At 53.5% G+C, this 55414-nt stretch carries 63 protein-coding genes (2 of these 63 running past the window's edge); 19 read left to right on the top strand and 44 right to left on the bottom strand.

All coding sequences use genetic code 11. From position 1 onward, the window contains the following. Together ppk1 and ppx are read left to right on the top strand one after the other, a co-directional pair. A protein-coding gene (ppk1, locus tag AB1287_RS10100) for a polyphosphate kinase 1 (RefSeq protein ID WP_312625050.1) crosses the window boundary here: on the top strand, positions 1-1779 show its 3' portion. The gene continues 282 nt to the left of window position 1, outside the view; the window shows 1779 of its 2061 coding nt (coding positions 283-2061); the start codon falls outside the window, past its left edge; the stop codon is at positions 1777-1779. Between the two features lie 3 nt (positions 1780-1782). Continuing rightward, positions 1783-3324, top strand: a complete 1542-nt coding sequence (gene ppx / locus AB1287_RS10105) for an exopolyphosphatase (protein ID WP_312625049.1) — start codon at positions 1783-1785, stop codon at positions 3322-3324. Between the two features lie 10 nt (positions 3325-3334). Here the strand turns inward: ppx and AB1287_RS10110 are convergent, their stop codons facing one another. After that, the gene (locus AB1287_RS10110) at positions 3335-5560 is read right to left on the bottom strand and encodes an EAL domain-containing protein (RefSeq protein ID WP_435617678.1); all 2226 of its coding nucleotides are present in this window, start codon (positions 5558-5560) and stop codon (positions 3335-3337) included. A 331-nt stretch (positions 5561-5891) separates the two neighbouring features. Here AB1287_RS10110 and AB1287_RS10115 point away from each other — a divergent pair, with 331 nt between their 5' ends. Both AB1287_RS10115 and AB1287_RS10120 read left to right on the top strand, forming a co-directional pair. Beyond that, positions 5892-6074, top strand: a complete 183-nt coding sequence (locus AB1287_RS10115; protein WP_409438217.1) for a YfgG family protein — start codon at positions 5892-5894, stop codon at positions 6072-6074. 103 nt (positions 6075-6177) lie between these two features. Next, positions 6178-7488, top strand: a complete 1311-nt coding sequence (locus AB1287_RS10120) for an MFS transporter (RefSeq protein WP_312625046.1) — start codon at positions 6178-6180, stop codon at positions 7486-7488. Between the two features lie 130 nt (positions 7489-7618). Here AB1287_RS10120 and AB1287_RS10125 read toward each other — a convergent pair whose 3' ends face one another. Beyond that, the gene (locus tag AB1287_RS10125) at positions 7619-8371 is read right to left on the bottom strand and encodes an SDR family oxidoreductase (protein WP_435617679.1); all 753 of its coding nucleotides are present in this window, start codon (positions 8369-8371) and stop codon (positions 7619-7621) included. A 95-nt stretch (positions 8372-8466) separates the two neighbouring features. Here AB1287_RS10125 and AB1287_RS10130 point away from each other — a divergent pair, with 95 nt between their 5' ends. Further along, complete coding sequence (locus AB1287_RS10130; protein ID WP_435617680.1) at positions 8467-9387, top strand: AraC family transcriptional regulator; 921 nt, start codon at positions 8467-8469, stop codon at positions 9385-9387. A 224-nt stretch (positions 9388-9611) separates the two neighbouring features. Here AB1287_RS10130 and AB1287_RS10135 read toward each other — a convergent pair whose 3' ends face one another. From AB1287_RS10135 to AB1287_RS10150, 4 genes are read right to left on the bottom strand one after another with little or no spacing between them, the layout of a single operon-like run. Further along, a complete protein-coding gene (locus AB1287_RS10135) occupies positions 9612-10112 on the bottom strand; it encodes a DUF2514 domain-containing protein (protein ID WP_435617681.1) in 501 nt (166 codons plus the stop codon). Further along, positions 10109-10588, bottom strand: a complete 480-nt coding sequence (locus AB1287_RS10140) for a lysozyme (RefSeq protein WP_435617763.1) — start codon at positions 10586-10588, stop codon at positions 10109-10111. Before AB1287_RS10140 ends, AB1287_RS10135 begins: the two co-directional genes overlap by 4 nt. Continuing rightward, entirely contained in the window at positions 10588-10881 is a 294-nt protein-coding gene (locus AB1287_RS10145; protein ID WP_435617682.1) for a phage holin family protein, read from the bottom strand. The genes AB1287_RS10140 and AB1287_RS10145 overlap by 1 nt, the downstream gene beginning before the upstream one ends. After that, entirely contained in the window at positions 10868-11272 is a 405-nt protein-coding gene (locus tag AB1287_RS10150) for a putative holin (RefSeq protein ID WP_435617683.1), read from the bottom strand. Before AB1287_RS10150 ends, AB1287_RS10145 begins: the two co-directional genes overlap by 14 nt. Positions 11273-11435: 163 nt before the next feature. Between AB1287_RS10150 and AB1287_RS10155 the strand changes: the two genes are divergently transcribed. Next, positions 11436-12473 (top strand): acyltransferase family protein, encoded by a 1038-nt coding sequence (locus AB1287_RS10155; RefSeq protein WP_435617684.1) that lies wholly within the window; start codon positions 11436-11438, stop codon positions 12471-12473. A gap of 33 nt (positions 12474-12506) precedes the next feature. Here AB1287_RS10155 and AB1287_RS10160 read toward each other — a convergent pair whose 3' ends face one another. Beyond that, positions 12507-14858: a hypothetical protein gene (locus AB1287_RS10160; protein ID WP_435617685.1), complete on the bottom strand. Its 2352-nt coding sequence runs from the start codon at positions 14856-14858 to the stop codon at positions 12507-12509. Positions 14859-15053: 195 nt separating this feature from the next. On the opposite strand from AB1287_RS10160, the gene AB1287_RS10165 reads away from it, so the two are divergent. Both AB1287_RS10165 and AB1287_RS10170 read left to right on the top strand, forming a co-directional pair. Then, positions 15054-15314, top strand: a complete 261-nt coding sequence (locus AB1287_RS10165; RefSeq protein ID WP_435617686.1) for a hypothetical protein — start codon at positions 15054-15056, stop codon at positions 15312-15314. A gap of 317 nt (positions 15315-15631) precedes the next feature. Beyond that, positions 15632-16333: a Bro-N domain-containing protein gene (locus AB1287_RS10170; RefSeq protein WP_435617687.1), complete on the top strand. Its 702-nt coding sequence runs from the start codon at positions 15632-15634 to the stop codon at positions 16331-16333. Positions 16334-16373: 40 nt separating this feature from the next. Here the strand turns inward: AB1287_RS10170 and AB1287_RS10175 are convergent, their stop codons facing one another. From AB1287_RS10175 to AB1287_RS10340, 33 genes are all read right to left on the bottom strand, one after another. Beyond that, positions 16374-16682, bottom strand: a complete 309-nt coding sequence (locus AB1287_RS10175; RefSeq protein WP_435617688.1) for a hypothetical protein — start codon at positions 16680-16682, stop codon at positions 16374-16376. 1 nt (position 16683) lies between these two features. Further along, positions 16684-19449: a hypothetical protein gene (locus AB1287_RS10180; protein ID WP_435617689.1), complete on the bottom strand. Its 2766-nt coding sequence runs from the start codon at positions 19447-19449 to the stop codon at positions 16684-16686. Further along, a complete protein-coding gene (locus AB1287_RS10185; RefSeq protein ID WP_435617690.1) occupies positions 19449-21038 on the bottom strand; it encodes a hypothetical protein in 1590 nt (529 codons plus the stop codon). Before AB1287_RS10185 ends, AB1287_RS10180 begins: the two co-directional genes overlap by 1 nt. Continuing rightward, positions 21038-23575, bottom strand: a complete 2538-nt coding sequence (locus tag AB1287_RS10190) for a hypothetical protein (RefSeq protein ID WP_435617691.1) — start codon at positions 23573-23575, stop codon at positions 21038-21040. Before AB1287_RS10190 ends, AB1287_RS10185 begins: the two co-directional genes overlap by 1 nt. 10 nt (positions 23576-23585) lie before the next feature. Beyond that, entirely contained in the window at positions 23586-24125 is a 540-nt protein-coding gene (locus AB1287_RS10195) for a virion core protein, T7 gp14 family (RefSeq protein ID WP_435617692.1), read from the bottom strand. Then, positions 24125-24589, bottom strand: a complete 465-nt coding sequence (locus AB1287_RS10200; protein WP_435617693.1) for a hypothetical protein — start codon at positions 24587-24589, stop codon at positions 24125-24127. The genes AB1287_RS10195 and AB1287_RS10200 overlap by 1 nt, the downstream gene beginning before the upstream one ends. After that, on the bottom strand, positions 24589-27066 hold the full coding sequence (locus AB1287_RS10205; protein WP_435617694.1) for a hypothetical protein: 2478 nt from the start codon (positions 27064-27066) through the stop codon (positions 24589-24591). The genes AB1287_RS10200 and AB1287_RS10205 overlap by 1 nt, the downstream gene beginning before the upstream one ends. After that, a complete protein-coding gene (locus AB1287_RS10210; protein ID WP_435617695.1) occupies positions 27066-27671 on the bottom strand; it encodes a hypothetical protein in 606 nt (201 codons plus the stop codon). The genes AB1287_RS10205 and AB1287_RS10210 overlap by 1 nt, the downstream gene beginning before the upstream one ends. Positions 27672-27674: 3 nt before the next feature. After that, positions 27675-27995 carry a capsid staple protein gene (gene gp10 / locus AB1287_RS10215; RefSeq protein WP_435617696.1) on the bottom strand — a complete coding sequence of 107 codons (321 nt, stop codon included), beginning with the start codon at positions 27993-27995 and terminating at the stop codon, positions 27675-27677. Positions 27996-28043: 48 nt separating this feature from the next. Beyond that, positions 28044-28403 carry a hypothetical protein gene (locus AB1287_RS10220; RefSeq protein WP_435617697.1) on the bottom strand — a complete coding sequence of 120 codons (360 nt, stop codon included), beginning with the start codon at positions 28401-28403 and terminating at the stop codon, positions 28044-28046. A 10-nt stretch (positions 28404-28413) separates the two neighbouring features. Next, positions 28414-28851 carry a Bbp16 family capsid cement protein gene (locus AB1287_RS10225; protein WP_435617698.1) on the bottom strand — a complete coding sequence of 146 codons (438 nt, stop codon included), beginning with the start codon at positions 28849-28851 and terminating at the stop codon, positions 28414-28416. Between the two features lie 52 nt (positions 28852-28903). After that, on the bottom strand, positions 28904-29890 hold the full coding sequence (locus AB1287_RS10230; RefSeq protein ID WP_435617699.1) for a major capsid protein: 987 nt from the start codon (positions 29888-29890) through the stop codon (positions 28904-28906). A 14-nt stretch (positions 29891-29904) separates the two neighbouring features. After that, positions 29905-30615, bottom strand: a complete 711-nt coding sequence (locus tag AB1287_RS10235; protein ID WP_435617700.1) for a peptidase — start codon at positions 30613-30615, stop codon at positions 29905-29907. An 11-nt stretch (positions 30616-30626) separates the two neighbouring features. Next, a complete protein-coding gene (locus tag AB1287_RS10240) occupies positions 30627-30950 on the bottom strand; it encodes a phenylalanyl-tRNA synthetase subunit beta (protein WP_435617701.1) in 324 nt (107 codons plus the stop codon). After that, a complete protein-coding gene (locus AB1287_RS10245; RefSeq protein WP_435617702.1) occupies positions 30947-31246 on the bottom strand; it encodes a hypothetical protein in 300 nt (99 codons plus the stop codon). Before AB1287_RS10245 ends, AB1287_RS10240 begins: the two co-directional genes overlap by 4 nt. Continuing rightward, positions 31243-32913 (bottom strand): portal protein, encoded by a 1671-nt coding sequence (locus AB1287_RS10250; protein WP_435617703.1) that lies wholly within the window; start codon positions 32911-32913, stop codon positions 31243-31245. The genes AB1287_RS10245 and AB1287_RS10250 overlap by 4 nt, the downstream gene beginning before the upstream one ends. A gap of 14 nt (positions 32914-32927) precedes the next feature. Continuing rightward, positions 32928-33134, bottom strand: coding sequence for a hypothetical protein (locus tag AB1287_RS10255; RefSeq protein ID WP_435617704.1), 207 nt, complete (start codon positions 33132-33134; stop codon positions 32928-32930). A 259-nt stretch (positions 33135-33393) separates the two neighbouring features. Then, complete coding sequence (locus AB1287_RS10260; RefSeq protein WP_435617705.1) at positions 33394-33600, bottom strand: hypothetical protein; 207 nt, start codon at positions 33598-33600, stop codon at positions 33394-33396. A gap of 420 nt (positions 33601-34020) precedes the next feature. Then, entirely contained in the window at positions 34021-35490 is a 1470-nt protein-coding gene (locus AB1287_RS10265) for a terminase (protein ID WP_435617706.1), read from the bottom strand. After that, on the bottom strand, positions 35487-36116 hold the full coding sequence (locus AB1287_RS10270) for a terminase small subunit (RefSeq protein WP_436799830.1): 630 nt from the start codon (positions 36114-36116) through the stop codon (positions 35487-35489). Before AB1287_RS10270 ends, AB1287_RS10265 begins: the two co-directional genes overlap by 4 nt. Before the next feature lie 122 nt (positions 36117-36238). Further along, positions 36239-36577, bottom strand: coding sequence for a hypothetical protein (locus tag AB1287_RS10275; RefSeq protein ID WP_435617707.1), 339 nt, complete (start codon positions 36575-36577; stop codon positions 36239-36241). Further along, positions 36570-36875, bottom strand: a complete 306-nt coding sequence (locus AB1287_RS10280; RefSeq protein ID WP_435617708.1) for a hypothetical protein — start codon at positions 36873-36875, stop codon at positions 36570-36572. Before AB1287_RS10280 ends, AB1287_RS10275 begins: the two co-directional genes overlap by 8 nt. After that, positions 36875-37288, bottom strand: coding sequence for a DUF551 domain-containing protein (locus AB1287_RS10285; protein ID WP_435617709.1), 414 nt, complete (start codon positions 37286-37288; stop codon positions 36875-36877). Before AB1287_RS10285 ends, AB1287_RS10280 begins: the two co-directional genes overlap by 1 nt. Beyond that, on the bottom strand, positions 37285-37899 hold the full coding sequence (locus tag AB1287_RS22470; protein WP_436799831.1) for a hypothetical protein: 615 nt from the start codon (positions 37897-37899) through the stop codon (positions 37285-37287). The genes AB1287_RS10285 and AB1287_RS22470 overlap by 4 nt, the downstream gene beginning before the upstream one ends. Beyond that, positions 37896-38138 (bottom strand): hypothetical protein, encoded by a 243-nt coding sequence (locus AB1287_RS10295; protein WP_435617710.1) that lies wholly within the window; start codon positions 38136-38138, stop codon positions 37896-37898. Before AB1287_RS10295 ends, AB1287_RS22470 begins: the two co-directional genes overlap by 4 nt. Position 38139: 1 nt before the next feature. Then, positions 38140-38793, bottom strand: coding sequence for a hypothetical protein (locus AB1287_RS10300; RefSeq protein ID WP_435617711.1), 654 nt, complete (start codon positions 38791-38793; stop codon positions 38140-38142). After that, positions 38790-39485 carry a hypothetical protein gene (locus AB1287_RS10305; RefSeq protein WP_435617712.1) on the bottom strand — a complete coding sequence of 232 codons (696 nt, stop codon included), beginning with the start codon at positions 39483-39485 and terminating at the stop codon, positions 38790-38792. The genes AB1287_RS10300 and AB1287_RS10305 overlap by 4 nt, the downstream gene beginning before the upstream one ends. Next, positions 39482-40129 carry a hypothetical protein gene (locus AB1287_RS10310; protein ID WP_435617713.1) on the bottom strand — a complete coding sequence of 216 codons (648 nt, stop codon included), beginning with the start codon at positions 40127-40129 and terminating at the stop codon, positions 39482-39484. Before AB1287_RS10310 ends, AB1287_RS10305 begins: the two co-directional genes overlap by 4 nt. 61 nt (positions 40130-40190) lie before the next feature. After that, complete coding sequence (locus tag AB1287_RS10315) at positions 40191-40535, bottom strand: DUF1064 domain-containing protein (RefSeq protein WP_435617714.1); 345 nt, start codon at positions 40533-40535, stop codon at positions 40191-40193. A gap of 119 nt (positions 40536-40654) precedes the next feature. Further along, positions 40655-41443 (bottom strand): replication protein P, encoded by a 789-nt coding sequence (locus tag AB1287_RS10320; protein WP_435617715.1) that lies wholly within the window; start codon positions 41441-41443, stop codon positions 40655-40657. After that, positions 41440-42207, bottom strand: coding sequence for a DnaT-like ssDNA-binding domain-containing protein (locus AB1287_RS10325; protein WP_435617764.1), 768 nt, complete (start codon positions 42205-42207; stop codon positions 41440-41442). Before AB1287_RS10325 ends, AB1287_RS10320 begins: the two co-directional genes overlap by 4 nt. Beyond that, positions 42194-43240, bottom strand: a complete 1047-nt coding sequence (locus tag AB1287_RS10330) for a DNA cytosine methyltransferase (RefSeq protein ID WP_435617716.1) — start codon at positions 43238-43240, stop codon at positions 42194-42196. Before AB1287_RS10330 ends, AB1287_RS10325 begins: the two co-directional genes overlap by 14 nt. A 350-nt stretch (positions 43241-43590) precedes the next feature. Continuing rightward, the gene (locus AB1287_RS10340) at positions 43591-43824 is read right to left on the bottom strand and encodes a hypothetical protein (protein WP_435617718.1); all 234 of its coding nucleotides are present in this window, start codon (positions 43822-43824) and stop codon (positions 43591-43593) included. Positions 43825-43980: 156 nt separating this feature from the next. Here AB1287_RS10340 and AB1287_RS10345 point away from each other — a divergent pair, with 156 nt between their 5' ends. The 10 genes from AB1287_RS10345 to AB1287_RS10390 all read left to right on the top strand — a co-directional run bounded on the left by AB1287_RS10345 (position 43981) and on the right by AB1287_RS10390 (position 49055). After that, positions 43981-44568, top strand: a complete 588-nt coding sequence (locus tag AB1287_RS10345; protein WP_435617719.1) for a helix-turn-helix transcriptional regulator — start codon at positions 43981-43983, stop codon at positions 44566-44568. A 219-nt stretch (positions 44569-44787) separates the two neighbouring features. Continuing rightward, the gene (locus tag AB1287_RS10350) at positions 44788-44937 is read left to right on the top strand and encodes a hypothetical protein (RefSeq protein ID WP_435617720.1); all 150 of its coding nucleotides are present in this window, start codon (positions 44788-44790) and stop codon (positions 44935-44937) included. Beyond that, positions 44906-45211, top strand: a complete 306-nt coding sequence (locus AB1287_RS10355) for a hypothetical protein (protein WP_435617721.1) — start codon at positions 44906-44908, stop codon at positions 45209-45211. The genes AB1287_RS10350 and AB1287_RS10355 overlap by 32 nt, the downstream gene beginning before the upstream one ends. Next, positions 45208-45507, top strand: coding sequence for a hypothetical protein (locus tag AB1287_RS10360; RefSeq protein ID WP_435617722.1), 300 nt, complete (start codon positions 45208-45210; stop codon positions 45505-45507). Before AB1287_RS10355 ends, AB1287_RS10360 begins: the two co-directional genes overlap by 4 nt. Next, the gene (locus tag AB1287_RS10365; protein WP_435617723.1) at positions 45504-46325 is read left to right on the top strand and encodes a PD-(D/E)XK nuclease-like domain-containing protein; all 822 of its coding nucleotides are present in this window, start codon (positions 45504-45506) and stop codon (positions 46323-46325) included. The genes AB1287_RS10360 and AB1287_RS10365 overlap by 4 nt, the downstream gene beginning before the upstream one ends. After that, positions 46322-47221: a RecT family recombinase gene (locus tag AB1287_RS10370; RefSeq protein ID WP_435617724.1), complete on the top strand. Its 900-nt coding sequence runs from the start codon at positions 46322-46324 to the stop codon at positions 47219-47221. The genes AB1287_RS10365 and AB1287_RS10370 overlap by 4 nt, the downstream gene beginning before the upstream one ends. Before the next feature lie 48 nt (positions 47222-47269). Next, the gene (locus tag AB1287_RS10375) at positions 47270-47518 is read left to right on the top strand and encodes a helix-turn-helix transcriptional regulator (RefSeq protein WP_435617725.1); all 249 of its coding nucleotides are present in this window, start codon (positions 47270-47272) and stop codon (positions 47516-47518) included. A 109-nt stretch (positions 47519-47627) separates the two neighbouring features. After that, on the top strand, positions 47628-47927 hold the full coding sequence (locus AB1287_RS10380) for a PerC family transcriptional regulator (RefSeq protein ID WP_435617726.1): 300 nt from the start codon (positions 47628-47630) through the stop codon (positions 47925-47927). Continuing rightward, the gene (locus tag AB1287_RS10385; protein WP_435617727.1) at positions 47920-48459 is read left to right on the top strand and encodes a hypothetical protein; all 540 of its coding nucleotides are present in this window, start codon (positions 47920-47922) and stop codon (positions 48457-48459) included. The genes AB1287_RS10380 and AB1287_RS10385 overlap by 8 nt, the downstream gene beginning before the upstream one ends. Further along, positions 48459-49055: an MT-A70 family methyltransferase gene (locus AB1287_RS10390; RefSeq protein WP_435617728.1), complete on the top strand. Its 597-nt coding sequence runs from the start codon at positions 48459-48461 to the stop codon at positions 49053-49055. The genes AB1287_RS10385 and AB1287_RS10390 overlap by 1 nt, the downstream gene beginning before the upstream one ends. Here the strand turns inward: AB1287_RS10390 and AB1287_RS10395 are convergent. The 3 genes from AB1287_RS10395 to guaB all read right to left on the bottom strand — a co-directional run bounded on the left by AB1287_RS10395 (position 49052) and on the right by guaB (position 53608). After that, positions 49052-50305: a tyrosine-type recombinase/integrase gene (locus AB1287_RS10395; RefSeq protein ID WP_435617729.1), complete on the bottom strand. Its 1254-nt coding sequence runs from the start codon at positions 50303-50305 to the stop codon at positions 49052-49054. The genes AB1287_RS10390 and AB1287_RS10395 overlap by 4 nt on opposite strands. A gap of 192 nt (positions 50306-50497) precedes the next feature. Next, positions 50498-52075 (bottom strand): glutamine-hydrolyzing GMP synthase, encoded by a 1578-nt coding sequence (gene guaA, locus AB1287_RS10400; protein WP_435617730.1) that lies wholly within the window; start codon positions 52073-52075, stop codon positions 50498-50500. 66 nt (positions 52076-52141) lie between these two features. After that, positions 52142-53608, bottom strand: coding sequence for an IMP dehydrogenase (gene guaB / locus AB1287_RS10405; protein WP_312625042.1), 1467 nt, complete (start codon positions 53606-53608; stop codon positions 52142-52144). 160 nt (positions 53609-53768) lie between these two features. Here guaB and xseA point away from each other — a divergent pair, with 160 nt between their 5' ends. Further along, positions 53769-55142 carry an exodeoxyribonuclease VII large subunit gene (xseA, locus tag AB1287_RS10410; RefSeq protein WP_435617731.1) on the top strand — a complete coding sequence of 458 codons (1374 nt, stop codon included), beginning with the start codon at positions 53769-53771 and terminating at the stop codon, positions 55140-55142. 126 nt (positions 55143-55268) lie between these two features. Here the strand turns inward: xseA and AB1287_RS10415 are convergent, their stop codons facing one another. Further along, positions 55269-55414, bottom strand: partial view of a zinc ribbon domain-containing protein gene (locus tag AB1287_RS10415; RefSeq protein ID WP_435617732.1) — the 3' portion only. It continues 70 nt past the right edge of the window; 146 of the gene's 216 nt are visible here — the last part of the coding sequence; the start codon falls outside the window, past its right edge — the gene reads right to left on this strand; it ends in the stop codon at positions 55269-55271.

Raw genomic sequence — 55414 nt, forward strand, 5'->3', positions numbered from 1 at the left:
TATAACGAGCTGCTGCTGGAAATGGCACGCAACCAGATATTCCTGATCAACGAACGTCAGCTGTCGGTCAATCAGCAAGGCTGGCTGCGCCACTACTTTAAACACTATCTGCGCCAGCACATCACGCCAATCCTGATTAACCGCGAAACCGATCTGGTGTCGTTCCTGAAGGACGATTACACCTATCTGGCGGTGGAGATTATTCGCGGCGACGAAATCAGCTACGCGCTGCTGGAAATTCCGTCTGATAAAGTACCGCGCTTTGTTAACCTGCCACCGGAAACGCCGCGCCGTCGTAAGCCGATGATCCTGCTGGATAACATTCTTCGCTACTGTCTCGACGACATCTTTAAGGGCTTCTTTGATTACGACGCCCTGAACGCCTACTCGATGAAAATGACCCGCGACGCCGAGTACGACCTGGTGCACGAGATGGAATCGAGCCTGATGGAGCTGATGTCTTCCAGCCTTAAGCAGCGCCTGACCGCAGAGCCGGTGCGCTTTGTTTATCAGCGCGACATGCCGGATGCGATGGTCGAAATGCTGCGCAATAAGTTCGCCATCACCCGCTATGACTCCATCGTCCCCGGCGGACGCTACCACAACTTTAAGGACTTTATCGGCTTCCCGAACGTTGGCAAAGCCAACCTGGTGAACAAGCCGCTGCCGCGCCTGCGACACGTCTGGTTTGATAAATTCCGTAACGGGTTTGATGCGATCCGCGAGCGCGACGTGCTGCTCTACTATCCGTATCACACCTTCGAGCACGTTCTGGAACTGCTGCGTCAGGCATCGTTTGACCCAAGCGTACTGGCGATCAAAATCAATATCTACCGCGTGGCGAAAGACTCCCGCATCATTGATTCGATGATTCACGCCGCCCACAACGGCAAAAAAGTTACCGTAGTGGTCGAGCTTCAGGCGCGCTTTGATGAAGAGGCCAACATTCACTGGGCGAAGCGCCTCACCGAAGCGGGCGTGCACGTTATCTTCTCCGCGCCGGGCCTGAAAATTCACGCCAAGCTGTTCCTTATCTCACGTAAGGAGGGCGATGAAGTGGTGCGCTACGCGCATATCGGCACCGGGAACTTCAACGAAAAAACCGCCCGTATTTACACCGACTATTCGCTGCTGACCGCCGATGCGCGCATCACTAACGAAGTGCGTCGGGTGTTTAACTTCATTGAGAACCCTTACCGTCCGGTGAATTTCGATTACCTGATGGTGTCGCCGCAAAACTCGCGCCGCCTGCTGTACGAGATGATCGACAAAGAGATCGCCAATGCCCAGAATGGCTTGCCTTCTGGCATAACGCTGAAGCTGAACAATCTGGTCGACAAAGGCCTGGTTGACAGACTCTATGCGGCGTCCGGCTCCGGCGTACCGGTGAATCTGCTGATCCGCGGCATGTGTTCGCTGATCCCCCAGCTGGAAGGCATCAGCGAAAATATTAACGTCATCAGCATCGTTGACCGCTACCTTGAGCACGATCGGATCTATATTTTTGAAGACGGCGGCAGCAAAAAGGTGTGGCTCTCGTCGGCAGACTGGATGACGCGAAATATCGACTACCGCATTGAAGTCGCCACGCCGCTGCTTGACCCGCGCCTGAAGCAGCAGGTGCTGGATATCATCGATCTGCTGTTCAGCGACACCGTAAAAGCCCGTTTTATCGACAAAGAGCTGAGTAATCGCTATGTGCCTCGCGGCAATCGCCGCAAAGTCCGGGCCCAGCTGGCGATTTACGACTACATCAAAACCCTTGAGCAAGCCGACTAATCTATGCCCATTAAAACCAAAACGTCACGACCGCAGGAGATTGCTGCGGTCGACCTGGGATCGAACAGTTTTCATATGGTGATTGCGCGCGTCGTCGACGGTGCACTGCAAATTATTGGCCGCCTGAAGCAGCGCGTTCATCTGGCCGACGGCCTGGGTGAAAATAACATGCTCAGCGAAGAAGCAATAGAGCGTGGCATGAGCTGCCTCTCTCTGTTTGCTGAGCGTCTGCAAGGGTTTTCCCCGGCAAACGTGGTCATCGTCGGCACCCACACGCTTCGCCAGGCGCTGAACGCGCCAGAGTTTCTCAAGCGTGCAGAAAAGGTTATCCCCTACCCGATTGAAATCATTTCGGGTAATGAAGAAGCCCGCCTGATTTTTATGGGCGTGGAGCACACGCAGCCGGAAAAAGGCCGCAAGCTGGTGATCGACATCGGCGGCGGTTCAACGGAGCTTGTGATCGGCGAAGACTTCACCCCGCAGCTGGTGGAAAGCCGCCGTATGGGCTGCGTCAGCTTCGCCCAGACGTTCTTCCCCGGCGGCGCCATCAGCAAAGAGAACTTCCAGCGCGCTCGCCTCGCGGCGGTGCAGAAGCTTGAAACGCTCTCCTGGCAGTATCGTATTCAGGGCTGGAACGTGGCGATGGGCGCATCGGGCACCATTAAAGCGGTGCACGAAGTGCTGGTCGAAATGGGCGAGAAGGACGGCATCATCACCCCTGAACGCCTGGATATGTTGGTTGCAGAGGTACTGAAGTTCAAAAGCTTCAGCGCACTGAGCCTGCCGGGCCTGTCCGAAGACCGCCAGGCGGTCTTTATGCCTGGCCTCGCCATTCTTTGCGGCGTGTTTGATTCGCTGGCAATTAAAGAGCTGCGCCTGTCTGACGGCGCGCTGCGCGAGGGCGTGCTGTACGAAATGGAAGGTCGCTTCCGCCACGATGATATTCGTATCCGCACCGCCGAAAGTCTGGCGAGCCAGTACAACGTGGACCGCGAACAGGCGCGCCGCGTGCTGGAAACCACCAACCGCATGTACGAGCAGTGGGTTGAGCAAAACGGCAAGCAGGCGCACCCGCAGCTGGCAGCGCTGCTGAAGTGGTCCGCGATGCTGCACGAGGTTGGGCTGAATATCAATCACAGCGGAATGCACCGCCATTCGGCATACATTCTGCAAAACAGCGATTTGCCGGGCTTTAATCAGGAACAGCAGATGCTTATCGCCACGCTGGTTCGCTATCATCGCAAGGCGGTAAAACTCGACGATCTGCCGCGCTTTACACTGTTTAAGAAAAAGCAGTTCTTGCCGATGATCCAGCTGCTGCGCCTCGGCGTGCTGCTGAATAACCAGCGTCAGGCGACAACCACTCCGCCGACGCTGAAGCTCACCACCGAAGCGAATCACTGGACGCTGTGCTTCCCGCACGACTGGTTTAGCCAGAACGCACTGGTGCTGCTCGATCTGGAAAAAGAGCAGCAGTACTGGCAGGCGGTAACCGGCTGGGCGCTGAAAATTACCGAAGAAGCGTCACCCGATATCGCGGCCTGACGGGCACGGTTCACTCATCTGCGGCAGCCAGGCCTTCCAAAGGCTCTGGCTTGCCGATATAAAAGCCCTGTAGATAATCAATCCCCAGCTCCAGTGCAGCTTGCTGAATCTCTTCCGTTTCAACGAACTCCGCCACGACATGCATGTTTTTCATCCGCGCAAGGTGGCAGATAGACGACACAATCTGGTAGTCCAGACTGCTGGAAAGCAGGTTCTGAATAAAGCTGCCATCGATCTTCAGGATATCGGCATTGATCTTTTTCAACCGCGAATAGCTGGCGTAACCGGTACCAAAATCATCGATAGCAATCCGGCAGCCAAGCGCCTGGAGCTGCTCAATATTTTGCATCGCCTGTTCAGGGTGGCTCAGCGATTGCGTTTCGGTTATCTCGAACACCAGCTGCCAGCCCTGAATGTTATAGCGCGTCAACAGGCTTGCTACCGTTTTTGGAAACTGCGAGCCGCAGGCCGATGACGGTGAAATATTGATCGACAGGCGCAGGCCAGGCAGCACTTTACGACGGGTATCCATGAAGATCAGAGCGTGTTCTATCACCCAAAGATCGATGCGCGATGACAGACCGAACTCATGCGCAACCGGTAAAAAATCCTCCGGCGCGATCAGCCGATCGTTTTCACCCTGCAAACGAAGAAGCACCTCGTGGTAATTGTCGCCGCGGATCCCGACGATCGGCTGAACCATCAGGCTGAAGCCGTCATGTTCCAGCGCCAGCTGGAGGCGATTCATCACCGTAACCTTTTCTTTCAGCCGCTGCTGTAAATACACGGTATTACGGTGCTGCAAATTCTCGGGAGAGCCCGTAATCAGCGACACATTCGCAATGGAGCTCAGCTCCCCCAGCAGCATCGACAGTTGCAGCACCGGAGAACGAACGTGGCAATAGCTGACGCCCACATTAGGCTGCAGCGGCATACCGTCCCAGACAAAGCGGAATGTCTTGATAAGCGCATCGAGAGAAGCAATGCGCAGATCGTGCGAATCCGTGTTGAGGCGGATCACCAGATCGTGACCGGAGAGCTGATAAATGCTCTCACCATCCTGCAGAGCGGACTCCAGCCATTTGCCGAGGTTTTGCTTGTACTGAATCCTTACCATCATGCCGTAGTGGCGCCCGAGCACTTCCAGCTCCGGTATACGCAGGAAGCAAAGCACGGACCACGGCGTGGAAGATAGCTTACGGCTTAGCGCCCACAGATTTGGCATCTGAACTACGGGGTCAATATACGCCATCCGCTTCACCCGGGCATGGATAATGCGCTGTTCTGTCGCAAGCATCGCCATGTACATCACGATAAATGAGAACACCAGGTAGCTCGACGACGTGATCGCCAGCTGTGTGCTGTAGCTCGAATAAACCGGAATGTAGCGGTAATAGAAGTGAATACTGACGATAAGCACCAGCGTCCATATAATGGACATCAGACGATAGCCAAAGCGCATTGCCCCCCACAGCATCACGGGCAGCAGCAGAGAGAGCGTGTAATTGGTGGTAAAAATAGAGGCAGCATTCGGCTCAGGAATAAAAAGTAATCCAATAATCATCAATAAAATCAGCGACCAGAGTGCGATCTCCATCGTTGAAACTTTATAGTCAATCTGCAGACGAAGCTGAGAATAAAACGAGCGCAGGTACAAAGGATTGCGGATAGCCCTGATTACCAGGTAGCAGAGCGGTACCCCCGTTAAGCATCCCACCAGCATGGATTGATAGTTAATCAGGCTGTGCAGCGTCAGCGGACCAGCACCTGCCAGCGAAATACTGGCAGGAAGAATGTCAAAAAAGACGCAGGCCAACAGCAGTAATTGAAACACCGTGGCGGGGAAAAAGACCTGCCAAAAGAGGCGCTGCGGCATCAGCCGCGTACTGCCGTAGGTGATGGAATGTCGGTGCGGGACAAACACCCTATAGCCGCCCCAGCTCAGGATCACCGGAATTAAAAAATGGAAGACGATGACGACACGTTCAGGCACCGACATGCCCTGAGCGATGATAAACCAGATACCCAGCACAATGCCGGGCAGCGCGTCCCAGCCAAAGAAAAGCATCAGCGTCAGAAGCAACGCCAGCGGCAAATAGTAAAGCGAAACAATCCCGCCATCGATCCGGGTGAAGGTGTTCGCACTTCGGGCGACTGGTAGCAGGATAAGAGGCAGAATAAGTGGGAGTCCCCACCATTTATCACGAGTTTTTTTGTAGAGTTCAGTAAGGTGCATAGATGCTCAAGGGCAGTTCCCATTCCCGATGGGGCAGAGTCAGACAGGCATCCAACCTGATGGGCGATCCCGACAAATCCACAGTACGGATCGAGGCAAGAGATTATAGTTAGCGGCAGCGCAAGCGATTTGACTTAAATCAACAAAAGGAGCCAGCCGGAAAAATCCTACTTCAGGCGATATTCTCACGCCCCAGTTGTGCTACCCGGCACCGGATTTGCACAATTTTTACCCAATTGTTAATTGACCCTGCTGCCCCGCTGTGCCTTAATAGGCCCATCGCCCGAATCGGGCATTTTTAAAGGACCCTTCAGTGAGCCAGGCAACTCCTATGCGCAAACGACACCAGTTCAACAGCCGCATGACCCGGATCATTATTCTTATCAGCTTCCTCTTTTTCGTTGGCCGCTTCATCTATTCTTCTGTGGGCGCCTGGTATCACCACCAGGATAAAAAAGCCGCGCAGCAGTCAAGCCAGGTCACTGAGCCTCAGGTGCGTACCGGGCAAAACTAACCCTGCCAAACGCCTCTCATTGTCCGTTCCTGAATTTGCATCCTGCGGAAAAACCAAGCACGATGGTTTGAACCCGTAATGACATGCCAATACAGGGATCCGTATGAAGAACGTGCTCAACGCTTTTCTGCCGCTGTACACCACCACGCTACTGATGCTGCTCGGCTCCGGCCTGCTGACGACTTACATCTCGCTACGCCTCGCCCATGACGAGGTGAACGGGACGATCATCGGGGCGATCACCGCCGCAAACTATCTGGGGCTGGTGATTGGCGGCAAGGTCGGACACAACCTCATTGCCCGCGTCGGACATATTCGCGCTTACGTCTCCTGCGCAGGGATCATCACCGCCTCGGTCGTGGGCCACGGGCTCAGCGACTTTATTCCCTTATGGATTTTCCTGCGCCTGGTAATTGGCCTTTGCATGATGTGCCAGTACATGGTGCTGGAAAGCTGGCTCAACGATCGCGCGGAGCCGTCTCAGCGCGGCACCATTTTCGGCCTGTATATGGTGGCGACCTACCTTGGCCTGTGCGGCGGGCAGATTATCCTGATGGCGGCCGCCGGAACCAGCCCTTCGATGCTGCTGATCGTGGCACTTTGCTTCGCTCTTTGTCTGGTGCCAATTGCGCTTACCACCCGCACCACCGCCCAGCCAATGTCGCCAGCCCCGATGGAGCTGGGCTATTTCTTTAAAGCTATACCGAAGCTGCTGGCTGCAACGCTGGTAATGGGCATGGCCGCGGGCGCGTTTTATGGCCTCGCGCCGGTGTTTGCCATTTCAAAAGGGCTGACTACCCAACAGACAGGGCTCTTTATGGGCGTAACTATTTTCGCAGGGATGGTTTCACAATTCCCTTTGAGCTGGCTGTCTGACCGCTATGACCGTCAGCGCCTGCTGTTTTACACGGCAGTGCTTTTCGCGCTGGCGTCTTTGCCGCTCTCCGTCCTGCCGCATTTAAGCTTCTGGTGGCTACTGGGAATAGCCTTTGTCTCAAGCATGGCGATGTTTTCGCTTTATCCACTCGGCGTGGCCATTGCTAACGACTACGTTGATCCGCAGCGGCGCGTCTCGCTCACCGCCTGTCTGTTAATGGCATTCGGCATAGGTGCCTGCGTAGGTCCACTCGTCACCGGTGCGGTGATGCAGCCTTTCGGCGGAAACGTGCTCTATTTCTGCTTCACGCTTTGCGGGGTAACTATTGGGGCGATCAGCTGGATCAGAAAGCGTCAGCCCGAAATTATCGTCGATGCTCCCCTGCCTCACGTGGTCATGCCCGACAGCCTGACCTCCTCACCGCTGGCCGCTGTACTCAACCCGACGCTGGATGAAGAGGTCATTCAGGAAGTGATGGTGGATACCCCAAATGAAGCGCAGGAAGAGGAAGGCGAGAGCGCAGACAGGGTAGCCTGAACTTAGCCGTCAGGCGCAAAGGCGGCATTATTTAAAACTCCCCGACGACAATCCGGGGAGTGTTTCTATACAGGTTCAGGCTCATTCAGGCATAACCAACGAACTCTTAACCCCGGCGTAATCCGCCAGGCTAACGCCCGGCTTCGGCCATCCACTGCTCTGCATCCGCGCCTGCGGGAATACGTAACGGAGCAGAAGGATCGGTTGCCGCACGCCATACCGCTTCGGCAACGTCCACAGCGTGGGTCACAGGGCCACTCTCATCCTGCACGCTGGCGATAAACTGCTGGAACAGAGGCTCATAGTCCGGATTGTCTGTGCCATGCAGGTGCGAACGAGCGTTCGCGCTAAAGTTTGTTTCCGGCGAGCGACCGGGCAAAACGATATGTGCTCGCATGCCAAAGGGCGCTATTTCAACCGCCAGCGATTCAGTCATGGCGTTTACGGCCGCCTTGCTGGCCCTGTAGACACCAACAATCGGCATCGTTTTGAGCGTGACCGTAGACGTCACGTTAATAATAACGCCGGCCCGGCGCTGCCGCATCTGAGGCACGACGGCCTGGATCATCGCCAGCGTCCCCACCGTATTGGTCTGAAACAGGGTCTGTACTGTCTCGGGGGCCGTAAGCTCAATTGGCGACGCCGCACCAAGCCCGGCGTTATTGACCAGAACATCTACGGGACCGGCGGCATTCACGGCCTGCGCAATGCTGGCAGGATCGGTAACGTCGAGTCTGAGCAGACTCAGCCGATCCGAAACCGGAAGCATGCTCGCATCAGGCGTCCGCATCGTTGCAACCACCTGCCAGCCTTTTCTCAGAAAAAGGCGGGCGGTTTCCAGACCAAAGCCGGTTGAACAGCCGGTAATCATTACTGTAGGCATAATCGTCTCCACTAAAAATGAACGATTCCATAGTAGCGACGGCAATATGGACTGACTATAATCCATAGTCCCTTTACTTTAGCCAAAGTCCTGAAATGATCACCACCGATCCGCTGGCGCAAATCGTCACTCTGCTGCAACCTGCCGCTCGTTTTTCAAAGCTGGTGGAGTGTGGCGGCACGTGGCGAACTCACCGGGAAGCCACCGGAGAACCCTTCTATTGCGCAATCCTTGAGGGAAGCTGCCGCATAAACTTCGGCGGAGTGCAGCAATTCGATCTCCACGCGGGTGATTTTGTACTTGCACCGGCAATGCGGGAGCTGATTAGTAGCAGCCCTGACGCTCCTGCGGAGATACCCTCAACGCTGCCCGTACGGATCAGCGAAGGACACTTTCGCGTCGGATGCCAGCACGACCCGGTCGATGCGCGCATGGTCATCGGCCACTGCAGCTTCGCTGCGCCGGATGCCGCCCTGCTCGTTTCTCTTCTGCCGGAAGCGCTACTTGTACGTGACAGCCCCCGGCTTGCCACCCTGATACAGCTCATCGGTGAGGAGTCGCGCCAGCAACGGTCGGCAAAAGAGCTGGTACTGGAGCGACTGCTGGAAGTGCTGCTGATTGAAGCTCTCCGCTGCGGAACGGACACTGCAGCCGCGCCGGGTCTGATCCGGGGCCTGAGCGATATTCGACTTGCGGCCGCGCTTCGCGCGCTTCATGAGCGTCCTGAACACCCGTGGACCGTTGCCGAACTGGCTTCGGCCGCTTCGCTGTCACGTTCGGCCTTTTTTGAGCGCTTCAGTCGTATTGTTGGACAGAGGCCAATGGAATATCTGCTGGCATGGCGCATGGCGCTGGCAAAACAGCTGCTGCGCACGCAGGAACCTGCCATTGAGCAGATTGCCGCCCAGGTGGGCTACGGCTCGGGAAGTAGCTTTAGCGTAGCGTTCACGCGATACGCGGGCTTGTCCCCTCGCCAGTATATGCGCAAGACAGCAGCCAACACGCCGGAGCCATAGCCCGGTGAGCCTTAACGCTAAAAAACAACGCTGTTGATAGCCATGTCCGCAAGGCATATTTTCAGCAGGCAATAAAAAAGCCCGCCGTCAGGCGGGCTTCAGGGTCTTAACGCAACACCCTGGCGATGGGCTTATTCCCACTCAATTATTTACGAAGAGCATAACTAATTGAGTAAAAACAATTTTAATGAAACCACTGAATAACCGTACCGTTTTATATACCGTCACCGGGAAACTGTGCCCTGCTTCATCAGTGAATCATATTGCCTTTCGCAGACTCTACCGGCTTCGGCTGCCCGGTCAGCGTAGTCTGCCAGTTTTCGGTTTCTTTCGAGAGATTGGCTGAGCACGTCGGCAAGCAAAACTCCGGTGTCTGCGGCTGACGACCCAGCGCCGACAGAGTCGTTATACTGCCTGAGCTGCTCGCGGATGGCAACGAGCTGCTGCTGCAACCTGCCAGCGCGAGCGGCAGCGTCAGCAGCGTCAGAGCGCGCCTTGTCAATCCTCTGCTGTGCTTCACGTTCATCGGTAGCCTTCTCCTGTTCGTTGTGTTGTTTAGCCCTGGCGTCTGCATTCTTCTGATCTGCCTGCGCCTGCGCATACCCGGCGTTATATCGGTCAGTGCCGTGGTTTATCCAGACCGCACGGAACCCAGCCACCAGCGAGGCGGCGACCGCAAGAGCCAACAAGGGCTTCCAGTACGCCTTCAGGATAGCGGCGATCATGCTGCGGCCACTCCCTTTTTAATGGCTTCGGCACCGGTGGCATCACGCCACAGCCACGACTCAGCTGCGCGTCGACGGATCAGCCCCTTCATCACCCGGCCGCCTGCTTTGTTCCAGCGAGCGAACTGCGCCAGCGCCAGATCAAAACGTTTGTTGTTCACCATCTCCAGCAACGTGGAGTTTTTCAGCGCCGTCAGGCCAACATTAAACGCAAAGCACACCAGCGCATCGAACTGGCCCTGCTTAAGTTCAACACTCACCAGAGAAGACACGCCTTCTTCAAAACGTTTGAGGTCTGCCAACAGAGCGTCATCTGCCTGCTTTTGCGTCCATACCAGACCCGGCTTAACCTCCCGTCCGGTATGGCCCCAGCCTATTGTCCACGGCGCGCCACCGGTGCCTGGATCCGGATACGCCTGAAGTTTGCATGACTCAAAGTTTTTAACCACGGCCAGGCCGTTTGCGGAAATCTTCATCATGACCTCGATATTTTGAAAATCTGCACGACATTCCCGCGCGTCTTCAGCACTGCGGCCAGCAGCACGCCGTAGATAACGACTTCAGGAATTTCTGCGGATATGTGGCGGTGAGTAAAAATTGAATAGGCTGTCTGGATGGTGATGGTGGCCGAGGCGACGATCAGGATATACGCCAACAATCCTCCCCACCAGCGGTGACGGGAACCGTTTCTTTGAAACGACATAACGCGGATGGCGATGCCCAGGCAAATTAGCGCCTTGGCGATAAGCAGCAGATCATGACTTGTCATCGTCTTTTCTCCCCGGAATAAACTCGCGTGGATTGTCGGAACGGTGATAAAGCCAGATGCCAATGCGGACAGCTACAATAGCCGACACAAATGCCCCGGCAGACCAGACAATCCCTTTCTCGAATGAGTCCTGGGTTATTGTCGGGATCATGCTAGCGACGCCGATCAGGATTGAGGCAGTGGGCTTATAGAAAAGTAAGCCGCAGAGGAAGCTGAGCAGTGAAAGCAGAAGGCGCCGACGGATAGGATACTCAGTTGCAGAGGTAACAAATATTACCGCGCCCATCAGCGAACCGATAGCCACTTCCGGAGGAACCCCAGCAACAACCGCCGCCAGCGCACCATAGCTAAGCCCCTGATTAATTGAGCCAACTGTTAGTGATGCCGACATAATAACCACCGTATACAGAGCATAATGAACCCCCTTAAGTTGTGAGTTCATGATACATCATAATCCATATATGGATAGATATGTCTTGATTTTTTGACATTGATTACACTTCACGTATCAAACATAATCTAATGTAACTCTCGGTAGCCTAGCTGATGAAACAATGCCAATTAAAGAGATGCATTTAATGGAAAATAGAAACAATTCATTTGACATAATCAGACTCATAGCAGCTTTTATGGTTCTTTATTCCCATCAGTTCTCTTTATCTGGGCTTCAGGAACCTATTTTCTTAAAGTGGAATAGCCTTGGATACATTGCAGTTGCTATCTTTTTCAGTATTTCTGGTTATTTTATGCCGAAAAGCTTCGGAAGGTCTGATAACTTCATTAGGTTCATAATTAAAAGATGCAAAAGAATATTTCCTGGATTATTTGCATGCTCTATTTTCATGTACTGTTTCATAGGAGTAATCTTTAACACAAATTCAATATCGGAGTATCTGTTATCTGGAGATGCTCTGACCAAAGTGATTCGTAACTCAGTTTTTATACAGGAGCAAGTACCAGGTGTTTTTTCAAACTTTAAATATAAAGAAATAATTAATGGTAGTTTATGGACGCTACCTATCGAATTTACCTGTTACATCTTGATAGGTTTTTTTCTTTCTATTTCAAATTCATGGAAATCCCCCGCAATACTATTATTAACATCAGTGATCGCCACCATTGCATTGAACTATCAAACTGATCTATACGCTTATTATTCAGTTCCGTTTAAGTTCCTGGCTTTATTTATGATACCATTTTCATTGGGCTCCCTGCTTTCTTTCACCGAGTCGTCATGGTGGAGGTATAGATTTAAAATTATAGCAGTGTCATTTTTAATGCTTTTAGCTACAAATGCGAAACCTGAAATTCAAATAATCGGCCTCTTATGCGTTACAACTATAACCATTATTTCTGGATTATCAATTAAAGACACTGTTATCAATGGAAGGTTTGATATTTCTTATGGTGTTTATATTTATGCATTCCCTGTCCAGCAGATCATGATTAATTTAGTAACTCACGATTTTTATTTAAGCCTTCTGATTTCATCTGTATGCACAATCATACTTTCATCTATATCATATAGATACGTTGAACGCCCATTCTTAACGAGAAAAATGAAAAGCGATATAAAACTGGAATTCAACTAATCCATATAATGGAGGGTACGCCCTCCATTATATTCATGGAACTATATATGTATAATCATCTTTCTCTCTTAAGGTCTCTGCATAAGACTTACCATTAGACTTGTAGCAAAGACCAAATTGCCCTCTATTCATCCTGAATGCAGTAACATACGTTGTCATAGCTGCTGTTGCGGCATTGCCAATCTCGACTGCAATAAATGACTGGGAGCTATTTGCAATTTGGCTTGATACTGTAATTGTTACTTCCTGCCAAGAAGGTCCGGAATCAATAGTTCTAAGATCTAGCTGAATGCGGGTGCTATCGGGATTGTAGATACTTGTTTTAACAGTATTAGTGACAGCCGTCGATGTATTTATTAAAAACTGTATAGTCACATATTCATAGTTGACCAAATCAGCCCTTGGGAATTCGAAGTATACAGTGCTTTGGGTGTTAGCAGCAGAAGCCAAAGAACCAACATATCTTGCATTTCGCAAGTCTGCTCGTGGAGAGCCGGACCCAGTTCTATTGAACACGGCAGCGGCTGTCGATTTTGCATACCATCCTGGTGCAACAGCCGTTGAAGAGTTAGCAGGTACGTTAACAGTGCTATTATCCATGTATACCAAGTCAGAATTCAACGCTGGAATATCCTGACCGTACATGTCAGTAACATTGACATAATTTGACGTAAGAGGAAGCAATGCTGCATTAGGGGCGATTATTCGACCAACGATTACTTTCTGGAATGCCAAATCATTAACGGCAATTAAAGGTTGGATAAAACCGGTTGTTGGAATATTGGAAATAAATAACTCATCAACTCTCACTTCGTTAAGCAAAACCTGAGAGTTACCCACGGTAATGAATTTATTAGTGTTGCGGCCATGGAAGTTGCTGTAAACATTCTGAATGACTATGCCGTTGAAAACGTTTGACCCTACCCTAGCAACATCATCACCGATTTGTATAACGACCTGCCCACCTTGGGTAAGTTCATTATATAGAGTATGTATGTTGGCATAAGATGATGGCCATCCGAACTTGACTGCAATCAGTCCATTCTCACTTGCATTATCATGAATAGCTGCATGAACGCCAGAGGTGTAAAGCATAATTCCACCCTGTCCTGCTCCAAGCCATTTGCAGCGATTCTGGGTAAAGACTAAGCGACTATTCCCAGTATAACGATCTGCTTCCACCCCGCCATCATCAACACATTTACAGAAATTACCACCCATATCTAGGTAATCGGCAAAGGTGTTACCTCTGACAATAGGCCACCAGTTTTGTGCTTTAAAATTAATTGCATACTTTGTTGGCGAGCCATTGTTTATGATTCTGTTATTTTCAATGGTTGCAGTATGTGATGTCCATGGTTCGAACGCAACGATCTCTGGAGTGCCACCGATGACTGTTAGGTTTCTCAGCTCATAACTATCTTGGGACCAGAATGGGGAGCTTCCAGATTGATCATCTCTTCCGAAAGTAAATAGTACTCCATTCTCAACATTTTGTGGGTCGCTACTAAATCTGAAATCAACATGCACTGGGGTCTTAAAGGTGTAGTTTTCTAACTGCTGGCCATCTTCAAAAATTGGAACCCAGTGCTTGTTCCCAGAATAGCTAAAAGGTGGAATTTCTAAACGTTCATCAAGGCTGATTATGCGACTGAAATCCACGTCATGTCTTTCAAGCGCACTATCTACAGTTTCAGACCCATAGCCAATTAGCTCTGCACCGGTTGGCTTTGCCAGCTCTATCAGTACGTCAGACGCAGAACCAGATTCAGGAATAACCATAATAGGGTTGCCTGAATTGTCCATAGCTACAATTTTGTTTTTACGTTGCTCGATGCCCGGTAGTTCAGGGATCAGTTCAGGGGTTCTAAGCGTGTGCCCGAGATTTGTATTAGCTAGGCTATCGACATAATTTTTGGTTGCTGCATCTTGTGGTCGTGACGGGTCACGTAAATTTCGAATGTAATTGCCCAGAGCATCGTAATAATTTGCGATGAATGACGGTTTGCGCAATGCCAGACTGAACCAGCTACGAACCTGCTGGATCAGCATTGTCAGCTTATCAAATGCGTCCTCGTGCACCTCAGCAAAAAACTTGCCCTGGTTGCGGAGATCTGTTTCCTGCGTCACCGGTAAGTCGCGAGAAATTGAGATCTGCCATCCGCTTGCAAGCGCCGATGCCAGAGTGACAGACCCGCCAGAATAGCCACCAGCGCCGGTTACTGTGTAATCCGTATCCAGCACCAGTACAGTTATGTTTTCATCCAGATCCACAACCTGAACGACCAGATCGCTTTTGGTGAATATTCGGAAGGTGTATGGGAAAGAGGTTGTAACTCCATTCCCAACGTAATCGTTGTGGTCGACTTCGGTAGAAACCGTCATGTCATATCTCCAGAGGTGGCAGCGCCCACCGCGTCTGCACATCACTCCATTCTATTACCCAAAAATCCATATATGAATTGATTGCAGAGTAATCAGGTGATTTATTACCTTTCAGGTAATTCGCATTGCGTGCTGGATAGTGTTTCGAACTTTTGCTACTGTACATAAATACAGTTGTCGCATGGAGAAAACGAAATGCAGCGCCAGTATCACCACCCTCTGGAAGATGGATATGAAGAAAGAATACACACGCCGGGAGGCGTCAGATCCCTTATTGAAGAATCTCAGCTCATGGAGTTGCTGCGAGAACTACAGAAAGACGGGCATGATGTTAGCGGAGCGGCGGCAGAACTAGCTGCCCTGGTGAACTACGTCACCAGCTCTCAGATGTCGCTGCGTGATGTTCAGATGCACCTGGATTACTGCGTGGAGCAGGTTCGACGGCAAACCACATAGGCTTTATTTTGGTAACAAACACTGATATTATTACCAAATAGGTAATTTTACTTCACCTTTTTCTTGTGCCATAGTGATCAGGCGCTGGCAAAATCCAGTGCCGGGATTGGTCTCCCGGATTAACTAAGTGGCGCATACCACGCCAGTCGTGGTTTTTTTATGCGCGTTGCACAGCTACAACCAGATATGGTGGGCTGGGCAGGGGTCCGAAAGGACGCCGGTACCACTTAGGCCGGTAAGACCAACTCTGTTCAGTTCACCACCAGCAAGATTGGTCTCTTCGGTGGTGATAAATTTCACTAAGTGGAGATTTCCTCATGGCAAATTCTCAAGCAGCAGTATTCAAATTCGAGTCAAATGATGCAATCCGTTCCGTGTTGATAGACGGTTCACCTTGGTTTGTCGCCCAGGATGTTTGCACCGCCCTTCGCATTCAGAACGTAACCCAAGCACTAGATAAACTTGATGATGATGAAAGGTCTATGCTCAATATAGGGCATGAGCACCGTTCAATTTTTGACAAGCGCGTTAAGGAAATTAACATCATCTCAGAGTCTGGCCTCTACACTCTGATCCTGCGCTGCCGCGATGCCGTAACGCCGGGCACCATTCCTTACCGTTTCCGCAAATGGATAACCGGTGAAGTGCTTCCGCAGATCCGCCGGACCGGTAGTTACGTTCGCGAAGAGCTGTCACCGGCGGATAAAGCACAGAAGGTAGTCGCCAGCTTTATGCCGGCCATTCTGGAAGCGATGAAGGAAGGCGATAAACAGACTTACAACTACCCACTCAAGCCAAATTACCATGAGCATATCTATTCTCCAGAAGGCGTTTTAGGACTGACAGAACGCTCTCTGATGATGAGCATGCTGAACCAGATGCAGAAAGATGGGTACGACGTTTCCGGCGCGGCCGCTGAGTTCACTACAATGCTGAGCTACATCGTCGGCGTCAGCAAATGCCTGAGCGACATTCGCACGCACGCGCAGTACATCACCAAAAACATAGCTGGGTTCTGATATGAAAAAGGCCGCTTCGGCGGCCTTGTGACATGTCACGCTAACTTTTGCTTAGCTTTTCATCCATCGCGTACTTTATTCCAGCCTCTTTACCTTGAGCTTTCATATCAGCAATAAATTTAGATTTTGCTTCAGCACTCGCGCTCATGAATGGGGCGCTACTTTTTAGCACTTCTCCCAATACACTACCGCAGGAAGTAACAGCAGCAGAAGCAATGGATTCAGCGGATTCGTTGGTCTTACTGTATTTGATCACATTGTCTTTAATGCATTTGTAATACGTACTTGCAGGAAGATCCGCCTGTGCCAAAAAAGGAAGTGCAATTAAAAACAAAAACATTTTCTTCATATTAATTCCCTACCGCTTTCCCTAAATCCGGCGCGCGTCGCGGCGCAGTATCTCCAGGCTCCCACCAGCTGGTAGTGTTGAACTCACGCTGAGCCCGGTCCCTTACCCTGTCGTTGTAGCCAGGGTTCGCCATCTCCTGAAGCTGTTGCAGGATCAGGTGATTGGTCACCGCCTTAGCATACCAGAGGTTGGCAAACGGGGTTATCATGCGCGCCGTCTTCAGCGCGTCGGCGCCGAAAGACGTTTCCTCACCCTGCAATGCTTTTTGGGGATTGGTCACCAGTAACTTTGTCAGTTGCTCAGCAAAGCTTAGCACCGGGCCGCCCAGCGTGGCCGCAATGCTGGAGCCATACTGCGTGTGGTCCTGGAAAAGGAAATCACCGTATATGCCGAATGATCCCCCTTTCAGCAGCGCCTGTATCCATGTTGTAGGCTTCGTCATATCGAGCGGGTCATTGCCGGTTAGCAACGAGTTCATCTGGTTAGCAAACATGCCTGCCAGTGTCGTTCCCGCGATATAGGATGCAAGAAACTTAATTCCCGGCACACGATCAAGATCACGGGTGCGGTTAACAAGTTGGCGGAACCCGGCAAATGGGGTGGTTTTGAACAGCATGAAGCTTTTAACCAGCTGCCCGGCATCGTCGCGGGCATAAGTGTCCAGCCCGGTTGCCGTAGTAATGGCACTAGTCATCTCACCATGGGTTACACCCAGCAATTTTTGCGCGGCTTCCGCCCGGGCGTTACGCACCATGCGCGCCACGGTCTGCTCAGCCTCTGCGTCGAATGCTTCTTTCAGTCTGGTGCGGCGCTCCTGTGGTATGTCGCCCAGCGCCGCCAGCGCGGTTTCGCTCCCGGCGCGCACCTGCGCTATACGGTCAGCAAGGATGGAGTGGATCGCTTCATCCGGAACGGCGTAGATAGCATCAGGTGTCATCCCCATGTGTCCGGCGGTCGTCATTGGTCGCAGGTCGGCGGCGGCCATGATGGCCCAGTCCTCGTTGCTCCAGCCTTTACTGGCAAGTATGGTCTTGTCGGATCCTTTGACTTCATCCAGGGTCTTGTATTTGCGACTGAGCTCGCCAATGTTTTTATACATCAGCAGGCCGAAGGAAGCTTTATTGGCCCGGTCCATGGCAATCAGTCCAGACCATTTCAGTGTTTTCTCGGCGAACCAGCCAGTAATTCCCCGTGACAGGTCAAAACCGCCCATCTTCGATACGACCGCAGCGTGTGAGTCCACCAGAAGGCCAAGCTCTGCATTCGCTCGCCGGGCGTCGCCGCTGAACAGGTTGCGGATGGTGTTGGCAGATAGCCGCATGCCGCCGCGGGAGAACCCAAGCGCCTGAGCGTTGGCGCGCATAATCGCCTGATCGCTGGCGGCGGTAAGGACGCTGGTGCCGAGCATGGCGCTGGTCATCAGATTACGCAGGCCTCCTACCGCCGAAGTGAAGACACTTGATTCCTGCGTGCCGTTTAATCCGGCCATCGAGTTGAACATGCGATCGACCATGGTTCGCTCGCTGTTCATCTTGCCGACATCCTTGCCGCTGGTGACCGCACGCTGATAAATGCGATCGCTGATGAGCCTGAAATTATTGGCCGCGTCCGGGCCGAACGCCTTCACCACTCCAAGGTCGCGGGATGATGACTGCAGGTGCGACATCATCACTCCGACAACTGGTTGCTCGGTATAGCGGTCCATGTACGCAAAATGCGATTGTGCATCTTTAAACGCCATGACCCTACTCTGTGAACCGCGATTTTTAATGCCACCAGTACCCATGAATGCGCCAGGATCAATTTTATTTGCCCCGTCGGTGGCCTTTGTTTCGTAGATGGCCTCCAGCGCCTGACGGTATTCAATATCGTTCATTGGCGAACCGTCAAGGTTCACATACTGCGATCGGTCCTGCGTGTTGTAGACGTCATCTACCCATGCCTGTTTGGCAAATTCTATCGGCGGCTGGCCGCCTGATAACCGCGCCTTTGCCTGCTCGGCGGCAGGAAGACTCGCCAGCCACTCATCGCGCCCGGCGTTGCGGATCAGATCGGCATCGTCCACATACGGCAAATTCCAGTTATCACGCAGGCCAATATCAAAACCGGCATCATTCATCTCCTGCCGGGCCCGGCTGGTGACATCGCTCCAGACTTTGGCGATATTTTTCGCCTGCGGGTTGCCGGTGTCTTCCCCGTAAATCTCCTTCAGGATCTGCAACTGGCCGGATTTCGCCACGCGCTGATCGAACAGGCTACGGAACCTCTGCTCTCCCAATGCTTTGCTCTGCTCGAAAAACTTCTGCACCTCCGGACCGGCCTTCAGCAGCTCGGCGCTGAGCTGACGTGACCAGTCCTGATAAGCGCCTGTTGCCAGCTCTTCAGCTGAAGTGACGGGAACATCTGTATCCTCGGTGAATAATTTTGTTTTGCGCCCGGCAAAGATAAACTGGCTAAGGTTCTCCGGAGTCTGCTTATCGGCCGGGATCGCCGCATCAAGCGTGTCGGTGACTTTTGCCATGGCGATCGCATTCTGAGCCAGCCGCTGACGCTTTTTGTAGACGTCATGCACAACGCGCTGGCGCACCAGTTCGGCGGCATCCATGTAGGTTTGAGCATCCGGGATCCCTGTTTTGCCATCACGGGCATTATTGCGGCTGACCTGGCGCACGGCATCCTTGAGGCGGTCCTCGATATTCTTCAGTTCGTCAGCTTTTGGCTGGCGGCCCAGTGTCTGGGCGATGGCTTCAACACATGCCTGTTTCATTATGGATTCCTCAGGAAGCACGCCGCCGCAACGGAGTAAACTTTCGACTCGCTTTTGGCGGTCTGGATCTGTTCGTCAAAGTCTGCCAGCACATCAGACAGCTTCATCTGTTGCCCCGTGTCAGGGTGCGTAACGGTCAGGTCAGGATTGGCTGTCGCCATATCGCGCGCAACCATAAGGTCATAGCTGTTTGACGATATGGCCTGACCGGAGTCAGGATCAATGCTCACCTGCCCGGCATCTTCATCAACTCGAGAGAATGCGCTTTCGCTGCGTGGTGCCTGCGACTCTCTGATAACTTCGCGCGGCGATTCGTAGTGCACGCCATTTTCATGGAAAACTTGCTCCATTGCATGGTACTGCTCGTTCGCCGACTCCAGCATGCCTGGTCTGGCAGGACCATCCAGCCCGCGCGCCTGCATGGCAATGTTAACAGGCTGTCCGTCAGACAACTGGCGGGCGGCCTCATCCATAGCAGCCACATGGCTGTTAATGCTCTCATTTGTGCCGTGCAGCACCGGGGCCGACTCAATGTCGTAGTACAGGCCTTCATTAAGCGTATGAGCTGCATCGATGTCGCTTGGTTTAATGGCAGGAATGTCCGGCGGTGCGGCAAGTTCTGGCACAGGTGCCTGAGCATCAGGTCGCAACGGTGTACCGGGCTCATCAGTTACTGGCACAGCTTCAGTCGTAGGAGATGTCTCCATGGTGGTATCTGGAGAACTCTGCACCTCTGGCGCAGGGATCGGTGACTCAGCATCAATCGGGTTAACGGCATCAGGTGCCTGAAGCTCTCCAGCAGCATCACCACGTGCTGACAGGTGATGAGCCACACCGAACGCCCCGCCCAGCACCGCATCAATCATGATTGCCTGACCATCCCATACACGGTACTGCTTAGCCATATCGGAATAGCCTTTCGCTTCCAGCGTTTCACCAACGGAGAAGCGATTTAAGCCACCAAACGCGGTATTGATGCCAACTCCGGAAGCTATGCGGGTCAGCAGCGTTTCACCGAGCGCAGCTGGTAATGCCATCCCGGCGGCGTTAAACGAGCTTTGCTGGGCTGCCAGGTTTCGCGCTGTGGCCTCATCGACCCCCTTAGCCCTGAAGTCCTGGTATGACTGTTCGTAGGTTGAACCGAATGCCGTCGACGCGCCCAGCACCGGGCCGCCGGCGATGGTTGCCCCAATGGCTGGCACAAACTGACCAAGACCATTCAGCACTTCAGCGGCTGTTCCCTGGCTCGCCGGGTCAGGCTTCACATAAGCGCGGGCATCCTTAAGCGTGCTGCTCAGGTCGTCGTAGGTTTCATTCAGCTGCTTATCGGCATCCGGGAACATCACTCTGAAAATGTTCACCGTCGGCGCAACAGCATCCGCCAGCGCCGGGTCGCTGATCAGCCTTTTGCTGAACCCTACCGCCGACTGCGCCAGACCTGTAGCGCCCTCAGCAACACCGCGCGGGAATGCAGAAACCGAACCCTGATACCAGGCGGGATCATAGTCTTCAGGCTTCGCGGGATTTGCCGCCGTCTTGTCGTCAGTCCATGCCTGTCCTTCCGGAGCCAGCGTAAACACATCCGCCATTATTCAACCCTCACAACGATAGCCTGTCCTGTTTTCGGGTCTGTCGCCCAGCGCCCGCTTCCGCTGACCATTCTGTAATAATTATTCCCGATATTCACGGGAGTAAAGTTTGATGCGGCGTTAACATTCAACCCGGCATTTTTCAGCGCCTGCTGTGCAGAAACGGTGTAGCGATCTTTGAAAGTGCTTTTGTCCATGCCGAAAGGCATCACCACGTCACCGCCGTTAAAGTCCTTATACACGCCACCAGTCGCCATCTGAGCCGCCTTCTCCACTACGTCAGAATTGGCCGCATCCGTGCGCGACAGGCTGCTATCGCCTGACTGATAGGCAATGCCAGCGTACGCCGCCTTAAACAGGCTGTAGCTCATCTGGCGAGCCTGGGCGTTGTAGGAAAACGAATTGCCAACCGCATCATCAAATGCCCGTTTCAACTTATCGTCGCTCGGCAGTTGCACAGGCTGAATGCCTGAGTCCTTCATTGCCTTCGTCGGGTTGAGAAGTTGATCGCCGGCAAGGATGGTTTTTGACACGTCATATTTGTTCATGGTCGGCTTATAGCCGATGAATTGATCGTACGAAATGGTGGGGTTGCGGTTGTCGTACTGATTATCAGGCGTGCCCAGCAGCAGAGCAGAATAGGCAGTCGCCGCATTGTTTGGCGCAATCGCGCTGGCCACCTGCCGCATAGCCGCCGGTGGCAATGTCTGGCCCATGCTCTGAAGAAGGCCGATTGTCTGATCCACGCTCTGCGTGCCGCGCACCTGCTGCGCCAGTGTCGCCGCCTCTTCACTGGAAAGAATAGGAGCATTGATTCCGATATTCTTCAGTCCTTCCTGCGCCGAAAAACGATTGGAGACTTCCTTTGTGATGTCCTGCGGGTTGTTCGATGTCAGCGGTTTATAGGCACCAAGATCCACAGCTGCATTAAACGGGTTGTTCGTGCGCTCGGTGATCACCTTTGTGGCCGCCGCCGTTACCTGGTCAAACAACTGAGCGCGCGACGCATACCCTTCTCCGGTTTCGCCAGCGTCCGGACGCAGCTGATTAACGTAAGCGGTAATGCTGCTGGTCGGCATAGTGCGGAACGAGCCGATATACTGCCCGGCAATCTGCGTGTTTTTAAACTCGGTGTAGCGGGCGTTGCCCTCCCGCATACCGTAGGCAGCCATAAATTCAGCCTGGTCTGGCGGATTCGGGAATTCGACGCCACGCATGTAAGCGGCTGATGCATCACGCACTCGGTCATCAATGCCTGATTTAAACTGCGCCTGCTGCTGCTTGCGCATCTGGTCTGCCTGTCGCAGGAACGTCGCCTGAGCTTCTGGCGATGCTGCGTCGAAAGCTGCATTTCCGGTATAGCGCTTTCCGGCAGTTGGTAGCTGTGACAACCCCAGCGCCGCACTTACACCGCTGGAGATCTGATCTTTACTGTAGGGCTGGCTGCCGTTCTCGTGTTTGATGATGGCGGCACAGAGAGCATTCAGCGTGTCAGGGTTTGAAGCATCTATCTGCTGGTCAGGCTGCACGCCGAGCTGCGCGCACACGGCGCTGATATAGGATGCAGTGTCGTTGTTGTCCTGCGGCGGTGCCCAGCGGTTGATGATGTCGTTTACCGTGTCTATGCCCTGGCGCTGGTAGGACAGCAGGTTGCGGCCCAGGGCGCGAATGCCATGCTCCGGCGTTTCGAATTTAGCAAACCGCCCATCACTGCCAGACTGTCCTACCCATGGGTTAGAGGCGCTGGCCTCCAGATTGCCTGGGTTGTTGTTACGGATCCCTCGCGCCCCTGCTCCACCAGCAGTATCAGGAGTGTCGGCAACAGCCCGGCGGGAACCGGCAATCGTATCGCTTAGCTCACCATTGCTTTCGATGAATGCCGATGAGTTATTGGCTGCCCACTGCGAAAGGGCGCTGTCGGCAACCTTCTCTTTAAACTCTACCTTCTTCGCGGCAACCTGCTCAGGGCTCCAGCCATGCGCTGCGCCGTAGTCGTCGATCTGCTGGAACGTCTGCTGATTGGCTGCGACGTAAGATGCATTGTCACCATACATCGCTGCGGCATTTTTCCCGCTATTTAGCAGCGTGGCCTGGAACTGTCCTTCCTCGTACGCATTAAGTTGCCCTACTTCGTGCCGCCCGGCCTGTGCGGTGAACTGAATGCGTTGCTGCTGCGCCTGCTGCATAAAACCGGCACGGGCAGACTCCGGCAGATTCATCGCCAGTTCCTGAGCCTTCATATCGAATTGCTGGGTGTACTCCTGGCCTTTGCCAAGCGCATTTTTCCCCTGGAGAGTCAGCAGCCCGGCATCGGGATTCGTCATCAGGTCGCTGGCGGTCTGGCTGAGCTGCAACGATGCATCCTGCGACATGGCAACATCGGCACGCTGCTTGGCCTGAGCCAGAACTCCAACATATTGCTCACCGACGTTTGCCAGCGCATCGCCCATATTCGGCGTATCGAACGCCTGGAAGCCCTGAGTTGAAACGCCACGGCTCTGCACCTGCCGCCCGGTTGTGGTTGGTACTACTGGCATGAGCTTCTCCTTATCGACCGGTTGGGGTTCCGACTGCTGCGCTGATTGGCGCTGCACTGCCCTGCGTGAATGGGCTCCACGTTCCACCGAATGATTGATACGCACCGTATGCTTTCAACGGGGCGGAAAGTAGGGTCTGCGTTACTGCAGCATTCGCTGCATTTTTTGCTGCTCTACCCTGCGCCACGGAATTCATTTCCTGAACCTGATACCCGTACGCCTCGCGCTGGGCGTTATTGACCGTGGTCAGCGCATCCAGCGTTCCGAACTGCGCAGTATCGCCGAACATGTCCAGCGCTGAACCGGATGAAAGGTCTGCACCGGTGGCACCCAGAGTTGCCGCCTGAGTGCCCTGCCGCTGACGCATTTCCCGTCGGCGCTGTTCCGCCTCCGCATTACCGCGGTTAATTGAATCTTGCGCCTGGGCTTCTGCAATATCGGCATTCTGGTCCGCAACGGCCTGCTGATATTTACCCTGCTGGTGCTGGCTATAAGCCTGCATTGCTGACATCGCCACCATGGCGACGCCGACGGCTACCGGTCCGCACATTATTTTTTCTCCATGTAAAAGTGGTGGAAGTTCAGGCCGAGCGCGCCATAAGGTGCAGGGTCTTCAAGTCTGAAACCCAGCCAATGGAGCCAGGCCTTTGCCACGTGGTTGCGCTCGTCGACATAATTTTCAAGGCGAGGATAAACATTGAGCATGGCCTGCAGTGCATGGCGGCTGCCGCGCAGGAACGTCTTCTGATATTTCTCGACAAGATGAGTGCTTACCAGCCATGGAACGCCATTACCGCCGATCATCGATGCAGGAGAAACGCCGAACATGGTCACGAGCTCACCATTGGCAAATCCGGACCAGGCTATTGTTGAAGTGCGCAACCCGACGCGGATCGCTTCTTCGGTGGTCATCAGCGAGACAGCGTACAACTCGTCAACGTCGGCCTGTCGGACATTTGGCAGGATGAGCTGCATGTGATCTTCAGTCGCTGGGATCAGCTGAACGTCAATCATCAGAAGTCTCCCACAGTAATACGCGGTAGCACCGCCAGAACAGAAAGAGGCAACGGGTCGGTCTGTCGAACTTTCACGCGCCCGACCTTATCCCAATTACTGTCCAGTTTGATTTCTACCTTCCCGGTTGCGTCATCAACCGGATCGTCATAAAACTCAAATTCACGCTGCGGATACTCGTACCACTGACCGCCAGGCGTAGAAGCGAAGATGCCGCGACTGGCGTTTACAATGAGCGTCACCGTCGGGATGATCTGCTTTTTATCCAGCAGCGTTTCCTGACCGTTAATATTGATGTCCAGCGTTTCAAACTGGGCGTTGATTGGCAGGCCGATATGCACCACACCGCCTGGAGACTCGAGGGTAACCTTACCGCCGGTCACCACCTTTTGCGGCTCAACGCTGGCATCAGAGAGAATATTAACTGTCTGGCCTTCAAGGTGATTGAGGCCTGCAAAGGTCATGCGGGCCATGCGCCAGTTAGTCGTTGCTGTATTGCGAAGCACAGGAGGAATATTTCGATTGGCGCGCACGGTGACCACATTGCCGCTGATATAGCCCACGATGTCGCAACGCAGCTCCATCGCCACATCCGCACCGGTATCTGGATCCGTTCCGGTGTACGGCATCTGGATCTGCGCACCAACGTCACCTGAGGTGAAGTAACTGCTTCCGCTCATCGTCAGCGTGTAATCAACCTGGTAGCTCCAGTCACCGCTGCCGCCGGTGATTGCCGCCGTTCTGGTGTCCGTGTTACGCCCGTCGTAGCTAAGGCCGCAGTCGACAAAGAAGGCGTCGAGATCGTCGGTAAATTGACGGCTGGAGAGGCGCTCGATATAACGCACAGTCTGCCCGTTGATAACCCGGCGCACGCTGAAGTACACGGCATCCTCGCTGCCTTCGCTGATGCAGCATGTGCTTTCATAAAAACCAGCGCTGGACTGAGGAGCCCAGGCGAAGACCTGCTGATCACGCAGGTAAGTCAGAACCAGGAGTTTGCCGTCGTCGCGCACGCAGAACGCGCTGGAGTAAGGCACGATACAGAATGACCAGTCTACAAGGCTGCGCTTCTGGAAAAGATGGTTCGCCAGGATTGTCAGATCTGAACCCTGAAAGCCGTCAACGTCAAAGGAATAGGCCAGGTCACGAACAACACTGCCCTTCTGCTGAATGAAAAGTGCGATGTTTGCCACGGAAATTGGCGGCACATCACTACAACCATTCGAACCCTGGGAATTGAAAGAGAACGCGCTGGGCGTCAGCACCTTATTCTGGTCTCCGGACACCACATATTCTCCGCCAGAGGTCAGCACCACCAGCGAACCTACGTCGATCAGGTGACGAATCTCGTTTACCTGCCGCCCGGCGTAGGTGTAAATGATCCGGTCGTCATCCTGTATAGGGTTATTTTTTCCATAATCCTTGTAGTCACCGGTGCGGCTGGCCCAGATAGTCTGAGGGAACGCTGTAGAAGCAGCGAAGTAAAGGCGCTGCTGGTAATAGACAACCGTACCAGGATAGCCTTTGACGCTGTTCCACGCATACGGCGCCCATTTGTAACTGGCTTTAGTGCTGCCTACGACGTTCTCAGGGATACGGGAAACCACCGACGCGGTAGCGCTTTTATGATCGCCAGCTACTGCGGTGATGCGGACAATGCCAAAGCCACTGTGCAGGTATTCCCACTGGATACCCGTATCATCATCTCCGGTGCCGCCCCATCCATCCCACGCCATCCCATCAGTATGTGACGGGCGCAACGTGCCAGTCTTCCCGGCGGTATTGGCTCGGTAATAGTTACTGTCAGCGCGGCGGACATCGTTAATGGCCGTGGTTTTGCTGGTCTCCCAGACGGGTACTGAATCAACTGCAGGCTGTTCAAGATAGAAAAGTTTTCCTACCTGCTCGCTACCGAAAATTGCAGAGTTTGACGTCAGCGTAACCGTACCGGTGGTTGCACTGGAGTAAACTGTTATCGACTCGTCAACATTGATGTCTTCGAACGGGCCATTTTTTGTGGTGACATCAACTATTTCCCAGTTGTCATGCGCATATCTGCGCAGCTCTTTGGGCGGGTAAGACGGATGTACCAGCGTCAACACGTCGGCGCTTTGAGTGAATTTGATGCTGAACAGATCCGCTTCGGTGTACGGCATCGCCAGCTCATAAATCACGTTGCTGTCATTCAGCACATAAGCACCGTCTTTAATGACGCGCATGTAGTTGTGACCGAATTCCAGCGCATAGGTCTGGATGGTCGAAAACTGGAATGGGATAAGGCGGCATTTTCTGGTTGGGTATTTTGCAGCGCCAATGAATTGCGTTCCAGGGCGGTTTTCAACCCCGCCGTACTGACGGACGATGAAGTTGTCACACTTGCGCAGCGCTACCTGGTATTTAGCCATGTCAATGCGGCCATACAATGACGGACCAATCTCGCCGCCAGCGAAACTCGGTTGGATCCAGCTGACAGCCATTATGACAACCTCGCCGCGGTGAACTCGTCAACAGGCATCTGCGGCTCTTGCGATTCGTTCATGCTGTGCGATCCTGCACTCAGGATGAACATCTGATACATTCTCAACGCGTTATTACCGAGATCAGCTCTGCCGGTCACCACCATATTGATCGCCGCCGCAAGACGCCAGGCCAGGGCCTCCTGAAAAACTGCGTCAAACATGTTCACGTCAGTGATGCGAGAAACATATTTAAGCCATGCCTCAGGCTGATCGGTATAAATCAGCTTGCCTGTTCCGTCGCTGTTCGCCCCGGTCGTGTACTGGATACGCATCGCCGATGTAGGGTTGCGAATACCTGGCACCGGGATTTCAATGATCCGCATGCAATCTGTTGGGTACTGATATGCATACGCCCAGTCAGACGGCGGTTTGTTGGTATCAGCCAGCGCCACGCGCTTGGTGGCGAAGTTCCATTCAGCGTCAGACAGAACAGCATCACGGCAAGCCTCGTAATGCAGGGAGCACTGCCCGGCCTCTTTGCTGGCTTCAGTCAGGCTGTTGATGCTGCGGTTGTTGCCGATGTTGCTTAGCGCGCGGTTGCAGATTTCAATAACGGATGCCATGGCTTACCCCTCAGAACCGTACAGGGTGTCAGCTGCTGATTTCGGTGCTTCACCAGATACGGGCGCGATTGCCATATCAGTGATCTGCAGGTCGGCGCTGCGGTTAAGTCCATCGTCAGTCTCGCGAGCTGATACGCCACGAATAACCGCTTTGGCAGTAATCATCACCTCGGTTCCTACGCCCTGCGGCTGCGCCTTGAGTTTATTCAGTGTGTCGTTATTCAGGGTGATGCACAGGCCCCACGGATAATCATCGCGAGTTTGCGTTTCGCCCCTCTCATCCTGATAGCTGTCAGTGCCGGTTTTAAGGTTTACCAGATCCATGATGGACTCCTGCAAAAAAGGGGCCGAAGCCCCTGTTGTTACCGAGGCTTAAACGCCAAGTTCTTTACGCTTTTCAGCGATTTTCTCGCGGATAGTTTTGGCGCTGGTGTTGAAGTGCGGCTTCTCTTCGAAGAGCACTTCATACTCTTCCCTGAGCTTGTCGAGATCATCATCTGCATCGCTGCCCGGCTCACCTTCATCGTCGGATTTCTTATCCGATTCAGGAGCGGAGTATTTCTTGCCACGCTTTTCCATCGACAACTTCTTGGCCTTAACTGCTGCCTCGTTAAGCGGCTCAAGCGCGCTGCCCGGCTCACCTTCATATTCAACTTCTGATCCCTCAGGCCAGAGGTTGTTGTGAATATGGGATAAGCGCAGGACGCGATATTTTGCTTTTTCACCTGACATCGTTATCCCCTTATCCGGTTATTTTGGAGCGGGTTGGATACGCAAAGTTTGCGTCAACATCCAGGTTAATACCGGCGGTGAATGCGCCTGCGGTCAGCGGGCCAGTGCCAACCGAATAATTCACACGCAGGTAACGCTGAACACCAGCAGGAACCTTCGCAGAAAACAGGCGCTTGCCCGCAGTTAATGCGGCCAGTGCCAGCGCACCGCTGTCATAGATAGTTGTCCAGGTGGAATTATCCGTACTGGTCTGCAGCTGCACGTTCAGGGTTGCCGCGCCCGCTGCCGTAGCAGTGGTGTCAACAGTTGCCCAGAACTCAAGCGGGTAACCTACGCCAATATCACGGCGGGTGCCGTCAATCGGGCCAAGGTCAATAACATCCGTAGAAGCTGCGGAAGCTGTAACCGCCTGCTTCTCGGAGAACATCAACAGTTTGTCGAGGATCATTTTCTTTCTCCACTTAGCAGCCCGTTACCGGGCCGCTGGTTTTAGTCAGGGGTTAAACCACGCGTGCTTCGGTTTCCACCAGCGCATCAGTTTCGCGGATTGGAACGCCACGGAGAGCAGTCCACCACTCTCCTTCAGTTTCTTTCACACTGATGGCAAGGGAGGATTTCTCCAGTGATTGCAGATCAAGCGCTTCGTTAATGGAGCGGTTCATATAGAACACAGGGCGCCCCATCCCACGATTTGGGATGCGATGAAGTGCGCGGATCATTAGTTTTGCGATATTGGCAGCGGTGGACGGATCGGATAGATCGCTGATGTCGATATTCGCGATGCGCACGACATAGCGCCAATCACGGAGAGTAAGACCATTATCCCACTTGTAGTGGGTACGATAGCCCTGGTATTTGCCGCCATCAGCATCAAACAACGTCTGCTCACCCAAATCTTTGTGCTGCAAACCAGCTTTCTGGCCTTTAGGGAAGGTGCCATGGACGGTATTTTCGCCCCATACAACCAGCCAGATTGATGTGTTGTCAGTGCCGGTACCGCCAGCATCGATAATATTCTGCTTATTACCAGCAGAGAGATCAGAGTAACGAGATGACAGCCCCATAAACTGCTGGGGGTTAACACTGGAATCACCGTAGAAAAGCGTCTGAGCCATTTGCTGATTCATCGCTTCAATAAAAGCACGGTCTTCCGACAAGCGGAATTCAGCAGTATTACCGTTCAGATCGGCCAGAGACTTATCAACCTCTGAGTACGTTTCCAGCATGCCACACGAGTCAGTAACCTGAACCGTCGTTGATTTTCCCTGCTTCACGCCATAGTTAAGCAGACGCCATGTCGCTGTTGGAAGACCAGTACGGACAGTGGTCCGGTGGCCGGTTGGCAGATTGCCTTCAACAAAAGGCATGTCCTGCAAAATAGGGTTGGTTTGGGAAAGCAATTCGATAATTTTATCGACCTTCCCGTTTGGGTCGATGCGCTTACCCCAGTCAGCCAGCGTCAGCGCAGTTAAGCCTTTAACAGCCATGGTTATGTCCTCTCTTAGTTGCCATAAAGCACTTCGGCCGCACTACGCTGGCCTGCATTGTTACCGGTGACCATGCCGTCTTCAGACATAGCCGACCCGATTTTTACGAACATCTTCACAAGCCCAGGGTGGTTACCCAGGCCTGTAGTGTTCAGATACTCTTTCAGCTCAGGCGTACTGAAACTGTCGAACGCGCGCTGAGCTTTACTCAGGCTCCCCGTGAGTTTGTCTCCGCCGATCTCTTTGTCAGCCTTGACCTCTGCTGCCCAGTCTTCTGTTTGCTTTTGCCAGGCTTCAGCCTGACGCTGCTGAACACCGGCAAGAATTTTTGGATATGCGTCCACCAGCTTCTGCGCCTGCTCGTTGCTCAGATTCAGCTCGCGTGCTACCGGCTCGAAGTCCTTCAGCGCTTCGGTGTCCAGCTCTACGCCTTCGGCTGTCTGAAACTCGTACTTCTCCGGAGCGCCTTCGGGCTTATCGTCTTCTTTCTTTTCAGCCGGTTTATCGCCGTCCGGTTTTTTTTCATCGGCAGGCTTTTCTCCTGCTGGCTTATCGCCTTCAGTGCCTGGTTGTGGCGTGTCACCTTCTTTCGCCGCTGGAGCGCCAGCAGGAGTCGGATTATCACCAGCAGTGGGGGCAGGTTCTGACGCTGCGGGCGCCGCGCCACCATCAACTGGCTGCTCATTGCAAAGACGGCGATGCAGCAAACGTTCAAATAAATTCATATTTCCTCTCCTTAAACCGGGATCGTTTTGGCTTTCAGTTGCGCCAGAACAGCCGCCAGTGTTGTGCGCAGCGCAGTAGTGTCATTCAGCAGTGCGTTGTATTTGGAAACCAGGTCGTTGTGGTCAGTAACAAGACCAGCAACGTCAGATGCTGAATAGTTGGTGTCTGCGGTAGCCGACATTGCAGCTGGCGCCGCAATAGTTGCCCCCAGCTTCACGCCGCCGTAGTCAGTTGAGGTTGGTGCGCCAATTACTGCTGGTGCGGGATCTGGAACCTCGACAATCTGGTTAGGACCATCAAGGCGAATGACGCGCTGCTTTTGTTTCTGTGTCATGATTTTCCCTCACTGGCCTCGGCGGCCATCTTCAGATACTGATCAGGGCAGTGCTCCATTACGCGCTTGAATAGCATCAGCGCCAGATTGCGCTGCCCTTCGTTGAATGCTGTGATGTGCGGCTCTACGTTGAAGCAGGTACCGAACACCTGACCTTTCTCCAGCAGAGACCAGACGATCCGTCGGCCCTGTTCGCTGCCCATAACGAACTGGATATCGTCGATATCGCGCTGGGCCAGAAGATGCTGTTTGGCCTCCAATTCTGCTTTGCGGCCTTCGTCGTCATTGTCCGTCATTGCTGCGGCGATCCTGCTGCATTGGTGATTGCTGTCAGCGCACTTGGATCAGATGTTTGTGTCTCGCTAAGCGTTTTGGCTCCCTGTGCGGCAGCCATACCCATTTGAACGTTCTGCTGCATTTGCGCCTGTTCGGCACGCTGCTTGCGTAACTGCTCGACCTGCTCCTGCGGAGTGATTACGCTCGGCGATACGCCAGACATTTCTGAGAACGCATCGATCGCTTCGTCGGCGTTGAGTTTGTCGAGAGCTTCCGGCTTGAATTGCGCCAACTGGCAGATAAACGAAACGGTCTGAGCAAGGCTGGAAATGCCGATGGATTTCTGCGCCTGCGCCATTACGGAGATGTACTCAACTTTCAGAGGCATGCCCTGCATTACTTCAGGCGGCTGTGGCAGCATGTTCTTGCGCGCCATTATGGAAAAAGCGCGGTCGATTAGCGGGTTAAGACACTCGTCGTTCAGACGCTCGAGCACCGGGCCAAGCATCAGGAGCTTCTCTTCTTTCATCTCGATCACCGCTTCGACTGGCATTGAGCGGGTATTGATGCTCTGCAACATCATGAAGAGATCGACGAAATAGGCGTTATTGATGACCTGCCGTGTATCCTGAATGTCAGCCAGCAGATCGGATGTATTTGGATTGACGAGATAGGCTGGCTTGAAACCATCCTGACTGCCCATCTGGTCGATGTAGGTAATGTCGCCAGGCAACAGTGAAACGCGCTGATTCTTCAGTGAGGACGGCCCCACCATCGGCGGGTTAGTTGCCTTGTCGATAAGTTGGCTCTTACGTTTCTGTTCGAGTTGAAGCGCTTTAACCTGGCCCAGTGCAATCATGCCTGGGCATGAAGAGCCATAGACGTCCTCGCCGTTAACTTCCCAGCGCGGCGCCATGATCGGGAACTCGTCAAACCCGGACTCGCGTAGCAGCGAGTCGTTATCGCCACCACATTCAAAGTAAACGGATTTATACGGCTTGTTCTTGTTGTCCAGCTTGCCAGTATCCCGGTTCATGTTTGGGTAGACGGCATGGATCACATCAACCCATTTTTCATAAGTGCCGCTTTCCCACATGCTCTTGACTGACGTGCTGACGTTGTTGATGCCGAACTCCATCACCATCTGGCGGACGGTCATGGAGAACTTGCGATAACATGTGTCAACGCTGCCGCGTGCGGAGTTGGACAAGTAGTAGCTGCCGATCGGGAACATCTGCGTACGGATAATATCGGTGTCGTCTTCAAGAACCGCCATTGCACCGGTGCTGTATGTGCCCAGAGATGCATACAGCAGCGGCAATGACTGATACAGGTTAGAGCGGTTGAACATTTCGTTCATGTAGCGCTGAACCGTCTCGCACCACTGCTTAACCGGGCCGAAATCCATCATGTCAGGGTCTGGCGTTGCCAGCTTGAACCACGGGCGAGCAGGGCTGGTGATGCCTGACATCATGCCGCTGGACAGTACGCGGCTTGCCAGCGTTCCGGTAGGATCGATGATTTTAGTATTGCGACGGTCATCGCGGTTTACGTCAGTGGTCAGAAAGCGGGAGCCGCGCGGGTTGATGAAATCACTCAGGTCGCGCCAGTGTGGCTCGAACGAAGTGCGTTCATTTTCCAGTTGAGCAAACTGCTTTTGCAGTTGTTCTTTAACGGTTTCCGCCATTCTGATGCTCTCCCTTACTGGCCGAGCAGCGTTTTACCGCTGGTGTTGGCAGTGGAAGTATCGCCCTGCGCGCCGGTAAGCATCGTTGACTTCTGCCCGGCAGCAGCACGGCGGCGGCGCTGTTCTTCGTCGCGAGAATCGATAACCGCCTGATCCTGCTCTTGAGGTGCAGCCTGAACTTCTGGCGCGGCTGGCACTGAAGGTGATCCACCCATACACATAAAATTGACTCCACACGCGATTAAATTATTACCAATTTAACCATATACGGATTATTTTACGTAGTGCATTGACGTTTTATAGTGAAAGTATTACCTTTTAGGTAATCAAACACACAACATGAAGGTGCACTCCTGACTTTCCTCATACGGTCAGACGTTAAATTCAAATGGTGGAGTGCACATCCAGTTGTGATGAGCAACCGCTGTATGGCACATGCAGCGTCAGCGGTCTGGCGGGTTCCTTGTAGGGTTCCATTTCCTAGCCAGGTTGCCGGAATGTGCAAGCCAGCCATGCTACTGGCGTTTGGCGATTCACCATCGCGGCGGCACGGTGTGACACCTCGGAAGAGACGAGGATGCCGGAGTAGCGCAGCAGCATATTGGCATTAAAAGTAAAGGCGCCGGATAAGTTGGGCATCATCCCAACACACAACGATGAGAGTTCTTCAGACACCATCTTTTGCATTCCACCTGAATGAGTGCAACTGGCAGGAGAGCTCTCTTCGTTGTGGTGAGTGGTTCTGTATGAGGGTTCGATTCCCCTTGGAGAAATCCAGCTCAAGGTGAGCATAGTCTTAGCGATGTCGGTTCGACTCCGGCCACCACAACCAAATCACGTTAGGGCCGTGATGCTAAAAGCTGTAGCCAGTACCACCCAGCCAAGGAAGGCACCCTCATTGCTTCCAGTTCGCCCGGTTCGTCCGGGCATTTTTTTAAGGTGAAAAATATGAGTGATTTACGCGCAGCCGGATATATCATGCTGACCTATTTCATCACATGGGTTATTGGGCTAGCTTGCATTTACTGGTGGTAGGAATGAGAGACGAATTCGACGGCTTTTAATCCCGTGACATGTCACAATCAGCTCGCCGATGTGCGGGCTTTTTCATGCATACGGATCGTAGTCTGTGATTGCCTTGCCCTGCTGCTGGCCAGGAAAGTTCAAACGCTTCATCACCGGGAAGGCAAAGGTAAGCAGTAGCGCATCACCCTTACCAGGCGAGCGCCCAAGCCGCTCTTTGATGTCTTCTTTAGGCTCCATCACAATCTTGCCGTCTACCCTGACTTTGTATTCCGCAGCGGACAGATCGTCTGCTGTCTCCTGGTCATCCAGCATGCCGCCCAGGGCGAGCCACTTCTTGCAACTGTTGAACATCTCCCCGCGTTTATTCAGCATCTGCGGGTCAGCGCTGGCGCCGCCGAACGGCACAAGCGTCCACGCCCGGCCCCATCCGTCGCCGATGGACTTCAGGCCGGTGCCATAACCGAAGTCGATGAACACCGCGTCGGCCTTGTACTCATCCTCGAAATCGGCAACACGTTTTGCCATGATCAGATCGTCTGTGGTTTTGGCCCCGGTCCACAGAACTTTGGTATGCAACCCCTGGCGCAGGTAAATCACCGCGTCATCCACGCCGGAGTAGGCCGGATCAACACCGATGATTACCGGTGCATGCGCCACCTGCGCGCCGGTAACAATACGCTTCATCGCCGCATCAGTGAGCCCGGTAGGGATAAACTGCAACTCTGACGCATCCGGGAAGATCCCGCGCACACGCACCTTCACGAAGTCGCTATCCTCTCCGTAGTCATCCACCCATTTTTGCAGCTGCTGTTTGTTTGTGCCTTCGACGGTTCGGCTGTCTATCTGTGCGCACTTCCAGCGGTGCCGGTATTTGCGGAAGCATTCGCGGAAACGTCCGGTATTACGTGTTGGGTTCCCGAATGCCACCCAGATAATCTCGGTGTCTTCATCCGTCAGCGCGCCCTCTGCTACCTCCCAGACCAGATCGGCAATATTGGACGCTTCGTCGAATACCACGATGATGCGCTTGCGCTCGTTGTGCAGGCCAGCGAACGCTTCGGTGTTGTGCTCAGACCACGGTATAGCGTCAGCGCGCCAGCGTTTATCATGGCCCGGATCGTTGCTGTACATCGCCGTGGCGGTGCAGGTGAACCACTCTTTCGTGATAGCCAGATTCGACCACTTTATGATTTCCGGCCAGGTCTTGGTGCGTAGCTGGTTGTCGGTGTTGGCGGTCACCACCACCTTGCAGTCCTCGCAGGTCGACATACCCCAGTTGATGAGCATCGAGATGAAAGCAGATTTGCCGATACCGTGGCCGGATGCGCGGGCCAGCATCAGCGGCTGGTGACGCGTCGCGGGGTTCTGGAGGTGATCGCGTATTTCGCGGAATGCGTCAGCCTGCCAATTTCTTGGCCCGGTGGCGTGTGCTAGTTCTGTTCCTTCCTCGCCCCACGGAAACGCATACAGCGCATAACCCAGCGGGTCATACGTGAACGAGGCGATATCCTCGACGAGCTGCTCTTCTGGCGACATGGCTGCGGCTGTCATTCTTCACCACCAGCCTGTTTCTTAACGCGGTCACGGGCCCTCGCCATGCGATCGGCAATGGTGACAGTGCCGGAAACTTCCAGGCGCTCTTTGAACGCGTTGACGTCGACGTGCTTACCAATCAGCTCGAGGTTCTTCACCTTGTCCGGCCACTTCACCTTCTTCAGGATATGCTCGACATCCTCAACAGAGAGATCCGCCTCTCCATTCTCTTTTTGCAGAGAGGCCTGTGTCGTCTTGATGGTAGCAATATCCATGGCACTGAGAGAGGTTCGCCACACCTTCGGCCATTCAGCAATCGGCTTCATGCCACCGTCATCGTTCAGGATATCCAGCACATCCATCTGGTCGATCTCCACCAGGCGCATGAGGACGTAGTCAGCGCTGACGCGGTTTCGCTTGTTGCGATCCTCCATCAGCTCAGCAATCCGTTTCTGGATTCTCTCATCGCGCATCATGACACTGGCTTTAACAGCTGCCGTATTAGGCGAAAATCCTGCGTCAATCGCTGCCTGAGTCTGGTTCTCTGGTGTCTTAATGTACGACTGGCAGTAAGCCTCCTGCATCGCTGTAAGAGGCTTAAATTGCGTTGATTTGCGTTTGTGGGTTTTTGGTTCTGCTGGCATTGTTACCACCGGAGTAAATAATTACCGTTATGGTAATAGTATCACGCAAAACAAAGCCGCCATAGTCGGCGGCCGTATTCAGAACCCATCAAATTCATCGCGCATAATATCCACGTGACATGTCACACTGATAATTTTGTCTCATGCCAGCCACGCGTTACCCAGCATTGCGAATCACCGTCACACGGGCACGACTCAACAGGCAACGCATCGCCACATTTCCCGCAACGGTTCGCGCTGATTGACTTGATACGACCACGAGCGCGCGCATCGTCCTGCCGGATAAGCAACGCGATGTATTCGGCCATTTCGTACGGCGCACGACCTGGGCGCCGGGCGGCACAGTTCCGCGCCAGCATCTCCATTTCTTGCTCGTCCAGCACAAGTTCAAATTTGCGATCGCCGGCGGCGGCCTGTCGGGCGCGCTGCGCCGCTTTGCGTTCAGCTGCGGATTTAGGCATATTCCCGACCCTTCTGGTGCTCGCCTTCATTGCTGAAGTCGTCGCCGTCGATGGGCATTAACCAATGCGGGAAGCAGAGAGAGTAGTCATTGATAACTGAGCCATCGTTCATCGTCACATAAATCCTTTCATTGTGTATCAGCCATCGCGGCGAACCGACGTTTCTGAAACGTCGCCCGCTGGGCAAAATAACCATCTCGCCTGATGAAACAAAGCGCTCTGTGATAACTACCAATCCGATAATTTCGGATGGGCCTGCAACGAATATTGCCAGCCCACCTTCACGAAGTTTCGCCATCACTTCACCTCCTGCGGTGCTGCTGGCAGTGGCATCCAGTGAGTAATATTGAGGCCAGCGCTATCGAATTTCTTATGCGCAGCCAAGTATTCAAAACAAAAGTGGCTGATGTCGAATTCGTGCTCATCTTGTACGTAGCACAAATAAAGCCCTCCATGCTCCGGCATCCGCTCACTGCAAGCCACCCAACCATCCGGAATCACCGGAGAGTTGCTGCAGCGCGAATCATCGTTTTTTGGCAAAGAATCTAGAACTGGCGCGGTCTGGATGCCGCAGCGCGACTCATCGTTTTCGGCACCCTGAAGCATGCGCCGTAAAGCAGCAAACTCTTCTTTGTCCATGCTTAGGCTGCCATCATCATAATCAGTGCAGCGCGCAAACAATTCTTCAATAGTCCAATTTTCAAAGCTCATGATTTACCTCCCCTGAGCATGGCGGCGCGGCAGGCGTTCCAACCGTGGTCGAATTCTGAGGATGTTGTGCCGTCGTCGTCGCACTTTTCATCCGGCACTACCGGCGCTGGACGTGCCGGAGCAAGTGCCTGACAAGTCCAGCCTGACCACAGCGCTCCTTCTGCGCGCTCATCATCTTCAGGGCGAGTGAGCGTCACTTCGCTTTTGTGTTTCCTGTGTGACCAGAGGAAGGCCACTGCTTCACTTGCAGCTTTGCGGTATTGCTGAAGCTCGTTGCGTTCGGCGTCGGTGAGCGGCTGCGGGGCGGCGTATAGCGGAGTTTCAACTTTGCAGCAAATTGCAAAAATCTTGTCGTCACAACATTCCTCACGCGTCACGACCTGCCCGCTTCGATGCATGTACGCCACCGGCTCCTGCGCGTCCAGCAGCATGCGGGCCATCTCCTTGACAACCTCTGGCGGTGCGTAACGGTCATTAAGGTCATCCCACAGCTCGCACATTTTCTTGCTGTCGTCCGGGTGAACATCATCGTTAGTGCCTGCCAGCGCAGAAAGAACTTCATCGGCGGCTTCGATGATTTTGGTCAGGCACTCTTTGGTAATTGTGGTCATGCGCTCCTCTTTCTGGTGTCATTGAGCTGGATTTGCAGCTCTACAATAGCCGCGAGAGCCAGCTTAATGGGCTGACTTGTGACGCGTTGCTCATGGGCATGGTTCATTCCCTCTACAACGTGCACAGCCTTACCGTCTGTGCGGTATCGATACATATTTGCGCCCAGCCAGATTTCCCAAAGAGAATCACTTTCTGTCGGGAAACCAAAGCCGAGGCGCTTTGCGATATCATCAGCCATATCACTCATCTCCCTTCTGTAGGCTGATGCCAGCGTCACTACGCAGGCAATCACTCGCGCTGATAAGTTTCTGTCTCTTGAGATAGTCCATCGCGCTTTCGCATAGCTCGCTGTTTAATCCTGTCTTTTTCAGCCCACGGACTAAAACTTTTATCAGCATCACCAAATCTCCCACGGGAGCCTGGCGGGACTTAAGCGCCTGCTCTGCTGATTCGGCGCGGGATTCCAGCCCAGCAATGCGCTTGCGTGCCATATCAAGCTCTGACAAGTCCTTCTCTCGTTCTGCGATATTTTGCTTAGCCAACTTACGCCATGAGTTAATTTGCCTGGCGGCTTCGTTAATCACCTTCTCAAACGAGTCGATACGGTTCTGCTGCTGGTTGATGTGGTCATCCTGAGCTGCGTTAGCACGGACAAGATCAGCAATGCGCTTATCTCTGGCCTCCAGTGCATCAGCTGCCATTTCCACCATCGTGGACAGATGAGAGGTATACCTTGCGTCGCAGCAGGAAGCGCACATTGCCATTAGGTCAACAGTTATGGTCGAAGCGTGCAGCCCGCAGAAATCACAGCTTCGCATCACTGCTTTGTTCCAGTTGTGATGTTTCCGCTGAGTTGAGTTGCGCAGCTGTTCTGGCGTCAGTTGTGAAGTCATGCTGTTACTCCTTCCACGCGTTTGAACTCGATCACCCAGACCCATGGGTTGGCCTTCCAACTCTCCTCGCCGTAGATTGATTCCCACAGCTGCGCAAAGTTGTCATATGGAGTCCAAACTTCACCGCCGCTATCCGGGTCAGAGTATGTGGGCCGCCACCCGGTCAGCTCCATGCCTTCAGCCTGCGCATCTTCCTGGCTGATGCTGTTCAGCCTTTCCACCCGAACGCCAGTGATTTCCAGCAGAATGCGGCTGGCACAGCGCGGCATGTGGATTGATGGTCGCCAACCGTGGCGCAGGTTATCATCAAGATCGCAATACTCAGGGCGCGGGCCGCCATCGGCGGCATATTCGCAGTATTGAGGCGTTTCGAACTTTTCAGGATTGGCCAGATATTCTTCGAATAACTCCTCAGAAACAAGCGGCCCCTGGAATGTTTCTCGCACCCAGATGCGATCGCCTACGTCACCAAACGGGCAAGCATCACCAACCAATCCGCCCCAGCCACCTTTTCCGTTCTGCATTTCTTCTTCAACGTGCAACATTGTTCTGAAGACGTTGCTCGGCCACCAATGACCACCGCGAGGGCACGCTTCAGGCTGAGGTTTCATAATCCTCCGCGTCTGGGTTTTCCGCCCGTCCAGCAGCGCGCGCACCATCTCTGCGTTAAAAATCATTCCGCGCTCTTTCACTGGCCCGCCTCCCGCAGCTGCTCTTCCCAATCTTTCAGCGACTTTTCCGCATACTCGCCGGACAAGCCATCAGGTGCCGGAATCGGATCGCGCTCAAGGTCGTCTTTGGCATCAAGAATCATTCGGCATACATCACCGACCTCTTTCAGCGGTTTGTTCAGGAAACCATGATTAAACGCAGCGGCAAGGCGACCAGCGGCATAGTTGATGCCTTCTGCGCGGTACTGAGCTTTCATCTCGCCAACGAAGCGGTCGGTGGCAGGGGTTTCGATTTCAGTGCCTTCAACTAACTCCAGTTTGCCGCCTTCTTCCCAGGACTCACACACGCGATAAGTGCGGTTTGGTAAACGAGCCGCAACCTGAACTTCGAACTCTTCGTGGTAGTTGAGTAAAAGCTCGCTAGCGAGCTCCTCCGGGGAGTCGTAAGGCGCTTCCGGATTTTCAGCATCCCAGAACATCAGCTTCGACTTCAGCCCCACATTCTCCGCAGCCAGCGCTCGCTTCTCATCACACGCAGTGCGCGCCGCCAGCAGCGCACACTCAAACCGCGTAGCCAGTTGATTCAGCAACTGCGCCGCCTTCTCGCTTTCATACTTCGAGACCACCCTGGCCGTTTCAATCAACTGCTCGTTTGTCCATTCCATCTTTACCCCCGCTTACCCGTATAAGTTATTGATTACTTTGATAGTAAAAAGGATCGTCGTTTCAGAACTCTTCGACCTTCCATCCGCCGCCAGCCTTCTTCGGCTTCGGCGTCACCGCGATAATGCGGATCGGGTACTGGTCGGCGGCGACTTTGGTTTTCACCCTGGCGTCGTCGGTCCACATACCTTTCACTTCGTGCAGCTCCAGTTCACCGCTGCTCAGCATCACTGCAAAATCCGGCGTGTAGAACGTGTTATCAGCGAGCCGCAGCTTGATGCCTTCGAACCGGTACCAGGCTATCTCCCCTGCACGTTTGCGCAGTTCCAGCATCTGGCAGTACGCCGCCTCTGTCTGGTTCATCGTTCCGGCCTTAAGCCTTCCGAGTGCCTGTAGTCGTTTTTGCATAACGTTTACCTTATTGGTAATTTAAATCCCTAATTGGATTAAATCAATAGTGATTGAGAATATTTATTACCCATTTGGTAATAGAGAATGCGTAAAAAAATGCGCCTTCGCGCTGTCGTTCATTTGCTTGCTTCTGTCGCTTTCCTTCTCCGGTATTCTTCCATAAGCCACTGAGCCGGTGTTATCCCCCCCAGGGTAGCCGCGTTGGGCATACATCCATAACTTCGCCCGGGCGGATGATAGGCATTCCCACGAGCTCCCGCTGGTGATGTCGGCATGGGCTGCTTCTTCGCTTCGAGGCTCATGATTGGATCTGGTATCTGATGCCCGTCAGCGACCTTCTGCGACCATTCGTTAAGGAGTTTATTCGCGAACTTCTCAACCTCGGCCTCGCTGAGCTGTCGCTGGTACATAGCCCGCCGGGCATCACAGACAATCCAGTACATGACGGGATGCCGCCACGGAAAGCGTTCAGGGCCTCCAGGCTGCATACTTTTCTCTTTCGCGTAACGGTGAAATTCTCCCATCACATCTTCGATGCCGATCCCGAGCACCATTTTGCTGTCCTTGCACCACTTGATGAACTGACCCGGCGACGGCCAGAACGGGGATTCGCTGGCGCGGGCGTGGCGCATTCCAGCCGATACTTGTTCGCGGGTGCGTATGCCACCTTCGGCAAAAGCTGCGATCCACTGCTGCTTTGCTGCTGACTCCTGCGCCGCTGTTTTCAGGTTAGTCTGCTCTGCCGCCGGAAATAGCTGCTTGAGCTGTTTGAACAAAGCATCTACAAGACGCTCTGCGGTAATGTTCACCACATTGTCACTGCCTGCATGCTGTCGGTCTGAGCCGGTCATGCGGGAAAGCACTTTCCCGTCACGATTCTTGATGGCGGTAAATACGTTGTTCACAGGAAATCCTCCCACGCCTCTGGACTGTTCCAGTGCGGTATGTTTTCATCCGCGCCGTTACCCCTTCTCCCGGTGGGTTTGGCGCTCTTCTGCATCAGCAGTCGCGCAAATTTCTGCTCCCACTGAACGTTCTGCATAACTTTCCCTTCAGCAACCCAATATGTAACAAACTCTGAAAGATCTGATTTCTTGTACCCATCAGCAGGTAGTGCGTATCCCCACATTCTGGCGCGCATGACAAAGTCATCCGACGGCTGCCAGTTTTCATGCATAGTGAATTTGCCGATTGGTTCTTCGATACCAGGAACGACAACTGGAGGGATTTGAATTTCTTCGCGCGCAGAGAGAGGGGGTTTACTTTCCCTGATCCCTGATCCCTGATCCATTCCTACAGGTACTTGTCCGGTATCAGTACCGTACTCATACGGTATAAGAGATAAGCATTTGATTTTGCTTTCCTTTGGCTTGTTTACCACTTGATGTTTGAGGAAGTTTGTTATGGCCCCAAAATGTTTGCCATCTTGGGTGGAAAACATGGACAAATAACCACAGTTGGAAAGCTCCCGTATTAGTACCGGAATAGGAACGGAAGGTTCTCTGATTGGGAAAACTGCCGCTTTTATCAGTTTCGGGTTAGCGTTGAAGTAACCTTCATCGTCGGCGTAATTCAGTAGTCCAATAGCAAGTATGCAAGCCGGTTCCGAGAGTTCAGCCATATCTTCATCTGTCCAGAACTCGGGTTTAATGGTTCTAATTCGTGCCATCATTCACCCCCATATAGGCCCGGATAAATTCGGCTGCAGCCCGGGCGTTTATGGCGTTACCGTAACCCTTAAGTCGGCCTGTGCGGTTGCGGCCTGCCATTGCTCGTAATGAGGACTTTCCGTGTCCCAGGCTTTTGGCAAACCTTGCAACCAGCGGGAATGTGCCGGGTTCAACTGGACGCCATTTCCCATCTCGACAAAAGAGCCAGTCTGCATCACGCCAAAAACCGTTAACCTCAAGGGGCCTGCCATTGATGCAGCCATTGAGAACGGCATCCCTCCTTGGGCGTAACGTTTCTCCCTCATCGCCGATTCTGTTGTTGGCGTTGGCCAACCGGTCAGCAATGCCGATCCTGGAAGCTTCAGGCAAACCTTCGGCGAACCATCTGGATTCTTCCCGCTGTAGCAATGAGTCGACCCGGTGGAATCGTTCGCGACCGGAGTCTGCCATCCCGTCAACCGCGCCGCTCCGGAGACGTGTTGCAGGCCCCTTTTCGTCTCCGGTTGTGGATTCGTATTTGCTACTGGTGTTGGCCACCCAGTAGGCCCGTTCTCTGATGTGCGGCGCACCGACGCCCGCTGACGCAAACGGCACAAGCCCGAAGGCGTATCCCATTCCTTCCAGGTCAGTTTGTACAAGGTCGAACCATGTGTTTGCGTTACCTGCTGCAACCTGTTCACCAAAGACATGCTGAGGTCTGCGCTCGCTGATGAGGTGGAAGAATGCGGGCCAAAGGTGCCGCTCGTCAGCAAACCCATATCCTTTGCCTGCCGCGCTGAAAGGCTGGCACGGGCAGGAGCCTGTCCAGACTGGTTTATCGTCAGGCCATCCGGCGAGCCGCAGGGAATGAGACCAGACGCCAATTCCGGCAAAGAAGTGGCACTGCGTGAATCCTCGCAGGTCGTCAGGTGTGACATCTTCAATACTCCTTTCATCAACTTCGCCAGGTGCAATATGACCGCCGGCGATCAGGTTTCGCAGCCACTGTGCAGCGAATGGGTCGATTTCGTTGTAGTACGCGACCGGTTTCATGCGTTACCTCTGGCGGCTCTGAGGGTGGTTAAAAATTCATTACGATGCTTTGCTGCGCTTTCCATAGCGCATTGAACACACGTTCCATTCAAAACGTAGCGCTCAGCTTTGTGCCCATTCGCGCAAGGTTTTCCGGTGAAATAACGGTTAAGCCCGGACTTAGCCGCCTCCATTCTCGTGATAATTCTCATTGGAGAATCCTCAGGTTTTGTTATTGATATTGGTAATTTTCATGCATGGGCAAAAAAAGATCAACCATATTTGGATTTTTATTACCATGGGGATTTTTGACAAAAGAAAAGCCACCAATGAGGTGGCTTTCAGGGGAGTAAGATACGGAGAGCAGACGTTTAAGGAGCGTAGAAGAACATCGTTAGTTCTGACATATTGCTGATCCATTCCCGCTTCTTGCAGGCTTTAAAAATCCTGTCCATCAATTTCTTACCGGGAATTTTGCTCTTCCTGGTCAAATGCGTTTGGATGTAATGGCTCGTCGTTCCGGCTTCGCTGGCGAACTCATCACGCTCATCCGGGCTGAGCGCCAGCCACCGCTTCTTGAAATCAAACTTTTTTTCATCGCTCATGGTTCTGTTATCTCAGACTGTCTATTTACTTCCTGATTATTACCTTTTTGGTGAGGAAATCAATGATTATTACCATTTTGGTGCTTTTACCTTTCTGGTAATATTTCATTTAATTTAGCTAGTTACGTAGCAATTAAGGGTGATTTTTTAATAGACATGAAAAGCATTTATGACATCCGGAGAGAAAATCTCAATGAAATCATCCGCCGGGACTACGACGATACGCAGCTGAGGCTGGCAGAACACTCAGGCTTTGCCCAGACGCTGGTGAACCGGTGGAGCAAAGGCACCAAGAATATTGGCACCAGGGCGGCCAGAGACATCGAGAAATCAACCAGAAGACCAGAATTCTGGATGGACATCGATCACTCTATGTTCTTCTCCCAGTCTGAAGAGCAGGTTGAAACAGGCGATCGCATTGCCGAAAAACGCGTTGCCAATGCGCTTTCGTCCTGGATGGCAGCACACCCGACACTGAACTCAGAGAAGCGAGTTTCTGAAGCCGTTGGGGTTAGCCAGTCTACTGTTCATCGCATTCTGCACGCTGAGACCAGCGCCACGCTTTCAGTCCTGTCTGCGATCGCCGCGGCGTTCGGGAGAGAAGTCTATGAAATGGTTATGCCACCGGCGCACCCGGCATTAATCAGGTACGACCACGCTGCCTATTCCCGCCTGTCTGCTGAAGATAAGAGCAAAATAACATCATTCATTGAATTCGTGCTGGCGCAGCAAGCAAGCAACTGACCTTCCAAATCCCCTCGCCCGAGAGCGGACCCTTTCCCGCACCTACAGTTATTACCATTACGGTAATTAAAACTCTCAAAACCTATTGACAATAACCATTTTGGTAATATTATTACCCCTAAGGTAATCAACGGGCGCAGACAGGCCAGCGATCGAAAGCTTTGCCACTGCGATTTTACATACCCCAAATTATTACCATTTTGGTAATAGAGGTGTTATATGCAGTGGAAAGTCATCAACGGTTGGTACTGCGTAACGGCGTGCGGGCTGATGAGCTGGAAGTTTCAGACGCTGGAAGAAGGCATGAAATGGGTATTTATCACGAAAGAAGCGACGGATGTCGCCAACGACGACGGGATATGGGGGTGAGAAAGTGAGCGTAGATATCGAAATTATTGTTTCTGGTATTGAGGTTAGCTCAACCGGAAATCGCGGAGAAATTAGCGTTTCTCTTTCCAGCGTCGATGTTGGTGCAGCGATAGAAGAAATTGGACAAGAAAACATTTTTGAACATGTAGAGCTTAGCGATTACGTCGACTGGGCTGAATCCAAGGATAGGGTTTCTGAAATTCTTGACCGCCTTTCACCTGATGAAGTTATCAGTTGGTTACGCGGCAACGGCCATCTGGAGGATGAAGAATGAACATTCAGCAATTCAATAACCTGAAAACGATCGTCGCGCTGTTCGAGTCCGACTACCAACTGTCATCGCAGTTGTACGACCGTCACGTTGAGCTGATCGACGCGGTAGGTAGCGTCGAGCTTGCTCCAGAGTTTGATCGTGCCCTGCTTCGCGCCGGTGTACGCCCTGAAATTTTGGCGGCGGCGAAGGAAAGCAGCGAGTTCGAAGAACTGTTCTCAAGCTTCATGAGTGAAATAACCCGCGTCGTGGCGAAGCTGGATTTTGCGGATCAACTGGATAGCGCGAGGGCAGCATGAAACCAGGCATCTATTTCGACATCAGCAACGAGGACTACCACGCCGGGGACGGCGTGAGTAAGTCGCAGTTGGACATGGTGGCGCTGAGCCCGGCGCTGTTGCAATGGCAAAAATCAGCACCGGTCGACACTGAAAAGCTAAAAGCTCTGGATATGGGTTCTGCATTGCACTGCATTCTGCTTGAGCCTGAAGAATTCGATAAACGCTTTATCGTGGCCCCTCAATTCAACCGCCGCACCAATCAGGGAAAAGCCGATGAGGAAGCATTCCTGAAAGATGTTGAAGGCATGGGTATGACTGTGATGGATGCCGAGCAAGGGCGAAAACTGCAGTTAATGCGCGACAGCGCAATGGCGCATCCGGCGGCGCGATGGCTGCTTGAAGCGGAAGGTTTTTGTGAAGCTTCGCACTACTGGACGGATCCGGAGACTGGCGAGTTGTGCCGCATCCGCCCGGACAAGCGCTTGAAGAATCACCCTGTTCTTATGGATGTGAAGAAGGTAGCGGACATGGATCGCTTTGCGCGCCACATCGATGAGTTCCGCTATCACGTCCAGGATGCCATGTACCGAGAAGGCGCACAGCAGACCACCAGCGAGCCACACGGATTCTTCTTTCTGGCAGTAAGCGAAACCATCGACTGTGGCCGCTACCCGGTTCGCGTGTTCGAGCTGGACACGCCAGACGTTGACGCCGGGAACGCATTGTTCCGCCGGGATCTGAATACCTATCACCAGTGCCGAGAAACAGGCGACTGGGGTGGATTTGAAATTATTAAACGCTCTGAGTGGGCACGCAAACAGGACATGTACTTATGAGTAATGATATCGCAATCACATCGCAGCCGGGCGCAACCGTAGGCACCGCTGCTGCAATTTTCAGCCCTGAGGGTATGGACCGCCTGATGCGTTTCGCAACCCTGATGGCTGACAGCAAGGCCACTGTTCCCGGGCACCTGGCAGGAAAACCTGCTGACTGCCTGGCCGTGACTATGCAGGCGGCGCAGTGGGGAATGAACCCGTTCGCCGTGGCGCAGAAAACGCATGTGGTTAACGGCACGCTTGGCTACGAAGCGCAGCTGGTAAACGCGGTTGTGTCTTCCTCCAATCTGCTGGCAACCCGCCTGAATTATCGCTGGGACGGTGACTGGACGAAGGTGAACGGTAAAGACGACAAGTCACCATCTCTTACCGTAACAGTGTCCGCAACCCTGAAAGGTGAAAGCGAACCACGTGAACTTACAATCAGCATGGCACAGGCAGGAGTGCGCAACTCCCCGTTGTGGGGCCAGGACCCACGCCAGCAGCTCGCATACCTGTGTGTTAAACGCTGGGCGCGACTGCATGCTCCTGATGTTCTGCTTGGCGTCTATACCCCTGATGAATTGCAGGAAACGTCACCGCGCGTTGAGCGCGATGTTACGCCAGAGCCCGCAACCGCATCAGGCATGAACAAGCTGATCAACTCAAAACCTGAGCAGAAACAGGAAGAGAAACACGCCACCCGCTCACAGGAAGAGATGCTTGCTAGTTTCACCGACGCCGCCGGTAATGCTGAAAGTGTAGAGAAACTGGATCTCATCTTTAACGGCGGAACCTGGCCTGACGGTAAAAAGCGCCCGGGGGCATGTGATGCACTGTCAGATAAATGGCTGGAAATGGCCACTGACGTTTACAACATCCGCCGTGACGAGTTGAACGAAGTACCAATGTAACCACCACCGCGGCGCCGGGCGCGCCGCATATGCATCAGGAGAGCAACTATGAAACGAGCATACGGTAAGAAGGAATTGCTGGCGGTGGTTCCATTATCGATCAGCACAATCGACAGCCTGGAGAAAAAAGGCGAATTTCCTAAGCGCTGGTACATCACCGATAAGCGCTGCGCCTGGGATGGCGATGAAGTAGAGCAATGGCTGGACGAGCGCAAGAAAAACAGCCCGGAGGAATTTGGCGGAAAAAAGCCGCCGATTGAAATGCGCGCCTACAGACCTATGAGCAGCGCAGCATGACGGCGCTGGCGAGGCATTTTGATAAATGGTCAGGCTGGTATTGCTGCCTGGCCGCCATCGGCGCGTGGCTGTTCCTGCTGGCGCTGATAGCACGAGAGGGGTGGATCCTATGAAGCCGCTATCAAAAACAGAAAAGTATCATCTCGATTATGTTTCGCTGCGCCGCATTGAGCAGGTTGTTGCAGTAACGCCTGCCGCAATGGACATAGAGAAGCGGGCAATCGACAGGGAGAAAAAAGGCCAGTTTCGCATCGCGGCTCGCCTGTGGCTCGAATGCATGGACGTGGCGAAGGGAGAAGTTGAACGGGCAAAGATCGCAGTAAGACGCGATCAATGCATATCGCGCAGCATGGGCCTGCGTCGTGGTGAGTACAGCGGATTGTGTAACCGAGGGGTGGTGTATGAGTAGCCAGCATGACGTAATCACCGTTGGCAACATGAATGATGGATATATCAATGAACTTGAAATGGGGAAATGTGGTGAGTATTACGCAATTTTCTCGTTAACCAAACAAGGGTTTATTTGTTTCCCGTCAGACCAGGGATTGCCATATGACATCGTTGTCCAGAGCGGAGGAAGATTATTGCGTGGACAGGTAAGATCAACCCTTCGCATGCGAGATTACGGTAAATCAAAAAATGTTTACAGATTTAGCACCAGAACTGGGAAAGGTAGCATTCGAGCAACTCAATGTGGATCTTGTGATTTTTATGCCTTTGTTGTGATCGAGGATGAAAAAATAGGTTTCATGGCAGCAAAGGAGCTTACCAGCTGCAAAAACATTGGCTCAATAAAACAAACTTTAGAATTGCGCACTGAAGATAAAGTTTACCCAGGACGGATTTACCCTACCGGGAAGCAAAGAATTCTTGATTACTCAAGAAATATCGAATCACTTTCATCTTTTCATCGCGTATCTGAACTGTTGAGGAAAAAATAATGACAACTAAAAAATACACATTGATTTATAGCGATCCTCCCTGGACATATCGCGATAAAGCAGCCGACGGCGAGCGAGGCTCCGGGTTCAAATACCCGGTGATGAACGTGCTGGATATCTGCCGCCTGCCTGTATGGGATATCGCTGCCGATGATTGCCTGCTGGCGATGTGGTGGGTGCCAACTCAGCCGGTCGAAGCACTGAAGGTTGTAGAGGCGTGGGGTTTCCGCCTGATGACCATGAAGGGATTCACCTGGCACAAGACGAATAAGCACAAAGGCAACAGCTCGATCGGCATGGGCCACATGACCAGGGCGAACAGCGAAGATTGCCTTTTTGCGGTGCGCGGTAAACTTCCGGCTCGCATGGATGCCTCCATCTGCCAGCACGTCACGGCGCCGCGCCTGGAGAACTCGCGCAAGCCTGACGCAATACGTGAAAAGTTGGTGCAGTTGTTGGGCGATGTACCGCGCATTGAGCTCTTCGCCCGCCAGTCATCGCACGGTTTCGACGTATGGGGAAACCAGTGCGAGGGCCCGGCGGTTCAACTCTTGCCAGGTTGCGCGATCAACATTGTAAACGTGGAGGCCGCTTAATCCTTTCCTTCCATCCACGCCTCAAATTTAGCCGGGGAGAACGGCACCAGATCAGCGTGCTCCCCTGCTATCCACGCATCAATCATATCGGCCCACTGCTGCAGCATGTAAGCGCGCTGGCGGGCATATTCCGCCTTGTTGTACACCGCACGCACTCCCTTCTGCTCGTGCGCCAGCGCCTTTTCAATCCAGTCTGAAGGATACCCGGCTTCATGCAGTAGCGTGCTGCCGGTGCGCCGCAGGTCATGCACAGTAAACGGGTCCAGTTCTTCCCCGCTATCAGCAGCCGCTTTTACCGCCCGGTCTATAACCGAGTTTAGCGCGGCGTTCGACAGCGGCTTCCTGACGCTGTATCTGCCTGGTAGCAGAAACTCACTTCCACCAGCACACATCTGCAGGCCGACCATCAAATCCTGCGCCTGAGTCGGCAGATAGATAACGTGCTCTCTTCCGCCCTTCATTCTCGCCTGCGGGATCGTCCAGGTTGATTTATGAAAATTAATTTCTGTCCAGGTCGCGTGAGTGAACTCGCTTTTCCTGACCATGGTGATCAGCACCAGTTTAATTGCGAGCTTCAGCGTGCCCATTGCGCTGATGGTGTCGAGCGAGCGGAAGAAGATCCGTATTTCATCCGGGCTCAGGCTTCGCTCTTTGGGTTTAAACACGGCGATTGAGGAAGGCTTAATGGCTGATGCCGGGTTAAAGAAACCGTGCCCACGGTCGTTTGCGTAACGATAGACGCTGCTGATAATCTCCCTGGCCTGCACCGCCGTCGCGCGCCCGCCACGGTCAACAATACGATCGCACAAATCCCTGACCATGCCTGTAGTGATCTCCGCCATTACCTTATTGCCCAGCGCCGGCAGAATATCACGATCAATAACCGATTGTTTCATGGCACGCGTGCTGGCGGCCAGCATGATGTGCTTCATGTACGTGTCGGTATATACCGCGAAAGTCTCGGCACCACGGATCTGTTTAATACCGTCACGCTTCGCCGCAGCTGGCGACTGGCCTGCCCGGAGAAGCTTTTTGGCGGATAGGAGTTCTTCTCGCGCTTCAGCAAGGCTGATACCGTCACGGCCATATTGCCCGATGACCAGCGTTTCACGGCGCCCGTTAATGCGGTAGTCGTAGCGGAACGAGACAGAGCCTGATGTGAGCACGGCCACATACAGCCCGTCACGATCCGAAACTTTGTAGAGTTTCTCCTGAGGCTTCAGGTTTTTCAGTTTGGTATCAGTTAGCACAATTCACCCGCTCATCATCCGTGGCTTTGACGGCATGAGGATATACCTTTAGGGTAATACCGTCACTTATACCGTGTAAAAATGCTGGGTAGAGTAAATAGATATTGGGAGATATAAAGAGAAAACCCTCTGAATAACAGAGGGTTGAGGCAGAAACTTAATAGGCTTCATGAGATAGCGGGAGGCTGTAAATCATTCCCACTCAATCGTCGCTGGCGGCTTACCGCTGATGTCATACACCACGCGGGAAATGCCGTTCACTTCGTTGATAATGCGGTTGGAGACGCGGCCTAAGAAGTCATACGGCAGATGCGCCCAGTGCGCGGTCATAAAGTCGATGGTTTCTACCGCACGCAGGGAAACAACCCAGTCGTACTTACGGCCATCGCCCATTACGCCCACGGAACGTACCGGCAGGAACACGGTGAACGCCTGGCTCACTTTGTTGTACAGGTCGGCTTTGTGCAGCTCTTCGATGAAGATAGCATCGGCACGGCGCAGCAGGTCGCAGTACTCTTTCTTCACTTCGCCCAGCACGCGCACGCCCAGACCTGGCCCCGGGAACGGATGACGGTAGAGCATGTCGTACGGCAGGCCCAGCTCCAGACCAATTTTACGCACTTCGTCTTTGAACAGCTCACGCAGCGGCTCTACGAGGCCCATCTTCATCTCTTTCGGCAGGCCGCCCACGTTGTGGTGAGATTTGATGACGTGCGCTTTACCGGTTGCAGAAGCAGCGGATTCGATCACGTCCGGGTAGATGGTACCTTGAGCCAGCCACTTCACGTCTTCCAGCTTCAGTGCTTCTTCGTCGAAGACTTCCACGAACACGCGACCGATGATTTTGCGTTTGGCTTCAGGATCGTTTTCACCAGCCAGCGCATCCAGGAAGCGCTTTTCACCTTCAACGTGAACGATGTTCAGACCAAAGTGGTCGCCAAACATGTCCATTACCTGCTGAGCTTCGTTCAGGCGAAGCAGGCCGTTGTCGACGAACACGCAGGTCAGATTTTTGCCGATAGCGCGGTGCAGCAGCATCGCGGTAACGGAAGAATCTACGCCACCGGAAAGGCCGAGGATGACTTTGTCATCACCAACCTGCTCGCGAATACGTGCGACAGCGTCGTCGATAATCTTAGCGGGGGTCCACAGCGCTTCACACTGGCAGATGTCGAGCACGAAGCGCTCCAGCATACGCAGGCCCTGGCGGGTGTGGGTCACTTCCGGGTGGAACTGCACGCCGTAGAAGCGTTTTTCTTCATTCGCCATAATCGCGAACGGACAGGTTTCGGTGCTGGCAACGGTGACGAAATCAGCCGGAATAGCGGTGACTTTATCGCCGTGGCTCATCCATACGTCCAGCAGCGGTTTGCCTTCGGCGGTCAGGGAATCTTCGATACCGTGGATCAGCGCGCTGTCGTTCACAACTTCAACCTGCGCGTAACCAAACTCGCGCTCGTTGGAGGACTCAACGTGGCCGCCGAGCTGCATCGCCATAGTCTGCATACCATAGCAAACGCCGAACACCGGAACGCCTGCGTTAAATACGTACTCTGGCGCCCGTGGGCTGTTGTCTTCAGTGGTGCTTTCCGGGCCGCCGGAGAGGATGATACCGCTCGGATTGAACTCACGAATTTGTGCTTCGGTAACGTCCCAGGCCCACAGTTCGCAGTAAACGCCGAGCTCACGTACGCGACGCGCTACCAGCTGAGTGTACTGAGAACCGAAATCGAGGATAAGAATGCGATGCTTATGAATGTTGTCGGTCATTGACGGTAATTCCAGGGCAAGTGAAACAAAATCAAAGCGCCCGGCATAAGCCGGGCGCGGAAACGATTAAGAACCCAGACGGTAGTTCGGGGATTCTTTAGTGATAGTCACGTCGTGAACGTGGCTCTCCTGAATGCCCGCGCCGCTGATGCGGACGAATTCAGCTTTGGTACGCAGCGCGTCGATGGTACCACAGCCGGTCAGGCCCATACAGGAGCGCAGGCCGCCCATCTGCTGGTGAATAATCTCTTTCAGACGGCCTTTATAGGCAACGCGACCTTCGATACCTTCCGGCACCAGTTTGTCAGCAGCGTTATCGGTCTGGAAGTAACGGTCAGAGGAGCCTTTGGACATCGCGCCCAGGGAACCCATACCGCGGTATGATTTGTAAGAACGGCCCTGGTAGAGTTCGATTTCACCCGGGGATTCTTCGGTACCAGCGAGCATAGAGCCAACCATAACGGCGGCAGCACCTGCGGCGATCGCTTTGGCAATGTCGCCAGAGAAGCGGATACCGCCGTCAGCGATAACCGGGATACCGGTACCTTCCAGCGCTTCAACCGCGTCGGATACAGCAGTGATCTGCGGCACGCCCACGCCGGTAACGATACGGGTAGTACAGATAGAGCCTGGACCGATACCCACTTTAACTGCGCTGCAGCCTGCGTCAGCCAGCGCGCGAGCGCCAGCGCCAGTCGCCACGTTACCGCCGATGATCTGCAGGTCAGGGTATTTCGCACGGGTATCACGAATACGTTGCAGAACGCCTTCAGAGTGACCGTGAGAGGAGTCAATCAGCAGCACGTCCACGCCTGCCGCAACCAGCGCGTCAACACGCTCTTCGTTACCGGCACCGGCGCCTACTGCCGCACCGACGCGCAGACGCCCCTGCTCATCTTTACAGGCGTTAGGCTTACGTTCTGCTTTCTGGAAATCTTTTACGGTAATCATGCCGCGCAGGTGGAAGTTCGCATCCACAACCAGCGCTTTCTCAACGCGCTTTTCATGCATTTTAGCGAACACAACTTCACGGGTTTCGCCTTCACGCACGGTGACGAGGCGCTCTTTCGGCGTCATGTAAACACTGACAGGCTGGTTCAGGTCGGTCACGAAGCGCACATCGCGACCGGTGATGATGCCGACCAGCTCGTTGCTTTCCGTCACAACCGGGTAACCGGCAAAGCCGTTACGTGCGGTCAGCTCTTTAACTTCAGCAAGCGTGGTCGTTGGCAGCACGGTCTGTGGGTCAGACACGACGCCGGATTCATGCTTCTTCACGCGGCGAACTTCTTCCGCCTGGCGCTCAATGGACATGTTCTTATGGATAAAGCCGATGCCGCCTTCCTGGGCCAGGGCGATGGCCAGACGCGCTTCCGTCACGGTGTCCATTGCCGCAGAGAGCATAGGAATGTTAAGACGAATGGATTTGGTCAGCTGAGTGCTGAGATCGGCAGTATTCGGCAGAACGGTGGAGTGAGCGGGAACGAGGAGGACGTCGTCAAACGTCAGGGCTTCTTTGGCGATACGTAGCATGGGCAATATCTCTACCTGGAGGTTAATAAATATTGCCGTGGCATTATACAGAGCGTAATCGGTTGCATCCACACTTTTTTGCAAATAATACTTGCGCTGGCCTCTGAGCAAGTTACTATCGACTGAATAACCTGCTGATTTAGAATTTGATCTCGCTCACATGTTACCCTCTCAATCCCCCTCAGTTTTTACCGTCAGCCGCCTGAATCAGACGGTGCGTCTGCTGCTTGAGCAGGAGATGGGGCAAGTGTGGATCAGCGGCGAAATCTCCAACTTTTCTCAGCCCTCTTCCGGCCACTGGTATTTTACGCTCAAAGACGACAATGCCCAGGTACGCTGTGCGATGTTCCGCAACAGCAATCGTCGCGTGACGTTTCGCCCACAGCATGGCCAGCAGGTGTTGGTCCGCGCCAACATCACGCTGTATGAGCCGCGCGGCGACTACCAGATCATCGTCGAAAGCATGCAGCCCGCTGGCGAAGGGTTGCTGCAGCAAAAATACGATCAGCTGAAGGCAAAGCTGTCGGCCGAAGGGTTATTCGATCAGCAGTTCAAACAACAACTTCCCTCTCCTGCGCACCGTGTCGGTGTGATCACCTCAAAAACAGGTGCCGCGCTGCACGACGTTCTGCACGTGCTGAAACGCCGCGATCCATCGCTGCCGGTGGTGATTTATCCCACTTCTGTACAGGGTGAAGATGCGCCGGGACAGATTGTTCGCGCCATTGAGCTGGCAAATCAGAGGGAAGAGTGCGATGTGCTGATCGTTGGCCGCGGCGGCGGCTCGCTGGAAGATTTATGGAGCTTTAACGACGAGCGCGTGGCGCGGGCAATTTTCGCCAGCCGCATTCCGGTCGTCAGTGCCGTCGGCCATGAAACCGACGTAACCATTGCGGATTTCGTCGCCGATTTACGGGCACCAACGCCCTCCGCTGCCGCCGAAATGGTCAGCCGTAATCAGCTGGAATTATTGCGTCAGGTGCAATCGGCACAGCAGAGGCTGGAAATGGCGATGGATTACTTCATCGCGGGCCGTAATCGCCGCTTTAGCCTGCTGCATCATCGTCTGCAGCAACAGCATCCGCAGCTACGTCTGGCGCGCCAGCAAACCGTGCTCGACAGGCTGCGCCAGAGGATGAGCTTTGCCCTCGACAATCAGCTGAAGAAAACGTCTCAGCGCCAGCAACGGCTCACTCAGCGCCTGAACCAGCAAAATCCTCAGCCTCGTATTTATCGTGCGCAGACGCGTATTCAGCAGCTGGAATATCGGCTGGCGCAGACGCTTCGCACACAGTTAAGCACCACGCGCGAACGTTTTGGGAATGCGGTGACGCATCTGGAAGCGGTAAGTCCTCTCTCGACGCTGGCGCGCGGCTACAGCGTAACCACCGCAGCAGACGGCAAGCTGGTGAAGAAAACGAAACAGCTGACCGCCGGAGATAAACTCACGACCCGCCTGGAAGATGGTGTGGTGGAAAGCGAAGTGACAAAAGTGACTGCGGTGAAGAAAGCACGGGCGCGCAAAGCACCATAACGTTGCCGGGCGACACTCCGTTTGCCCGGCCTACAAAAAATTCAGGATAGTTTCGTCGGCCCGGTAAGCGCAGTGTCGTAGGCCGGATAAGGCGCTAGCGCCGCATCCGGCAAAACGCACAACGGCTTAAACCAGCTTAAACTCCACGCGCTTTTTCGAAATCAGCCCATGGCCGTTCTGGCAGAAATAATCCACCGCACCGCAGGCTTTCAGCACTTCTAACGGCTTATGGCATTCCGGGCAGAGTGCCTGCAGAGCGAAATCCTGCTGGC

The organism is Scandinavium sp. UTDF21-P1B (genome assembly GCF_040750395.1).
Lineage (GTDB): Bacteria > Pseudomonadota > Gammaproteobacteria > Enterobacterales > Enterobacteriaceae > Scandinavium.

Coding starts and splice junctions, on each gene's coding strand:
- AB1287_RS10285 (WP_435617709.1), bottom strand. CDS start 37,288: ATGAGCTTTGAAAATTGGACTATTGAAGAATTGTTTGCGCGCTGCACT.
- AB1287_RS10280 (WP_435617708.1), bottom strand. CDS start 36,875: ATGGCGAAACTTCGTGAAGGTGGGCTGGCAATATTCGTTGCAGGCCCA.
- AB1287_RS10250 (WP_435617703.1), bottom strand. CDS start 32,913: ATGGCGGAAACCGTTAAAGAACAACTGCAAAAGCAGTTTGCTCAACTG.
- AB1287_RS10260 (WP_435617705.1), bottom strand. CDS start 33,600: ATGCAAAAGATGGTGTCTGAAGAACTCTCATCGTTGTGTGTTGGGATG.
- guaB (WP_312625042.1), bottom strand. CDS start 53,608: ATGCTACGTATCGCCAAAGAAGCCCTGACGTTTGACGACGTCCTCCTC.
- AB1287_RS10350 (WP_435617720.1), top strand. CDS start 44,788: ATGCAGTGGAAAGTCATCAACGGTTGGTACTGCGTAACGGCGTGCGGG.
- AB1287_RS10220 (WP_435617697.1), bottom strand. CDS start 28,403: ATGTCAGGTGAAAAAGCAAAATATCGCGTCCTGCGCTTATCCCATATT.
- AB1287_RS10380 (WP_435617726.1), top strand. CDS start 47,628: ATGAAGCCGCTATCAAAAACAGAAAAGTATCATCTCGATTATGTTTCG.
- AB1287_RS10255 (WP_435617704.1), bottom strand. CDS start 33,134: ATGTGTATGGGTGGATCACCTTCAGTGCCAGCCGCGCCAGAAGTTCAG.
- AB1287_RS10200 (WP_435617693.1), bottom strand. CDS start 24,589: ATGATTGACGTTCAGCTGATCCCAGCGACTGAAGATCACATGCAGCTC.
- AB1287_RS10245 (WP_435617702.1), bottom strand. CDS start 31,246: ATGACGGACAATGACGACGAAGGCCGCAAAGCAGAATTGGAGGCCAAA.
- AB1287_RS10240 (WP_435617701.1), bottom strand. CDS start 30,950: ATGACACAGAAACAAAAGCAGCGCGTCATTCGCCTTGATGGTCCTAAC.
- AB1287_RS10130 (WP_435617680.1), top strand. CDS start 8,467: ATGATCACCACCGATCCGCTGGCGCAAATCGTCACTCTGCTGCAACCT.
- AB1287_RS10295 (WP_435617710.1), bottom strand. CDS start 38,138: ATGGCTGATGATATCGCAAAGCGCCTCGGCTTTGGTTTCCCGACAGAA.
- AB1287_RS10345 (WP_435617719.1), top strand. CDS start 43,981: ATGAAAAGCATTTATGACATCCGGAGAGAAAATCTCAATGAAATCATC.
- ppx (WP_312625049.1), top strand. CDS start 1,783: ATGCCCATTAAAACCAAAACGTCACGACCGCAGGAGATTGCTGCGGTC.
- AB1287_RS10150 (WP_435617683.1), bottom strand. CDS start 11,272: ATGTCGGCATCACTAACAGTTGGCTCAATTAATCAGGGGCTTAGCTAT.
- AB1287_RS10330 (WP_435617716.1), bottom strand. CDS start 43,240: ATGAAACCGGTCGCGTACTACAACGAAATCGACCCATTCGCTGCACAG.
- AB1287_RS10120 (WP_312625046.1), top strand. CDS start 6,178: ATGAAGAACGTGCTCAACGCTTTTCTGCCGCTGTACACCACCACGCTA.
- AB1287_RS10225 (WP_435617698.1), bottom strand. CDS start 28,851: ATGATCCTCGACAAACTGTTGATGTTCTCCGAGAAGCAGGCGGTTACA.
- AB1287_RS10110 (WP_435617678.1), bottom strand. CDS start 5,560: ATGCACCTTACTGAACTCTACAAAAAAACTCGTGATAAATGGTGGGGA.
- xseA (WP_435617731.1), top strand. CDS start 53,769: ATGTTACCCTCTCAATCCCCCTCAGTTTTTACCGTCAGCCGCCTGAAT.
- AB1287_RS10175 (WP_435617688.1), bottom strand. CDS start 16,682: ATGAAGAAAATGTTTTTGTTTTTAATTGCACTTCCTTTTTTGGCACAG.
- AB1287_RS10195 (WP_435617692.1), bottom strand. CDS start 24,125: ATGTGCGGACCGGTAGCCGTCGGCGTCGCCATGGTGGCGATGTCAGCA.
- AB1287_RS10185 (WP_435617690.1), bottom strand. CDS start 21,038: ATGGCGGATGTGTTTACGCTGGCTCCGGAAGGACAGGCATGGACTGAC.
- AB1287_RS10230 (WP_435617699.1), bottom strand. CDS start 29,890: ATGGCTGTTAAAGGCTTAACTGCGCTGACGCTGGCTGACTGGGGTAAG.
- AB1287_RS10235 (WP_435617700.1), bottom strand. CDS start 30,615: ATGAATTTATTTGAACGTTTGCTGCATCGCCGTCTTTGCAATGAGCAG.
- AB1287_RS10325 (WP_435617764.1), bottom strand. CDS start 42,207: ATGGCACGAATTAGAACCATTAAACCCGAGTTCTGGACAGATGAAGAT.
- AB1287_RS10340 (WP_435617718.1), bottom strand. CDS start 43,824: ATGAGCGATGAAAAAAAGTTTGATTTCAAGAAGCGGTGGCTGGCGCTC.
- AB1287_RS10155 (WP_435617684.1), top strand. CDS start 11,436: ATGCCAATTAAAGAGATGCATTTAATGGAAAATAGAAACAATTCATTT.
- AB1287_RS10310 (WP_435617713.1), bottom strand. CDS start 40,129: ATGGAATGGACAAACGAGCAGTTGATTGAAACGGCCAGGGTGGTCTCG.
- AB1287_RS10300 (WP_435617711.1), bottom strand. CDS start 38,793: ATGACTTCACAACTGACGCCAGAACAGCTGCGCAACTCAACTCAGCGG.
- AB1287_RS22470 (WP_436799831.1), bottom strand. CDS start 37,899: ATGACCACAATTACCAAAGAGTGCCTGACCAAAATCATCGAAGCCGCC.
- AB1287_RS10160 (WP_435617685.1), bottom strand. CDS start 14,858: ATGACGGTTTCTACCGAAGTCGACCACAACGATTACGTTGGGAATGGA.
- AB1287_RS10370 (WP_435617724.1), top strand. CDS start 46,322: ATGAGTAATGATATCGCAATCACATCGCAGCCGGGCGCAACCGTAGGC.
- AB1287_RS10365 (WP_435617723.1), top strand. CDS start 45,504: ATGAAACCAGGCATCTATTTCGACATCAGCAACGAGGACTACCACGCC.
- AB1287_RS10180 (WP_435617689.1), bottom strand. CDS start 19,449: ATGAAACAGGCATGTGTTGAAGCCATCGCCCAGACACTGGGCCGCCAG.
- AB1287_RS10145 (WP_435617682.1), bottom strand. CDS start 10,881: ATGACAAGTCATGATCTGCTGCTTATCGCCAAGGCGCTAATTTGCCTG.
- AB1287_RS10140 (WP_435617763.1), bottom strand. CDS start 10,588: ATGAAGATTTCCGCAAACGGCCTGGCCGTGGTTAAAAACTTTGAGTCA.
- AB1287_RS10275 (WP_435617707.1), bottom strand. CDS start 36,577: ATGCCTAAATCCGCAGCTGAACGCAAAGCGGCGCAGCGCGCCCGACAG.
- AB1287_RS10270 (WP_436799830.1), bottom strand. CDS start 36,116: ATGCCAGCAGAACCAAAAACCCACAAACGCAAATCAACGCAATTTAAG.
- AB1287_RS10315 (WP_435617714.1), bottom strand. CDS start 40,535: ATGCAAAAACGACTACAGGCACTCGGAAGGCTTAAGGCCGGAACGATG.
- AB1287_RS10390 (WP_435617728.1), top strand. CDS start 48,459: ATGACAACTAAAAAATACACATTGATTTATAGCGATCCTCCCTGGACA.
- AB1287_RS10210 (WP_435617695.1), bottom strand. CDS start 27,671: ATGGCATCCGTTATTGAAATCTGCAACCGCGCGCTAAGCAACATCGGC.
- AB1287_RS10125 (WP_435617679.1), bottom strand. CDS start 8,371: ATGCCTACAGTAATGATTACCGGCTGTTCAACCGGCTTTGGTCTGGAA.
- gp10 (WP_435617696.1), bottom strand. CDS start 27,995: ATGGATCTGGTAAACCTTAAAACCGGCACTGACAGCTATCAGGATGAG.
- AB1287_RS10165 (WP_435617686.1), top strand. CDS start 15,054: ATGCAGCGCCAGTATCACCACCCTCTGGAAGATGGATATGAAGAAAGA.
- AB1287_RS10385 (WP_435617727.1), top strand. CDS start 47,920: ATGAGTAGCCAGCATGACGTAATCACCGTTGGCAACATGAATGATGGA.
- AB1287_RS10355 (WP_435617721.1), top strand. CDS start 44,906: ATGTCGCCAACGACGACGGGATATGGGGGTGAGAAAGTGAGCGTAGAT.
- AB1287_RS10265 (WP_435617706.1), bottom strand. CDS start 35,490: ATGACAGCCGCAGCCATGTCGCCAGAAGAGCAGCTCGTCGAGGATATC.
- AB1287_RS10375 (WP_435617725.1), top strand. CDS start 47,270: ATGAAACGAGCATACGGTAAGAAGGAATTGCTGGCGGTGGTTCCATTA.
- AB1287_RS10190 (WP_435617691.1), bottom strand. CDS start 23,575: ATGCCAGTAGTACCAACCACAACCGGGCGGCAGGTGCAGAGCCGTGGC.
- guaA (WP_435617730.1), bottom strand. CDS start 52,075: ATGACCGACAACATTCATAAGCATCGCATTCTTATCCTCGATTTCGGT.
- AB1287_RS10360 (WP_435617722.1), top strand. CDS start 45,208: ATGAACATTCAGCAATTCAATAACCTGAAAACGATCGTCGCGCTGTTC.
- AB1287_RS10205 (WP_435617694.1), bottom strand. CDS start 27,066: ATGGCTGTCAGCTGGATCCAACCGAGTTTCGCTGGCGGCGAGATTGGT.
- AB1287_RS10135 (WP_435617681.1), bottom strand. CDS start 10,112: ATGATCGCCGCTATCCTGAAGGCGTACTGGAAGCCCTTGTTGGCTCTT.
- AB1287_RS10115 (WP_409438217.1), top strand. CDS start 5,892: ATGCGCAAACGACACCAGTTCAACAGCCGCATGACCCGGATCATTATT.
- AB1287_RS10170 (WP_435617687.1), top strand. CDS start 15,632: ATGGCAAATTCTCAAGCAGCAGTATTCAAATTCGAGTCAAATGATGCA.